This window comes from Streptomyces xanthophaeus, from assembly GCF_000725805.1.
Classification (GTDB): domain Bacteria; phylum Actinomycetota; class Actinomycetes; order Streptomycetales; family Streptomycetaceae; genus Streptomyces; species Streptomyces xanthophaeus.
This window is the reverse complement of record NZ_KL647133.1, coordinates 340,161-395,556: the sequence shown is the minus strand read 5'-3', so window position 1 is coordinate 395,556 and position 55,396 is coordinate 340,161. Positions and strand designations below refer to the sequence as shown.

Below are 55,396 nucleotides of genomic sequence, written 5' to 3'. Positions count from 1 at the left end.
GATTTGAACCTGCGACCCCTTGACCCCCAGTCAAGTGCGCTACCAAGCTGCGCCACGTCCCGATGCCCGTTGACCTGGGGTTTCCCCTGGTTGAACGTGCAGGAGAACAATACCGCACTTCCCGGGGTGGTCGCGCGCACCTTTTCGGCTCCGGCCCGCCCGGGCCGTTCTTGACCTCGAGCGAAGTTGAGGTTGCACGGTAGGGGCATGACGCAGATCGCCGCGGACACGGAGTTCCGCCACCAGGACCTGGCCCGACTCATGGCGCTCATGACCGGCGCCGAGAAGCACGGGCCCGCCGCCACCTCCACCCTCGACGTGCTGTGGGTGCTCTACGACCGGGTGCTCCGGGTGGGACCCGGAACCGCCGGGGACCTGGAGCGGGACCGGTTCCTGCTGTCCAAGGGGCACGGACCGATGGCGTACTACGCCGTACTCGCCGCGAAGGGGTTCTTCCCCGTCTCGTGGCTGAGCGGGTTCGGCTCGTACGACTCCCCCCTCGGCCACCACCCGGACCGCACCCTGGTCCCCGGCGTGGAGATCGGCAGCGGCTCGCTCGGGCACGGGCTGCCCCTCGCCGTCGGTACCGCGCTCGGGCTGCGGGCGCAGGGCCTGGCGGAACCGGCGGTGTGGGTGCTGATCGGGGACGCCGAGCTGGACGAGGGCAGCAATCACGAGGCGCTGGCCTACGCCGGGTCGGCCGGCCTGGAGCAGCTGCACACCGTCGTGATCGACAACGACTCCGCGACCCACGGCTGGCCGGGCGGGATCGCGGCCCGCTTCGAGGCCGCCGGCTGGTCGGCGGTGACCGTGGACGGGCGCGACCACGCCGCACTGCACGCCGCCTTCACCGCGGCGCATCCGGGCCGGCCGCACGCCGTGGTCGCCCGCGTCGAGAAGAAGTACTGAGAACCACCACAGGACCACAGGGACCACAGGATCAGGGGACGTCGATGGACACCATGCGGGAACGCTTCATCTCGGTCACGTCGGGGCTGCTCGACGAGGACCCCAGGCTGGCACTCGTACTCGCGGAGATCACCATGGACGGGTTCCGGCCGGCCCAGCAGCGCCACCCGGAGCGCGTGATCAACGTCGGGATCCGGGAGCAGCTCCTCATCGGCGTCGGCGGCGGCCTGGCGCTGACCGGCCTGAGGCCGGTCGTCCACACTTTCGCCAGCTTCCTCGTGGAGCGGCCCTTCGAGCAGGTCAAGCTGGACTTCGGGCACCAGGGCACGGGCGGGGTGCTGGTCAGCGCGGGCGGCAGCTACGACTGGCCGGCCGGCGGGTTCACCCACATGGCGCCCGGGGACGTGGCGCTGCTGGACACCCTCGAAGGCTGGACGGTCCACGTGCCGGGACACCCGGACGAGGCCGAGGAGCTGCTGCGGCACGCCTACGCCGCGGGGGACGACAAGGTGTACGTGCGGCTCTCCCAGCAGTCGAACACCGCGCCGCGCCCGGTGCGGGGGCCGGGCTTCCAGACCGTACGGGAGGGCCGCAGGGGTGTGGTGATCGCCGTCGGCCCGATGCTGGACAACGTCCTCGCGGCGGCCGAAGGACTGGACGTGAGCGTGCTGTACGCCCCGACCGTGCGCCCCTTCGACGACGCGGCGCTGCGCGAGGCGGTCGGTCGGACCACGGCCGAGGTGGTCCTCGTCGAGCCCTACCTCGCCGGCACCTCCTCGACCGCGGCCGGCGCGGCCCTGGCCGAGGTGCCCCACCGGGTCCTGGGCCTGGGCGTCGGCCGCGCCGAGCTGCGCCGCTACGGCTCCATGGACGAGCACCTCGCCGGCCACGGCCTGGACCCGCGCTCCCTGCGCGAGCGGATCGGCTCCTTCCTGCGGCCCGTCGCGGCGCGGTGACGGCAGCGGCGGCGGGCCGGACACCGCGGTCGGGCCCGGCGGACCGGGCGGACCGGGCGGACCGGCACTGCGTTGCGCTCCCCGCTCAGTCCGGGTCCGCGCGCAGCTCCGGATGGGCGGCGGCCAGCCGTTTCGGGGCCGCCAGCAGCCAGGAGTCGGTCAGGATCGCGCGCAGTTCGTCCGCGTCCCGCAGGGCGGCCAGCCGGACCCGGAGCCAGGCGTAGTTGTCGTCGTGGCCCTCGCGGAGGAAGAACTTCTCGGGCTCCGCAGCGATCAGCCCGGCCCGGTCCTCCTTGGGGCACTTCACCCCGATCGTGGTGTCGTCGTCGGCCAGCGAGACGAAGATCTTCCCGCTCACCCGGAAGGTCGGCATGCCCCAGGCGAGCTTCTCGCTGCTGTCCGGGAGGGACAGGGCGATCGTGCGGACGTCCTGCGCGGTCGTGGCCATACCCGCAGCTCCTTCGCGGCCTCCGGCGGTTCCTTCTCCGACGACGGTAGACCCCGTCACCGACAACCGCCCCGCGCCGCCCTCACGTCCGCCGGTCCTCCCGCTCGTGCAGCAGCGTCACCAGGTCCGCCGCGAGTGCCTTGACGGTGGCCAGCCCCGCCGTCCCCCAGCGCCGCGGCACCACGTCCACCGCGCACACCGTGCCGAGGACCACCCCCTGCCGGTCGGTCAGCGGGGCGCCCACGTAGGAGCGCACCCCGCTCTCGTCGACGACGGCGTTGCCCGCGAAGCGCGCGAAGTCCCGTACGTCCTCCAGCACCAGCGCCCGGCGCCGCACCACCACGTGCGGGCAGTAGCCGTGGTCGCGGGCCAGGACCCGCGCGGGGTACCCGCTCGCCGGGGCCTGCGGGGTGTGGTGCAGGCCGGCGAAGAACTGCCGTTCCTCACCGATGAAGTTGACCCCCGCGTAGGGCGCGGCCAGTTCCTCGCAGACGCGCCGGGCGAAGGCGTCCAGTTCGGCGTCCGTGCGCTCCCCCAGGCCCAGTTCGCGCAGGCGCACCACGCGTGCGGGCGCTTCCCGGTCCACCGGCGTGAGCAGCAGGTGCCCGGTCGATTCGTAGTACGTCATGGTGGTTCCCCCGACTCCGAAAGCGATGAGGACGTAGAAGGTGTGGAAGTAGAAGGTGTGGAAGTGGACGAGCCGGCCGTGGACATGCACAGGAGGTGACGGACCAGGGCGGCCAGCGCCCCCGTTCCGGAGCTCGCCAGGCGTGCGTCGCACCGTACGACCGGCACGTCCGGGCCGAGCCCCACCGCTTCGCGCACCTCGCCGGGCGTGTAGCGGTGACCGCCGTCGAACTCGTTGACGGCGACGATGAAGGCGATGCCGCGCCGTTCGAAGAAGTCCACGGCGGGGAAACAGTCGGCGAGGCGGCGGGTGTCGGCGAGGACCACCGCGCCCAGTGCGCCCGCGCACAGCTCCTCCCACAAGAACCAGAAGCGCTGCTGTCCGGGCGTGCCGAAGAGGTAGAGCACGTGCCGCCCGTCCAGCGTGATCCGGCCGAAGTCCAGCGCCACGGTCGTCGTGGACTTCTCCCGGACCCCCTCCAGCGGGTCCGCGGCCTCGCTGAGCCCGCTCAGCAGTTCCTCCGTGCTCAGCGGCTCGATCTCGCTCACCGCGCTCACGAAAGTGGTCTTGCCCGCGCCGAATCCCCCCGCGATCAGGATCTTCAGCGTCACGGGGGCCGGCCCCGGCGGCGCCGCCGGGGCCCCCGGAGCCGGAGCGGAGAGGGCCGCGGGGGCCGGTGCGTCACAGTCGTTTGCGTAGGCCATCGAGCACCGCCCGGAGCAGGTCCTGGTCGTCGGCGGCGAAATGCGCGCCGCCCGGGTAGCGGGGCGCCTGCGCCATGACGGCCCCGTGTTCCATGAGGTCGGAGAGCAGCACCTTCACCACCACCGCCGGGAGCCTCAGCTGCCCGGCCACCTCGGCGACCGTGACCGCCGCGGAACCCGCGCACAGCCGCAGCACGAGGGTGTGCTCCGCACCGAGCGGCCCGCGCGGCCGTACGCCGGTCGCGGTCACCAGCGAGAGCAGGTCGAGGGCGACGCCCGGCCGGGTCCGCCCGCCGCTGGCCGTGTACGGGCGCATGACCCGGCCCGCCGAGTCGTCGCGCCACGGTGTGTCCCGCCCCCTTCCCGTGCCCGGTTCCTTCCCCGCCCCGTACGGGGCTCCCTGCGCGTAGGCCCCCCTCGCGCGGGCCCTCATCGCTCCGGGTCGGCGACGGGCCGCCGCGGCGGCGCCGCCAGGTACGGGCGTACGCTCTTGACCAGCATCGCCATCTCGTAGCCGAGCACCCCGGCGTCGGCCTCGCGGTCCGCGAGGACCGCCAGGCAGGTCCCGGAACCGGCGGCGGAGACGAAGACGAGCGCGGAGTCGAGCTCGACCACCACCTGCCGGACCCCGGCGCCGTCGGCGAAGCGGGATCCGGCGCTCCGCCCCAGCGAGTACAGCCCGGAGGCCAGCGCCGCCATGTGGTCCGCGCTGTCGGCGTCCAGGCCGTGCACGCAGGTCACCAGGCCGTCCGCGGTGAGCAGTACGGCGCTGCGCGTGTACGGCACGCGTTGTACGAGGCCGCTGAGCAGCCAGTCGAGGTCCGAGAGCCGAGAGCCGGTCTTCGTCGCCACTTCGCCGCCCATGGGGGTGCGCTCCTTGCTGCCGAGGTGAGGGGTGGGGGTCGGGGTCACGGTCATGTGCGGTGCTCCGTCTGCGCGCGGCCGAAGCCCCGTTGGAACGCGGCCATCAGGCCCGAGTCGTGCAGGGGTTGTTCGGTGTCGTCGGCCCGGCGGGGGGCGGGGGTCTCGCGCAGCTCGGGCGCGAGGTGCTGCTGGGCCCGGCGCCGGGGCAGCGGCGGGCGCCGGTGCTCCGCGTCGACGGGCCCGGCCGGTTCCCGCCCCGGGGCGGGCACGGACACCTGGGCGTGCGCAGGTGCCGTGGCGGCCACCTGGTCAGGCGCGGGAGCCGGGCCCTGCACCGGCGCGGGTGCCGGGGCCTGGGCCTCGGCCGGAGCCTGTACCCAGGCGGATGCCGCGGCCCGGGCGGCGGTGTCCTCGGGCGCGTTCCCGGGCGCGTTCCAAGGCGCGTTCCCGGGGCCGTTGTCTGCCCAGACCTCCAGCCGGGGCCCTGACCCGGCACCCGGCCTGGGGCCGGGCAGGTTCCCGGAGCGCTCCTGCGACCAGACCTCCAGGCGCGGGTCGGCTCCCGCCGCCGGGGCCTCGGCCGTGGCGCCCCAGGCCGGTCCCGGGGCCTCCTGCCGCGGCACGGTGACCCGTACGGGCTCCAGTGGCGGCGTCACCCCCGCCCCCTCCCCGGTCCCCCAGGACGTGGCGCGGGAGCCCCCGGCGGCATCGGCCGCGCCCGGCGCCTCCGCGCCCAGCAGCTCCTGCGGCAGGACGAGCACGGCCAGTACCCCGCCGTAGATGTTGGACTTGAGCTCGACGGCGATGCCGTGCCGGCGGGCCAGCGCCGAGACCACGAACAGGCCGATGCGGCCGTCCGCCAGCAGGTGCCGGACGCTGATCTGGTCGGGGTCGCAGAGCAGGGCGTTCATCCGGTGCTGCTCCTCCGCGGGCATGCCCAGCCCCCGGTCCTCCACCTCGACCGCGATTCCGGCGGTGACGCGTTCGGCACGCAGCACCACGTCGGTGTCAGGGGCGGAGAACACCGTGGCGTTCTCGACCAGTTCGGCCAGCAGGTGGACCACGTCGGCGACTGCGTGCCCGCGGACGCTGCCGCCGGACGGGGGCACCACCTTGACCCGGGTGTACTGCTCGACCTCCGCGACCGAGGAGCGGAGCACCTCGCTCAGGTCGATGGGCCGGGTCCACTGGCGGCGGGAGGCGGCGCCGCCGAGCACGGCCAGGTTCTCAGCGTGCCGGCGGATCCGGGTGGCGAGGTGGTCGACGTGGAAGAGCTCCTTGAGCAGGTCCGGGTCCTCGACGGTGTCCTCGAGCTCGTCCAGCAGCGAGATCTCGCGGTGCACCAGGGACTGCAGGCGCCGCGCGAGGTTGACGAAGACCTCCACCTTCCGTTCGCTGTCGGACGGGGTCGCCGGGGCGGCCAGCCGTACGAGGGTCGCGTGCGCCTGTTCCCGGGCGCCGCGCAGCTCCTGCGAGAGCAGCCAGAACTCGTCCACCCCGGCCGGATCGGTGCCGACCGGCGGGGAGGTCGGGCCGCCGCGCACCGGCCGGGGCGGTGCCTCGCCCCGTTCGAGCCGGTCGGCGGCGGTCCGCAGCTCCTGGCGGCCGCGCACGCTGGAGCGGCGCAGCGCCTCGCACCGGTCCTGGACGGCCTTGGCCGAGCGCTGCGCCCCGAGCAGGGCGGCGGCGAGCGCCCCGGCGACGAGCAGGGCGCAGCCGGTGAGCACCGGCCACAGCCGGGCGTCCCGGGCCCCCGCTCCCCCGCCGAGCTGAAGGGTGAAGATCACCGCGGCGGCGCCGCTGAGCCCGGCGGCGAGGGTGGGCAGCAGGGCGGCGCGGAGCAGCTGGGGGCGTAACTGCCGGCCGGGACCGGTGACGGGGTGTCTCGACGGGGAGTGGCGGGCGGCGCGGAGTCCGGACATCGGCGTCCTCGGTACGTGGGGCCCGGCCCCCAGCAGTTCCCGGGGCCCGGTGTTGATCACCGAATACCCACGCTAGACCGCATACTCCCGCCCGGGACGGCCAGTTGGGGAACTTCGCCCGGCTGCTTACCGCTCCCGGTGGAGCGCTCGTACGACAGCCCGATTCCCCGGGGTGGCCTCCGGCGCCTTTCGGCCACCGGCGGGGGTCCGCGGGGCTCCCGCGGCCCCGGCCCGCACCCGGGCGCACGCCCGAACAGCCCGACACCGCCCGAACGGCGATCCCACGGCCCTGCAACCCCACGGGCCCCAGGCCACGGGGCCCAGGTCACGGGGCCCAGGTCACGGGGCCCACGATCGAAGCGCTTCGGCCCACGGGCCTCGGGGCCGCTGGGCCAGGGGCCACCAGCCACGGCCCGGGCCAGGGAGCCACCGGCCACTCGCCACGGGCCACCGGGCCGCGGGGCTCACCGGGCCACCGGGCCGCGGGGCCACGGGGCCGCCGGGCCACCGGGCCGCGGGGCCACGGGGCCGCCGGGCCACCGGGCCGCGGGGCCACCGGGTCGCGGGGCTATGACCCGACGCGCCTCGGGCCACGGGCCTCGGGGCCGCTCACCCAGGGGCCATCGGTCCCACGGGCCGACCGGACCCGCTAGGAGCCCACGGCCTCCTGCTCCTCGCGGCCCGTCGGCGCGGGACGGGCGGGCGCGGACGGGCGGGGCTCCCCGGCCGCCGGGGCCGGCCGCGCGGGCGGGGACGCGGTCACGAACGGCCGCCACCACGGCACGGCCGGGACTCCGGCTGCTCCCGGCTCGAACGGCTGCCCGGGAATCGGCAGCGCCACCGCCGCACCGGCCCCCTCGGCCGCTGCCAGCGTGCCCTCACCCGGCTCGTCCCACGGGTGCGGGGCCAAGTTGAAGGTGCCCCAGTGGATGGGGAGCATCGTGCCGTGCGGGGTGCCGCCCTGGAGGTCGAGGTGGGCGCGCATGCCCTCTTCGGGAGTCATGTGGATGTCGGGCCAGTACTCGGAGTAGGCACCGATCTGGATCATCGTGGCGTCGAAGGGACCGTGCTCGGCGCCGATCTCCTCGAAGCCGGGGAAGTAGCCCGTGTCCCCGCTGTGGTAGATCCGGTGCTCGTCCCCGGCGACGACCCAGGAGGCCCACAGGGTGTGCTGCTGGTTGCGCAGGCCGCGGCCGCAGAAGTGCCGGGCAGGGGTCGCCGTGAGCGAGAGCCCGGCGATCTTGGTGGTCTCGTTCCAGTCGAGCTCGCGCAGCCGGTCGGCCGGGACGCCCCAGCGCTCCAGGTGCGCGCCGACGCCCAGCGGAACGGCGAAGACCGTGTCCGTCCCGGCCAATTCCTTGATCGTCGGCAGGTCGAGGTGGTCGTAATGGTCGTGCGAGATGACCACCACGTCGAGCTTGCCCAGCGAGGCCAGCGGCACCGGCACCGGGTGCAGCCGCTTGGGCCCCGCGAAGGGGAAGGGCGAGCACCGCTCACCCCACACCGGGTCGAACAGCACCCTGCGCCCGTCGATCTCGGCGAGCACGCTGGAGTGCCCCATCCAGGTCAGCCGCAACCCGCTGACCGGCGGCTTCGCCAGATCGGCCAGCGTGGTCGGGTGCACCGGGATCGGCGCGCCCGGGCTCCTGCGGAGCCTTTGCTCCTTGTGGAAGTAGATCTTGGCGAATTCCTTCATCGAGCCGGAAGGCCGCGTGCGGGCCCCGACCGGGTTCTGGAACACGCCGTCGGCGAAGTTCGGCGAGCGGCGGATCCGCTCGAGCCGGGCGCCGGACGGGTCCGCGCCGAAGGCTTCGGGCCGCAGGGCGCGCAGCCGTGGACGCAAGGGACGGGAGCCGGTCAAGGCGCCTCCTGGGAGGATGGGGTCTGCGTGGCCGTAGAGGTCTACGACCTTCCCAACGCACACCCGCCCCCAAGGATTCCGCTTCGGGCCTGCGACCCCCGGCGTTCGGCCGTCCGCCCGCGTTTCGGCCGCGCGGCCCGCCCCTCGCCGCGCGGCCTCCCCGTACGGGACGCGCCTAGAGCGGCATCAGGTCCGGCCGCTTCGCCTCGACGTGGTCCCCGGAGGACTCCCCGCGCAGCCGTCGGCCGATCCACGGCGCCAGGTGCTCCCGGGCCCACTGGATGTTGTCCCGGGTCACGTCCACCGATCCGCGCGGCTGCTCCGGCGGCCACGGCTGGTCGGGATCGGTCGGCACCTGCATGCCGAGCACCTGCGCGGCGCGCAGCGCCACCCGGGTGTGGCCCTCGGGCGAGAGGTGGAGCCGGTCGGTGTCCCAGGCCCGGCGGTCCTGGACGGACCTGAGCGACCACAGGTCGAGCACCGGGCACTCGTAGCGGTCGGCGATGGCGCGGACGTGCGCGCTGTACGTCGCCACCTTGCCCCGGATGTGTCTGAGGACCGGCACGCCCCGGGTGTCGAAACCGGTGGTGATCATGACCTGGCCGACGGCTCCGGTGAGGTCGGCGACGGCGGCCTCGAACCGCTCCGCCACGTCGTCGGGGTCGCTGCCGGGCCGGATGATGTCGTTGCCCCCGGCGCAGAAGGTCACGAGGTCCGGTGCGAGGGCCTTGGCCCGCGGCACCTGCTCGGCCACGATCTGGTCGAGGAGCCGGCCGCGTACGGCCAGGTTCGCGTACCGGAAGTCGTGCTCGTCACGCTGGTCGGCCAGGAGCACGGCGAGCCGGTCCGCCCAGCCGAGATAGGAGTCCCCGGGTCCCGGGTCTCCGACGCCTTCGGTGAAGCTGTCCCCGATCGCCGCGTACGAGCCGATGGTCTTGAGTTTCGTCGTCGTCGCTGCCACGGGACAACATCCTTCACCTCCGTGGGCGACCTACGCCAACGTAAGCAGGGGTTGACGGACCGTGATCTGTACCACCTGGCGGATAAGGAATAAGTAACACGTGAGGCCGGGGCCCCCCTCGGGTCCCGGCCTCACGTGTGTTCTGGTGCCGACGGCGGGTGCCGTCAGAGGCTCGCGCCCTTGGAGCGCAGGTAGGCGATCGGGTTGATGTCCGAGCCGTAGGAGGGGCTCGTCCGGATCTCGAAGTGCAGGTGCGGGCCGGTCGAGTTGCCGGTGGAACCGGAGAGTCCGATGGTCTGTCCGGCGGTGACGCTCTGGCCCGCCGAGACGGAGAGGGAGGACAGGTGGGCGTACTGGGAGTAGTTCCCGTCGGCGTGCCGGATGACGACCTCGTTGCCGTACGAGCCGCTCCAGCCGGCGGAGACCACGGAGCCCGCGCCGACGGCCCTGACGGTGGTCCCGGAGCTCGCGATGAAGTCGACGCCGGTGTGGTAGCCGGAGGACCACATGCTGCCCGCGACCTTGTACTGGGTGGAGATCCCGCCGCCGACCGGGGCGACGAAGCCCGCGGCCGAGGGCGCCTTCGCCTCGGCCGGGGCCTTCTGTGGAGCCGTCTTCTTCGGAGCGGCCTGCTGGGGAGCGGCCTGCTTCGGAGTGGCCTGCTTCGGGGCCGCCTGCTGGGGGGCGGCCTGCTTCGGGGCCGCCTGCTGCGGAGCCGGCTCGGCGGCGGGCCGGGCCGGGGCGGCCTCGCCCTTCGCACCGAGCGTCAGCTTCAGGCCCGGGTGGATCAGCGACGGGTCGGTGCCGACCGCCTCGCGGTTGTCGGCGTAGAGCTGCTCCCAGCCGCCCGTCAGGTGGCGTTCGGCAGCGATCTTGGAGAGGTAGTCGCCCGGCACGACCGTGTACACGGTCGGCGCGGCCTGCGGGGCCGCCTGCGGTGCGGCGGCCTGGAGCTGCACCGCCTGGGGGGCGGCCTGGAGGGCCTGCGTGACGGGGGTGGCGGCGCTCGCGGCGGTCGGCGCACCGGCGGCGTGGGCACCGGCAGCGCCCATCAGCGGCAGTGCGAGGGCGGCGCCCCCGGTGCCGGCGACGGCGAAACCTCGCGCTATGGAACCGGACTTGGGACGGCGGTGCTTACCCTTTGCAGGCATGGCGAATTCCTCTCCGTCGCCTGCGAGGTGAGCTGTCGGGTTCGGACTGGAGATGTCCGGCCGTACGGAGGGGACACACGGAACAGCTGTGTCACTTATGTACGGCTTCACCCCTAGCCGTCCCGGATGCAAAGATCCGGCACGGCGACTTACCTGGTTCCCCCGCTCCTGCCGCGCGCGTGAATAGTCGGGTGCGGTTCCCGGGCGGCGGCAGGATTCGGCGGTCCACCCGGATCGAGGGCGAAGCTATTCCAGTCGGAGCAGGGGAACAAGCCACGAATTCCCTGACGGATTCACAGGGATGAGGGATCGACGGAATTCCGGTCACCCTGCGTCCATTCCCCACCGCCAACAACCGCCCCTGCCGGGCCATTCGGCTTTCGCGATCAGACACTCACGGTCACCGTATGATCTGGCTCACGGGGAGGTGCCCGATCTGGCCTCCGTTTACGGCAAGTTGTTGCCAAGTAGTGTATTTCGGACACCCCACGACGATGCGGAGGAGTTCCCGTGACCCAGCAGATACCCCCGGCCCCGCCGACGCACCCCGGCCCGGACCGGGTGCCGGAGCCGGAGCTGACCGGAGTGCGCAATTTCCGTGACGTGGGCGGACTTCCGGCCGCCGGCGGACGGAGGGTCAGGGCGGGACGACTGTTCCGAAGCGGACATCTGGCACATGCCACCGAAACAGATGCAGAGTTCCTCATCTCGCTCGGTCTGCACACCATCTTCGACTTCCGCAACAACGCCGACCACACTCTGGAAGGTCCGGACGTCGAACTGCCCGGCGTGCGCAACGTGAACATCCCGCTGTCGGACCCCGCCGACGGCAAGGAGTTCTGGAAGATGGTCCGCGAGGGCGAGCTCGACCAGCTCCGCGCCCTCCTCGGCGACGGCAAGGCCGCGGCCCGGATGGCGAACTCGTACCGCACCATCATCGAGCGGCGCACCGCCGAACACAGCCGGGTCGTGCACGCCCTCGCCGAGGACAGCGTCCCGGCCCTGATGCACTGCGCGGCGGGCAAGGACCGGGCCGGGCTGTCCGTCGCCGTCACCCTCCTCGCGCTCGGCGTCGAGCGCGAGGCGATCGTGGCGGACTACCTGGAGTCGAACGCCCCGCACCGGCGCTACCGGGTGCGCCGCAGCGGCGAGCCGGTCGAGGCCCACTCCCCCGAGGTGATGGAGCTGCTCGCGCCGCTCTTCGACGCCCGCGCCGAGTACCTGACCGCCGCCTTCGACACCATCGACGAGCGGTGGGGCGGGGTCGAGCCCTACCTCGCCGAGGGCCTCGGGCTCGCGCCCGAGACCCTCGGCCGGCTCCGCGACCGCCTGCTGACCGGACCGTAGGGGCAGCGGCAGCGGAAGGGGCGGTCAGCGGTTGCCGACCGCCTGCTTCACCAGGGTCCGGCCGAAGTCCCACATCAGGCCGGACCCTCCGTGGGCCTCGTCCATGACCTCGCGGAAGGCGCCGACGAACCGGTCGACGTCCCGCTCGTCCACGATCAGCGGCGGGATCAGCTTGATCACCTCCAGGTGGTCGCCGGAGACCTGGGTGAGGATCCGGTGCTTCTGGAGCAGCGGGACCACGACCATCTGCGCGAACAGCCCCTTGCGGGCCGCCTGGAGCACGGTCCACCGGCTGCGCAGCCCCAGCGAGGACGGCCGGCCGAACTCGATGCCGATCATCAGGCCGCGCCCCCGCACCTCGTGCAGCAGCTCGTACTCGTCCACCATGGCGGCGAGCCGCCCGCGCAGCAGGTCGCCCATGGCCCGGGCGTTCGCCACGACCTGCTCGTCCTCCATGACCGACAGCACCGCCAGCCCGGCCGCCATCGCCTGCGCGTTGGAACCGAAGCTGGCGGAGTGCACGAGGACCCGGTCCATGGACGAGTAGACCTTCTTGAAGATCCAGTCCTTGCCCAGGGTCGCACCGACCGGCACGTAGCCGCCGGACAGGGCCTTGGCCACGCACACCAGGTCGGGCTCCACGCCCGGCTCGTGCTGGTACGCGTAGAAGTCGCCGGTACGTCCGAGCCCGGTCTGCACCTCGTCCGCGATCAGCAGCGCCTTGTTCCGGTGGAGGAGTTCCTGCGCGGCGAGCAGGAATCCTGGCGGGGCGGCCAGGACCCCCTTGCCCTGTACCGGCTCGACGACGAAGGCGGCCACGTCCCCGCGCCGCAGCTCCCGCTCCAGGGCGGCCAGGTCCCCGAGCGCGATCTTCGTATCGGGCAGCAGCGGGGCGAAGCCGTCCCGGAAGCCGCCCTCCCCGTTCACCGACAACGAGCCCGTGGTCAGCCCGTGGAAGGCGTGGTCGCAGTAGAGGACCCTCGGCCGCCCGGTGGCGTACCGGGCGAACTTCAGGGCCGTCTCCACGGCCTCCGTGCCGCTGTTGCCGAAGAAGACCCGGTCCAGGTGGGGGCTGTACGAGAGGAGCTTCTCGGCCAGCAGCCCCGGCAGCGGCTGGCAGTCGAAGCGGGTGAGGTCGGCGAGCTGGGCGTCCAGGACGTCGTGCAGGGCCCGGCGGACGACCGGGTGGTGCCGGCCCAGGCCCATCACCCCGAACCCGGCCAGCATGTCGAGGTAGTCGTTGCCCTCGGCGTCCCAGAAGTGGGCACCCTCGGCCCGCTCGTAGACCTTGTCGAAGCCGAGGGTGTGCAGCATCCGGGGCAGCTGGTGGTTGAGGTGCCGGGCGTGCAGCTCGTAGCGTTCGGCCCCGCGCGCGGCCAGCAGGGCGCCGAGGTCGAAGCCCCGGCCGCCCTCCCCCTGTCCTGCGGGGGTCATGCCGACGTGCCCCGGTTGCTGGCGATCGTCTCCCGGGCCGCGCGCAGGGATTCCTTGAGCGAGCCCATGGTAGCGAGGACGGCGGTGGGTTCGTAGCCGCAGTGCGCCATGCAGTTCGCGCAGCGCGGGTCCTTTCCGCGGCCGTACTTGCTCCAGTCGGTGTCGTTGATCAGCTCCCGGTACGTCGGGACGTACCCGTCGCTCATCAGATAGCAGGGGCGCTGCCAGCCGAAGAGGGAGTAATTCGGAATGGCCCAGGCCGTGCAGGGGAAGTCGGCCTTGCCTTCCAGGAAGTCCAGGAAGAGCGGGGAGTGGTTGAGCCGCCAGCGGGCCCTGTTGCCGCCCGCGAATGCCTTCCTGAAGAGCTCGCGGGTCTGCTCGACTCCCAGGAAGTGTTCCTGGTCAGGGGCCTTTTCGTACGCGTAGGCAGGCGAGATCATCATCTCGTCCACCTTGAGGTCGTCATTGAGGTAGTTGAGCACCTCGATGATCGTCTGCGGGGTGTCGGTGTTGAAGAAGGTGGAGTTGGTCGTGACCCGGAATCCGCGCCTCTTCGCCTCCTTGATGGCCTCCACGGCCTCGTCGAAGACGCCTTCCTTGGCCACCGACTCGTCGTGCCGTTCGCGCAGGCCGTCGATGTGCACGGCGAAGGCGAAGTAGGGGGACGGGGTGAACTTCTCGATCTTCTTGCGCAGCAGCATCGCGTTGGTGCAGAGGAAGACATACTTCCGCTTCGCCACCAGCTGCCGGACGATCTCGTGGATCTGCGGGTGCATCAGGGGCTCTCCGCCCGCGATGGACACCATGGGTGCGCCGGACTCCAGCACGGCGCCGACCGCCTGGGCGACCGGCATGCGCTGCTTGAGCACCCCCGCCGGGTGCTGGATCTTCCCGCACCCCTCGCAGGCGAGGTTGCAGGCGTAGAGCGGTTCCAGCTCGACGATCAGCGGGAACTTCTCACGCTTGCGGAGCTTCTGTTCGAGCAGATAGGTCCCGACCCTGATGGTCTGGCGCAGCGGCATGGCCATCTGGCTCACCTCCTGGGGAGCAGCGAAGAACGGTGCCAGTCATAAAACGCGGGCAGTACGGCACGCAATACGCGGAAGGCCGATATTCCACCGCGGACCGTGCCGATGCGGACGAGCTCATGCTCCGGAGCGTCCACGATCACCCGGACGGCCGCAACCGGGCGGCTCCCGCCGCCGGTCGCGCTCCACAAGGTGGCCGCGGACTCCATGTCGACCGCGATGGCGCCGGTGGCGCGCAGCTGCGCGCGCTCCTGGCCGCGGACGACGTGGTCTGATCCGGTCAGGGGGCCGATGTGCACGGTCCGGCCGGGTACGGCCCGGGCGAGTGCCTCGGCGAGCAGTGCGGTTCCGGTACAGCTGACGGTTCCGTGCGGGTCCCGGGTCTGATCGGCGACGACCAGGTCACCGGGGTGCATACCGGGTACCAGCCCGGCGCAGAACCCGGTCGCGAGGACGGCGGCCCGCTCCATCCCGGGCCGCTCCAGCGCCCGTCCGACGGCCCGTTCGGCCGCGCGCGGGCCCATGCCGGTGCGCAGCAGGGTGTGCCTGCAGGGCCGTGCACCGCGGGCTCCGCGGCCGGCGCTGCGCAGCGCGGCCTGTTCGATGCGCAGGGCGCAGGCGACCAGCAGCGGGGTGGCGGCCGCCTCGGCGGCGCCCATCACGCCTCCCCGGCCGGGGAGGCGTGCGCCCGGTCGGGGGCGAAGGGTTCCCCGTACAGGTAGCGGCCGAGCGCGGTCAGCGGGAACACCTGCCGGTACAGGTGGTAGTTGATGGAGAAGTCCCAGGGGAAGCCGGTGCCCGTGAAGTACGGCTCGTCCCAGGAGCCGTCCTGCGCTTGCGTCCGCACCAGGTAGGCGATGCCGCGCTCCACGGCCCGGCCCTCGCGTTCCCCGGCCGAGAGCAGGGCCATCAGCGCCCACGCCGTCTGCGAGGCGGTGGACGCGCCCTTCCCGGCCCACGTGCGGTCCTGGTAGGAGCGCTGGTCCTCGCCCCACCCGCCGTCCGCGTTCTGTACGCTCTCCAGCCAGCGGACGGCCCGCCGGATCGCGGGATGTCCCGGAGAGATGCCGGCCGCGGTGAGCGCGGGGACCACCGATCCCGTGCCGTAGACGTAGTTGGTGCCCCAGCGGCCGAACCAGCCGCCCTCCGGCTCCTGTTCGGCCAGCAGCCAGGCGATGCCGCGCAGGGTCCGGGCGTCACCCGCCCGGCCCTCGAAGGCGAGCATCTCCACCACGTGGGCGGTGACGTCGGCCGAGGGCGGGTCGATGACCTCGCCGAAGTCGCAGAAGGGCAGCCGGTTCGGGAAGGGGCTGGTGTTGTCGGCGTCGAAGGCCCCCCAGGCCCCGTTCTTCGACTGCATGCCGAGGTTCCAGGACACCCCGCGGGCGATGGCCGCCTCCACCCTGGCCGGGTCGGGGTGCTTGATGCGGCGCAGTGCGAGGACCACTTCGGCGGTGTCGTCGATGTCGGGGTAGGTGTCGTTGTGGAACTCGAAGGCCCAGCCTCCCGGAGCCAGGGCGGGCCGCTGCACGGCCCAGTCCCCGGTGCGGACGATCTCCTCGCCGAGCATCCAGTCGGCCGCCTTGACCAGCGCCGGGTGGTCGGGCGCCAGACCCGCGTCGGCCAGTGCGATCGCGGCGAGGCAGGTGTCCCAGACCGGGGACTGACAGGCCTCGATCATGCGGGCGCCGTCCTCGCGCCACACCGCGAAGCGGTCCAGGGACTCCAGTCCGGCGCGCATCACCGGGTGCCGGAGGTCGTAGCCGAGCAGGTGCAGGGCGATGACGGAGTACACGGCGGGCGGCTGGATGCCGCCCCAGCAGCCGTCGTTCTCCTGGCGCTCGACGATCCAGCGGCCCGCGCTCGCCATGGCCGCCTTGCGCAGCCGGCGCGGGGCGAACCGCCGGTAGACGTGCAGGGCCTTGTCCATCCGCTGGAAGGCGCCGTCCCAACTGGTCAGCGGGGCAAGCTGCTTGACCGGGTTGGGCATCCGGGCGTCGGCGTGCAGCTCGTCCAGCGCGAAGGGGGCCGGGCGGACCGGGCGCATCGCGGAGACGACCGTGAGCGGGACGATGGTCTGACGGGCCCAGCAGCCGAAGTCGTAGATGTTCAGCGGGACCCAGGGCGGCAGGAACACCAGCTCGGGCGGGAGTTCGGGCAGGTGGTCCCAGTTCCACCAGCCGAAGAGGGCCAGCCAGATCCGGGTGAAGACCCGGGCGGCGGCGATCCCGCCGTGGGCCCGGATCCAGGCCGAGGCGCGGGTCATGTGCGGTGTGTCCGGCGCGTCACCCGCCAGGCGCAGGGCCACGTACGCCTCGACGGTGGCGGACAGGTCCGGCGGTCCGCCGTGGAAGGTGGCCCAGGTGCCGTCCTCCCGCTGCTCCCCGCGGATGAAGAGCGCCGAGGCGTGGGTGGTCGCCTCGTCCCGGATCCCGAGGAACTGGCGCAGCAGCAGGTCCTCGGCGTCCATGGTGACGTTGGTCTCCAGGTCGCCCTTCCACCAGCCCTCGGCGTCCTGGCGCGCGAGCAGGTGCCGGGTGGCCCGCGCGGTGGCCTCCTGCGCGCCCCGTACGGGATCCCGGCCCGGGTCGGGCCCGCCGGGCGGCGCGGCCGTTCCCGGCCCGGCGCGGCGGGTCGCGTCCGGCAGGCTTCCCTCCGCCGGGCCTGGGGCGGATCGCGGCGCGGCGCCCACCCCGGTGTCGGCACCGCGGGCGTCCGCGGTGCCGTCGGTCGTCGCTGTCATGGCTTCCCCTTAGAACAGTGTCCTGTGCTGTGCTGGGGTCTGCCGTCGGCCGGAGCGCACCACTTTCAGGTGGCGGCGCCGGCCGGCGACTCGCGATTCATATATTGGACCGGTACGGGGCGGTGATCACCTCTTGCGCACGACGACGAAGTCGGCGAGGGCGACGAGCTGGTCGCGCACCCGCTGCGGCATGTCGACGTCGTCCAGGGCCCGGATGGCGACGGCGTGCTGGCGGCGCGCCTCGTCGGCGGTCCACTGACGGCCGCCGGCGGCCTCGATGAGCGCTGCCCGGGCGGCGAACTCCTCCTCGGAGAAGCTCTCGAAGTCGTTGCTCTTGGCGTCGGCGGCCAGCAGCTCGGCGAGTTCCTCGCAGGCGGGACCGCCCGCCGCCAGGGCGGCCACGACCGGCAGGGACTTCTTGCGCTGGCGCAGGTCGCTCCAGGTCTGCTTGCCCGTGGCCTCCGGGTCGCCCCAGATGCCGAGGAGGTCGTCCACCGCCTGGAAGGCCAGCCCCAGGTGGTAGCCGTACTCCTCCAGCTTGTCGGCCGTGCGGTCGTCCGCACCGCCGAGGACGGCGCCGATCGAGACGGCACAGGCCAGCAGGGCACCGGTCTTGTTGCCCTCCATCTCCAGGCACTCCTCGACGCTGACGCGCTCGCGGTGCTCGTAGGCGATGTCCTGCGCCTGCCCGTCGATGAGCTTGCGGCTGGCGGTGGTGAGCCGGCGGGTCGCGCGGCCCGCCTCCACGGTGCCCAGTTCCAGCAGGAGTTCGTTGGCGAGGGCGAAGAGGGCGTCGCCGACCAGGATGGCCTGGGCGGGGCCGTGCACCTTCCACACCGTGTCGCGGTGACGGCGCTGCTCGTCGCCGTCCATCAGGTCGTCGTGCAGCAGCGAGAAGTTGTGCACGAGCTCCACGGCGACCGCGCCGGGCACGCCGACCTCGGCGGCCGCGCCCGCGGCTTCCGCGGAGATCAGTGCGAGGGCGGGGCGCAGGGCCTTGCCGCCGTCGCCGTCAGCGGGGTTGCCCTGGGCGTCGATCCAGCCGAAGTGGTAGGCGGCGACGGTGTCCATGGGCGCCGCGAGCCGGGCCACGGCGGCACGGAGCACGGGAGTCGACAGCACGCGGCCGCGCTCCAGGAGGGCGAACGTGTCCGCCTTCTCCGCTCCCGCGCCCGCTGCGCCACTGCCGGCATCCGTGTTCTCGACAGCCGGATTCCCCGGGTTCACTTGCTCTCCTCTGGTTCCTGTACCTGCTGTACGGGTGGTGCTGATGGTCGTCATGCCGCCTCCTGCAGAGGGTGTTCGCTGGGGCGGCCGAGTGCGGTGAGCGCGGCGTGCGCCGCGCTCAGTCCGCTCCGGACGGCGCTCTCCATGGTCGCGGGCCAACCCGTCGCGGTCCATGCACCGGCGAGATAGAGCCCCGGCGTGTCGGTCCGCGGTCCCGGCCGCAGCCGGCCGACTCCGGGTGCCGGGGCGAAGGTCGCCGTGCGCTCCCGGGTGACGAAGAAGTCCCGGACCTTGGCGCCGCGGGCGGCGGGCAGCAGCCGCTCCAGTTCGGGCAGGTACTTGGCGCGCAGGACCGAGACGGGTTCGTCGATGTCGTCCTGGGCGACCGACTGGGACAGTGCGAGGTACTGGCCGCCGTCGGGGAGTCCCGAGGATTCGGTGCGGTCGAAGACCCACTGGACCGGGGAGCCGAGGGCGGCGAAGAAGGGCTGCTTGAGCACCTTGCGGTCGTAGACGACGTGGACGTTGAGGATCGGCGCGGTGCCGATGTCGAGGAGCTTGTCCGGGTCGGCGAGGGCTCCCGGGGGCAGCAGTGCGTGGGCCTCGCGCTGCGGCACGGCGAGGACGACGGTGTCCGCGTCGAGGGACTCCTCCTCGGTGTCGACCCGCCATCCGCCTTCCTGGGTACGGGAGACGACGGTGGCCCGGGCGCGCAGCACGGTCCGTACGCCGGCCGCGTCGAGCGCCTTGCGGGCGAGCGTGTCATGCAGGTCGCCCAGCGGGACCCGGGCCCAGCCGATGTCGGCGGCGCCGCTCTCGGACAGCAGCCCGGTCTTGAAGACCATCGCGGCGAGCCCGAGGGAGGACTGGTCGGCGGTGGCGTTGAGGGTGGCGATGCCGACGAGGTCCCAGAGGGCCTCGATGGTGCGCGGTGACTGACCGTAGCGGCCGAGCCAGGTCGCGAAGTCCAGGCCGTCGAGCGCCGGGTCGGCGGGGTCCAGGCGGCGCAGCGCGAGGGCGGCGCGTCCCACGCTCGCCCGTTCGGCGAGGGAGAGGTGCGGATAGGTGGCCAGGGACGCGGCCAGGTGCAGGGGTACGGGCAGGGCGCTGCGGCGCAGCCGGCCCAGGCGCGGCCCGCGGGGGTGGGCCACGTCGAGGACGGGTACGTCGAGCCGGTCCTGGAGCGGGGCGAGGGCGGCGCCGTCGATCCGGTCCAGGAACCAGCGGTAGGCGGTGCAGCAGCGCAGGTACACGTGCTGGCCGTTGTCCACGGTGAGTTCGCCGCGCTTGAAGGAGAAGGCGAGCCCGCCGAGCCGCGGGCGGCCTTCGAGGAGGGTGACCTCCAGGCCGGCGTCGGCGAGGCCGAGGGCGGTGGTGACTCCGGCGAGTCCGCCGCCCACGACGACGGCGCGCTGGTGGCCGGTGGGGGTGTCGCTTCGGCTCATTCTCCGTCTCCCGTCGGGTGCCGTTCTGCCGGGGCGGCGGTGGTACGGGCCGGGGTCATCAGGTCCGCCTCCGGTTGCTCTGACGGGAGATGGTCCGCGCGTCGAGGCCGGACAGGCCGCGCACGGCGACGTACGCCTTCTCGTGGGGCGGCAGCGAGACGCGGCCCCGCAGCACGGCCCCGGGCTCCCGTTCGATGCGGTCGAGGAGACGCCGGTAGATGCCGGCCATGGCGGCCACGCAGGCGCCGCTGCGCCGGTCCAGCAGGGGCAGCAGCCGGTAGCCCTCGGTGAACAGGGCGCGGGCGCGCCGTACTTCGTGGTGGACGAGGCCGGCGAAGTCGGCTCCGGCGGGTGGCCGGGTGCTGCCGAACCCTTCGGAGCAGCCGAACTTGGCGAGGTCCTCGGCCGGCAGGTAGGTGCGCCCGTTGCTCGCGTCCTCGCGGACGTCGCGCAGGATGTTGGTGAGCTGCAGGGCGAGGCCGAGGGTGTCGGCGTACTCCGCGGCGCGCGAGGCGTCCGCGGCGGCGGGTCCGGTGGTGGCCGCCGTGCCGAACACGCCGAGGGAGAGGCGCCCGATGGCTCCGGCCACGCAGCGGCAGTAGACCTTGAGGTCGTCCCAGGTCTCGTAGGTCTCGCCGCGGACGTCCATGAGGACTCCGTCGATGAGTTCGTCGAGACCGCCGAGCGGGATCGGGAAGCGGCGGGCGGCGTGCGTGAGGGCGACGGCGACGGGGTCGGTGTCGTCCTCCTCGATCTCCCCGGAGCGGATCCGGTCGAGCAGGGCGCGGGTCTCCTCCAGCCGGGCGAGCTTGGCACCGGGCGCGAGCGTCCCGTCGCCGATGTCGTCGACGCGCCGGGAGAAGGCGTACAGGGCGGACATGGCGTGCCGCTTGTCGGTGGGCAACAGCCGGATGCCGTAGGCGAAGTTGCGCGCCTGCGACCCGGTGACGGCCTCGCAGTAGCTGTAGGCCGCAAGGACCGGTGCGGACGGCGCGAACGGTGCTGTCGGGTGTGCGGGGCCCTCCACGATCGGGCTCACCCCTTTCTCGGCGCTGTGCGCAGGACGGCGGCCACCTCGCGGAGCAGGCCGCGCTTGGTGGCCTTGGGCGGGCCGGGGAGTACGTCGAAGCCGGCGGCGGTGACGGCTCCCAGGGCGGCGCGTCCGCCTCCCACGAAGCCCGCGAGCAGCAGCCGGAGCCGGCCGTGCACGCTGGCGACGAGCGGGGTGCCCTCGTCGAGGAGGTCGCGGGCGCGCCCGGCCTCGAAGGCGATCAGGGCGCGTACGGAGGCCCCGGCGGAGGGGGCCGCCAGGTCGGCCTCCGTGACGTGGAAGCGGCGCATGTCCTGGGCGGGGAGGTAGATCCGGTCCCGGCCGAGGTCCTCGGTGACGTCCTGGAGGTGTTCGGCGATCTGCAGGGCGGTGCAGACGGCGTCGGAGCGGCGGATGCGTTCGGGGGTGCTGGTGCCGGTGAGGGAGAGGACGAGGCGGCCGACGGGGTTGGCGGAGAGCTCGCAGTAGCGGGCGAGGTCCTCGTAGGTCTCGTAGCGCGTGACCAGCTGGTCCTGGCGGTTGGCCTCGATCAGGCCGAGGAAGGGCTCGGGGGTGAGGCCGTGGGCGCGGACGACGGGCTGCAGGGCCAGCAGGAGCGGGTGGCGCGGGGGGCCGCCGGTGCCGCCGGAGCCGTTGAAGACGCGGTGCAGGTCGGCTTCGAGGGCGTCGAGCATGGCGAGGCGGTCGTCCGTGGCGGCGGGGTCGAGGCCGAGGAGGACGGCGTCGCGCCCGCCGGGGGCGAGGTCGCCGTCGCCGATGTCGTCGACGAGGCGGGCGTATCCGTAGACCGCCATGAGGCCTTCGCGCCAGGCGCGCGGGAGGAAGGAGGGAGCGACGGGGAAGTTCTCCGTCGCGGCCTTGCCGAGGGTGGTGCGCGCGTGGACCGTGTCGGGCAGGGGGCGGGTGCTGTGCCCCGGGGTCACCGCCCGCCGCCCGGGGCGGGGACGGCCGTATTGCCTGGGGGCCGGAGAATTCCCGTAGCCATTGCCGTCACGTCTCCCGTTCTACACTGCCGACCTAATACATCCTATTTCGGACACGCCGCCAGGAATTTCCCCGGGCCGCCCCGGGCCGTTCACCTGCGGGGAATCGTCCCCTCTTGTCCCCCATTGAGGACTGCCTCAGCTTACGCTGTACAACGGCGCGGAAGCCTCTCGGGTATTCGCTCCGCCACTGGATGTCGTCCGGAGCTCCGCCGGCGCACGCGCAGGCCCCCGCCGCGGTGCGCGGCGGGGGCCTGCGGAAATCCGCTGGGACCGCGCGGAATCGCGCGGTGATCCGGGAACGGATCAGCCGTTGGTCGCCTTCTCGTACGCCGAGACGACTTCCTCCGTGGGCCCGTCCATCAGGAGTTCGCCCTTCTCCAGCCACAGCACCCGGTCGCAGGTGTCGCGGATGGACTTGTTGTTGTGGCTGACGAGGAAGACCGTTCCGGCCTTCTCCCGCAGTTCGCGGATGCGGTCTTCGGAACGCACCTGGAAGCTGCGGTCACCGGTGGCCAGGGCTTCGTCGATCATCAGGACGTCGTGGTCCTTCGCGGCCGCGATGGAGAATCGCAGACGCGCCGCCATGCCGGAGGAGTAGGTGCGCATCGGCAGCGAGATGAAATCGCCCTTCTCGTTGATGCCCGAGAAGTCGACGATGCTCTGATAGCGCTCCTTGATCTGCTCGCGGCTCATACCCATCGCGAGACCGCCGAGCACGATGTTGCGCTCGCCGGTGAGGTCGTTCATGAGCGCGGCGTTCACACCCAGCAGCGAGGGCTGGCCGTCGGTGTAGACCTTGCCCTCCTCGCAGGGCAGCAGGCCGGCGATGGCCCGCAGCAGGGTGGACTTGCCGGAGCCGTTGGAGCCGATCAGGCCGATCGCCTCGCCGCGGTACGCCGTGAAGGAGACCCCGCGCACGGCGTGGACCCGGCGCACGCCTCGCTCCTCGCCCTTGTTCCGGCGCAGGATCTTGCTGAGCGCCGCAGTGGCCGCGCCCTTGCCGGCGCCTCCCGTGTTGACCCGGTAGACGATGTGCACGCCGTCGGCGATCACGGTGGGGACGCGCCCCTGAGTCTTGTCAGCCACGGCCGTAACGCTCCTCAGACTTCCAGAAGTACACGAAGCCGCCGAGGCCGATCACGGCGGCCCAGCCCACGGCGAAGAGCCACACGTGCGGGGGCAGGTTGCTGCTGCCGTAGTCGTCGATCAGCGCGAACCGGATGAGGTCCATGTAGATCGCGACCGGGTTCCACAGCAGCACGTCACTGATCCACTGCGGCTGGTCCTTGAGGTAGATCCCGATCGGGAACATGACGCCGGAGGCGTACATCCAGGTGCGCATGACGAACGGCATCAGCTGCGCCAGGTCGGGGGTCTTCGAACCCATCCGCGCGAAGATCATGGCGAGGCCGGTGTTGAAGACGAACTGCAGCGCCAGCGTCGGGATCACCAGCAGCCACGAGAGCTGCGGGTAGTTGCCGAAGCTGATCGCGATGATGAAGACGACGATCATCGAGTACATCAGCTGCTGGAGCTGCTGGAGCGAGAACGACACCGGGAGGGCGGCCCGCGGGAAGTGCAGGGCCCGCACCAGTCCGAGGTTCCCGGAGATCGCCCGGACGCCCGCCATCACCGAGCTCTGGGTGAAGGTGAAGACGAAGATGCCCATCATCAGGAACGGGACGTAGACGCCCGGGGGCATCTCCTTGCCCGCGCCGAGGATCAGGCCGAAGATCAGCCAGTAGACGGCCGCGTTCAGCAGTGGGGTCGCCACCTGCCAGACCTGGCCGAGTTTCGCCTGGCTGTACTGGGCGACCAGCTTGGCCCGGGAGAAGGCCATGATGAAGTGGCGCCGGCCCCAGAGCTGCCGTACGTAGTCGCCCAGACCGGGCCGGGCCCCGCTCACGGAGAGGCCGTACTTCCTGGCGAGCTCCGCGGGGCTCAGCCCCGCGTCTTCGGACGGCGGCCTGCTCGTGGCGAGGGCGCCGTCGTGGGTTGTGTCACTCACAAGTTGAAACTTTCGTCTTCAAGATGCGGCCAGGTCGGGCATCAGGCTGGTGGCACGAGGCCCGTGATCGCGCCATGTTCCCAGACGCGGGCTCGTCAGATGACAGGCGGTCTGCCCAGCCGGGTCAGCCGCCAGACCGTACGCCATCTCATGGGGCGCCGGGGACCGCAGGGAGTGGTCCATCCCTCCCTGAAACCGCCGAACCATGCCTTGAGCGCCGGTGCCGAAGGTCTGCGCAGGAGCGTCAGCAGGAGCCAGACGCCCACGTAGACCGGGACCAGCGGAGCGGGCAGGTTGCGGCGGGCGAGCCACACCCGGTTACGAGCCACCATACGGTGGTAGACCGCGTGCCGGGAGGGGGCGGTCGTCGGGTGCAGGAGCACCATGTCCGCCCGGTAGTCGATCAGCCACCCCGCGTCGAGCGCCCGCCAGGCCAGGTCGGTCTCCTCGTGGGCGTAGAAGAACTCCCCCGGCAGGGCCCCGACCTGTTCGAACACCTTCGTGCGGACGGCGTTGGCGCCGCCCAGGAAGGTCGTCACCCGGGAGGAGCGCATCGGGTCCGAGGCACGCAGCCGCGGAACGTGCCGCCGCTGGGTCTCGCCGGTGTCCGGATCGGCGATCCGGAAGCTGACGATCCCGAGTGCGGGGTCCTCCGCGAAGGCCTGGCGGCACAGCTCGGCGGTGTCGGTGCGCTCCAGCAGCCCGTCGTCGTCGAGGAAGAGCAGGGCGTCCACGTCGCTGCCGCCGGGGCCGAAGGCCTCGATGCCGACGTTGCGGCCGCCCGGGATGCCCAGGTTCTCGGGCAGCGAGACCGTACGGACCTCCGCCGGGAGCCCCGTGACCTCGACACCCTGGCCCACGACGACGACCTCGACCGGGTCGCCCTCCTGCCGGGCCACCGAGTCCAGGAGCGCCTTGAGCTCGTCGGGCCGGTTGCCCATCGTGATGATCACGGCGCCCAGCCGCATCGGGGCACTCACTTGAGCCTGCTGGAGGCCAGGATGGACACCAGGTGCAGCACCGTCTGGAGCATGGCGATGGCGGCCAGTACGGCCACGCCCACCCGGGAGTAGAACAGGTCGCCGCGGACCTGGTCCAGGACGGCCAGCAGCAGGATGAGCAGCGAGGCCTCGATGCCGAGGACCAGGCGGTGGAACTTGAGCGCGGCCGCGGCCCGGCGGGCGAGCGCCATGCCGGACGAGCGCGGCTCGGCCGCGGCGTCCTTGACCACGGGCTTGCCGGCCTGGTGGCGGGCGACGCCGACCAGGTCGGTCTCGGCCTTGATCAGGATCGCGCCGAGCGCCGCGAGGGTGCCCAGGAAGGCCCACAGCCAGTCGATCCGCCCGGTGCCCCACAGGTCGGAGGCGCGCAGGCCGAAGCCGACCAGCACCGCCGCGTCGCACAGGTAGGCGCCGACCCGGTCGAGGTAGACGCCGGAGAGCGAGAACTGCTTCTTCCAGCGGGCCACCTCGCCGTCGACGCAGTCGAGCAGCAGGTACAGCTGGACGGCCACCACGCCGAGCACGGCGCCCAGGATGCCCGGCACCAGCAGGGCCGGGAGGGCGAGGACGCCGGCGAGGGTCATGACGTAGGTCAGCTGGTTCGGCGTGACCTTGGTCGTGACCAGGAGGCGGGTGATGCGCAGGGAGACCTCGCGCATGTAGAGGCGCCCGCCCCAGTGCTCGCCGCTGACCCGGTCCTTGACGCCCGCCGGGTGAACGACGGGCCGGAGTTCAGCTACGGATGGTCTTGGCATAGTCGGAGTAAGCGTCCCTGATCTCGGCTGCGGACAGGTTGAGGTGCTCCAGGATCGTGAAGCGTCCCGGACGGGTCTGGGGGGCGTACTCGACGGCCGCGACGAACTCGTCCACGCTGAACCCGATCTCCTCGGGGAGCACCGGCAGGCCGTGGCGGCGCAGCACCTGGGCGAAGAGCCCGGACTGGTCCACGGCGCCGCGCAGGTGCATGGCGAAGGCGGCGCCGATGCCGACCTGCTCCCCGTGGAGCGCGGAACGCCCGGGGTAGAGCAGGTCGAAGGCGTGGCTGATCTCGTGGCAGGCCCCGGACGAGGGCCTGCTGTCCCCGCTGATCGACATGGCGATGCCGGAGAGGACGAGCCCCTCGGACAGCACGGTGAGGAACTCGTCGTCGCCGCAGCCGCCGGGGTGGCGCAGGACGGACTCGCCGGCGGTGCGGGCCATGGCGGCGGCCAGGCCGTCCACGGCCTCGCCGGTGATCTTGTGCGAGAGCTCCCAGTCGGCGATCGCGGAGATGTTGGAGATCGCGTCGCCGACGCCCGCGCGGATGAACCGCACCGGGGCGTCCTTGATCACGTCGAGGTCGATGACCATGGCGATCGGGGTGGGGACGCCGTAGGAGCCGCGCCCGTTGTCGTTGTCCAGGATGGACACCGGCGAGCAGATGCCGTCGTGCGACAGGTTGGTGGCGACGGCCACCATCGGCAGTCCGACCCGCGCCGCGGCGTACTTCGTCACGTCGATGATCTTGCCGCCGCCCAGGCCCACGACGGCGTCGTAGCGACGGCCCTTTATGTCGTCGGCCAGCTTCACGGCGGAGTCGATGGTGCCGTCGGCGACCGGGTACCAGTCGGCGTGCGGCAGTACGGGCTCCAGCTTGGCGCGCAGCGCCACGCCGGAGCCGCCGCTGATCGCGATCGCCAGCTTGCCGGAGGCGGAGATCCGCTGGTCGGCCAGCAGGCCGGCCAGATCGTCCATCGCCCCGCGGCTGATGTCGACGACGACCGGCGAGGGGATCAGCCTCGTCAGTACTGGCATGCGATCGTCCGGCCCTTGGCGAGGTCGTCGTGGTTGTCGATCTCGACCCACTTGACGTCGCCGATGGGAGCCACGTCGATCGTGAAGCCGTCGTTGACGAGCTGCTGGTAGCCGTCCTCGTAGTAGAGGTCGGGGTCGCGCTCGAACGTGGTCTTCAGCGCCTCGGCCAGCTGCTCGGCGGCCTCGGGCTCGATGAGGGTGACACCGATGTACTCGCCCGTCGCGTCGGCGGGGTCCATCAGCTTGGTGATCTTCTGCACGCCCTTGCCCTCGGCGGTGACGACCTTCATCTCCTCGTCGGCCAGGTTCTTGACCGTGTCGAGGGCGAGGATGATCTTCCGGCCTTCGCCGCGGGCGGCGAGCAGGGTCTTCTCGACGGAGACGGGGTGGACGGTGTCGCCGTTGGCGAGGATCACACCCTGCTTGAGGACGTCACGCGCGCACCACAGGGAGTAGGCGTTGTTCCACTCCTCGGCCTTGTCGTTGTCGATCAGCGTGATCTTGACGCCGTACTTGGCCTCCAGCGCCTCGCGGCGCTCGTAGACGGCTTCCTTGCGGTAGCCGACGACGACGGCGACCTCGGTGAGGCCGACCTCGGCGAAGTTGCCGAGCGTCAGGTCGAGAACCGTCAGGCTCTCCTCCTGGCCCTCGGGACCGACGGGCACGAGGGCCTTGGGCAGGGTGTCGGTGTAGGGACGCAGGCGGCGTCCGGCACCGGCCGCGAGTACAAGGCCGATCATGCTGCTTCTCCTTCGTCGTGAACGGCGGGTGCTCCGGAGGAGACCCAGAAGCGGATGCTCTCCACGAGCACCACGAGTGCCACGTACACGGCCAGGACCGTGAGCGCGACGGGGAACGCGTCCCGGGGAAGGACTGCGGCGAGGACCACGGTCAGCAGGACCCGGCCCTCTTGGCCGCCGGTCGCCCGCACCAGCCAGCGCGGGGGCGCGCCCGAGCCGCCCCGGATGCGGTAGACCGTGTCGTAGTGATGGTAGGCGACCGCCGCGACCAGTCCGAATGCCGCGGGAAGGGCTCCCGGGACGTCCGATCTGGCGGCGAGGGTGAGGACCGTCACGTATTCGGCGAACCGGAAGAACGGCGGGATCAGCCAGTCGAGGGGGCCCTTGAGCGGGGCCGAGAGGGCCGCTCCGCAGAGCGCGAGATAGCCGGCCGCCGTCCCGATGAGCCACGGGTCGCCGTAGTCGCGGGTCAGGGACCCGCCGACGATCAGCACGGCCGCGATCGCGGCCAGCCACACCGCGCCGCGGTCGGGCCGCTTGCCGGGGCGGGGGCCGCCGGTCCAGGCGAGGACGCCGGAGTCCGCCAGCTCGGCCAGGGCCTGCGCCGCCCGGTCCGTACGGGTCGCCTTGCGCGTCAAGGAGCGCAGGACCCGGCCCGCGGTGGTGTAGAGCGCTCCGAAGGCGCAGCCGACGAGGAGCGCGTAGAAGACGGTCCGCGGGGTGGTGAGGGCGGTCAGGACCGCGATCATCGCCCAGCGCTCACCGATCGGGAGGATGATCATCCGCCGGACCCAGACCGTCCAGCCGACGCTGTCGAGCCGGTCGGACAGGGCTGCGGTCGGGCTGGTGTTGGCCGTCGCGTCGTGGTTCGCCTCGTTGAAGGAGAAGTCGACGACGTGCCGGCAGGTCATGAGGATCATCGAGCCGAGCGCGAGGGCCCAGACGTCGTCGCCGTTGCGGGCCGCCCCGAGCGCCAGGCCCGCGTAGAAGGAGTACTCCTTGGCGCGGTCGAAGGTCGCGTCGAGCCAGGCGCCCATCGTCGAGTACTGGAGCGAGTAACGGGCGAGCTGCCCGTCGGTGCAGTCCAGGACGAAGGAGACGAGGAGCAGCACGCCGGCCGCGACGTAGCCCCAGCGGTCGCCGGTGGCGGCGCAGCCGGCCGCGATCAGCGCGGTGATCAGCGAGGCGGTGGTGACCTGGTTCGGGGTCAGGCCGCGGCGCGCGCACCAGCGGGCGATGTAGCGCGAGTACGGGCTGATGAAGAAGGTGGTGAAGAAGCCGTCGCGGGACTTGACGGCCGTCCGCAGGCGGACGGCCTCCTCGTCCACGGCGGCCACGGCGGCCACGGCCGCGTCCCGCTCGGGGGCGGTGGCCGGGACGGCCGCGACGAGCGTGCCGAGGTCCGGGCGCTGCACGGTGGCGCCGGCGGCCTCGGCCCCGGCGGCGAGCCGGTCGGCGTAGGGCCCGGCGCCGTCACCCGCGGTGGCGGCGGCCTCGTCCAGCGCGCCCCGGGCCGGGGGCTGCACGGCGAAGGCCCCCGGGACGGCGCAGGCGTCGAAGCGGGGGTCGGTCAGGGCGAGGCGCAGGGCGTGCACGTGGCCGACGAAGGCACTGTCCACGACGGCCACCCGCTGGTCCGCGGGGACACCGGCCAGTGCGGCGGAGACCTCTTCGGGACCGGCGGCGGGACGGACGTCGAACCCGAGGCCGCGCAGCTCGTCCGCGAGCGGTGATCCGGGGACCGGCAGGCCGGTGAGGATGACGGTCGGCAGACGAACTCACTCCTTGCGACGGATTCTGGACCGGCGCCTCGGCAGGCGGCGGCACGTCGGCAGAGGCTATCGGATGAATGGAACCAGGGGTTCATCACCCGTTTACGCCCCGATAAGCCGAATATTCCCGCGTCCCGGGCCCGGCCGTGATCATCATTGACGACCGCGCGCAGGGAGTCCAAACCGGCCCCGATGTTAGGGTGGCCGCAGGCTCGTGCGGATCCCGCACAGGCGTCCCGAACATCCTCAGGGTGACCGAGCGAGAAAGAGGTGGGGTTGATGACCGTCGTCAAGGTCGCGGCCATGGGCAGCGAACTCCGGCACATCCCCACTTCCTTCCGGGCACCCGGCCAGGTCCGATCCCAGAGCTGATCTCACAGCCGATCGCACCCCGTCGGCCGGGGCCCCCGTTCAAGGGTTCACGTTGACCGACCACACCAAGAACACCGAGCACACCCGCACCACCGAGGACACCAGCTCCTCCGACGCCGTCGTCGAGGCGTTCTTCGCCCTCCACCACGGTCTGCCCCGGCAGGCCCCCGGTTCGGACGCCACCACCCGCCACCTGTTGTCCCTGTGCGGACCGCTGCCCGAGCGGCCGCGCGTACTGGACCTGGGCTGCGGTCCGGGCCGCAGCGCCCTGCTGCTCGCCGCCGAGGCGGGACGTCCGGGCAGCGGCGGCGCCGAGGTGACCGCCGTCGACCTCCACCAGCCGTTCCTCGACGAGCTCGCCACGGCCGCCGCGGCCGGCGGGCTCACCGACCGCGTCCGCCCCGTCACCGCGGACATGGGCGCGCTCCCCTACGAGGACGGCTCCTTCGACCTCGTCTGGGCCGAGGGTTCGGCCTACTCCATCGGCTTCGACACCGCGCTCGCGCGGTGGAAGCGGCTGCTCGCACCCGGCGGCACCCTCGTGCTGACCGAGTGCGAGTGGACCACCAGCGAGCCCTCCGCCGGAGCCCGCGCCTTCTGGGACGCGCAGTACCCGCTGCGCTCCACCGCGCAGAACCTCGCCGCCGCCCAGGCCGCCGGGTACCAGGTCCTCGGGGTGCACCACCAGCCCGACGCGGACTGGGACGCGTACTACGGCCCGCTCGCCGAGCGGGTGCGCGGCGCCCGCGCCGAGGCTCCCGGGGCCGCGGCCGCGCTGGCCGCCGTCCGCGAGGAGCTCGACGTACGGGCCCGCCACGGGCACGAGTACGGGTACACCGGCTACGTGCTGCGTCCGGTGACGGCCGGCGACGGCCCGGCCTGGCCCACCCGCCCCGAGACCCCGGCCGACGTGGCCGCCGTACGGGCGGTCAACCTGGCGGCCTTCGAGACCCCTCTGGAGGCGGATCTCGTCGACGCGCTGCGCTCGGACGGCTCCTGGGTGACCGGGCTGTCGTACGTGGCCGAGGGTCCGGACGGGTCGGTGGCGGCGCACGCGCTGCTCACCGTCTGCCGGGTCGACGGCGTACGGGCCCTGGCGCTCGCGCCGGTGGCCACCGCGCCCGCGCTCCAGCGTTCCGGGGCGGGCAGTGCCGTCGTACGGGCGCTGCTCGCGGCCGCGAAGGAGCGCGGTGAGGCGCTGGTGCTGGTCCTGGGGCATCCGGAGTACTACCCGCGCTTCGGTTTCGTACCGGCGTCGCGGTTCGGGATCCGGGCCCCGTTCGAGGTTCCCGACGAGGCGATGATGGCCCTGGTGCTGGATGACAGCGCTCCGGTTCCTTCGGGAACCATCGCCTATCCGGCTCCGTTCGGCGTCTGATCCGAGGCTGATCCGGGTCTGATCCGGGGCGCTCCGCCGCGCCTCCCGCTGCTGCCCCCCGTCGTTTATCACGCGACGGGGGGCAGACATGCGCGGATCACCGAAGTAGGGACAAGCCTCTTTTGTACGGCAGACTGAAGGCCGAAGTCCGAAGCGAAGGATGGGTATGCCGACCACACCAGCCACCGCCGCGAGCAGCGCGTCCAACGGCACCGGCACTCAAGAACCGATCATGCTCGAACTGGTCGACGAGTCCGGGAACACCATCGGCACGGCGGAGAAGCTCTCCGCCCATCAGGCGCCCGGGCAGCTGCACCGGGCGTTCTCCGTGTTCCTCTTCGACGAGCAGGGCCGTCTGCTGCTCCAGCAGCGCGCCCTCGGGAAGTACCACTCCCCCGGCGTCTGGTCGAACACGTGCTGCGGTCACCCCTATCCCGGCGAGTCGCCCTTCGCGGCAGCGGCCCGGCGGACCCATGAGGAGCTGGGGCTCTCCCCCTCGCTGCTCGCCGAGGCGGGGACCGTGCGCTACAACCACCCGGACCCCGCATCGGGTCTGGTGGAGCAGGAGTTCAACCACCTGTTCGTGGGACTGGCGCAGGCGGCCGTGCGGCCGGATCCCGAGGAAGTGGGCGACACCGCCTTCGTCACGGCGGCGGAGCTGGCGAAGCGGCACGCCGAAGCTCCGTTCTCGGCCTGGTTCATGACGGTGCTCGACGCGGCGCGGCCGGCGATCCGCGAGCTGACGGGCGACGCGGCGGGCTGGTAGCCGGCAGCCCGTTCAGAGCGTCCGGGCGACGGGCGCGGCCGGGGCGGGCGGTGCGGTGAGCGGCAGGGCCGCCCAGATCACCTTGCCGCCGGTCGCGGTGTGCTCCACGTCGCAGACCCCGCCCGCCTCCCGGGTGACCTCCCGGACCAGGAGCAGGCCCCGGCCGCCGGTCTGGCCGTAGTCGGCCTCCAGCGCCTTGGGGCGGTACGGGTGGCTGTCCTCCACGGCCACCCGTACCCACTCCCGGCCGATCGCGACCTCCACGGCCACCTCCGGCGAGAGCAGGGCGGCGTGCCGGACGGAGTTCGTCACCAGTTCGGAGACGATCAGCAGCAGCGAGTACACGAGGTCCTGCTGGGCGGGCACCCCCTGGCGCCCGAGCAGGTCCCGGACCGCACGGCGGGCCTGCGGAACGGATTCTTCTACGGCGGGCGCAGTGAACCGCCACACGCCCTCGTACGCGAGGGGGTCGGCCGGGAGCTCCGGCTCACCCCCTCTGGCCGGCGGGACGCTCCCGCTGTCTTCCATGTTCCGTCCCCCGTCTTCGCGCTCGATCGTGTCCACGCGTCAAGAGTGGGGAACGGGCTGGTCCGGACCGGACCACTGACCAGAAGTCAGCGTCATTCGGACGCTTTCTGAACGCTGGCGTATGACAGAGTCAGTTGTTCGACTGTTCCTGATCTCCTACTGGCCGGTTCTCCGCCGCCTCGCGCGTACCGCCCTCCGCGCCCCGCCCCGCCGGGACCTCGTCTTCCCTGACCAACCCCAGGATGCGCCGGGCGCCCAGGCCCGTCGCGATCAGACTCAGGCCGTCGAACAGCAGCGCGAGGGAGAAGAAGGTTCCGATCACGTACAGACTGTTGCCGGGCCAGTTGGACAGGATCAGGACGCCCAGCAGGATCCCGAAGGCACCCTGCACGAGCGCGAGCCCGAAGTTGGCACCCCGCACCACCAGCGCGCCGACCAGCCGGAACACCCCGCCCGTGAGGAAGAGCAGGGCCGCGAACATGGTGAGCGCCTCCGCGCTCGCCTCCGGCCGCATCAGGATCACGAACCCGGCCGCCAGATTGATCGCGGCGACGATGACGGCGAGCCAGAAGTAGTTCCCCTTGCGGGACTGGACGGCGTGCAGCAGGCCCACGACGCCGCCGATGAGCAGCAGCCAGCCGAAGAGGAACATCGAGGTCAAGGTGGCCACGCCCGCGTAGACCAGGCCGACCAGACCGGCCAGGACGAGGAGCACCCCGAGCAGCGTCAGCCAGCCGAAGCTACGGCTCAGCTTCTTCTTCTCGCGCTGCGGGTCGGAGCCCTTCGGGGCCGCGTCCCTCACCTCGGAACGGTCTGCGCCCATGAGCGTGCCACCTCCTCGCACCCCCCGGACGGACTCCCTTGATCATAGGAGCGAAGGCCCGGGATAGCATCCGGCGCATGGAAGCAGCCCTGGACGCATCCCTCCTGCACACGGTGGCCGACGGGGTCGCCACCGTCGTCATCTCGCACCCCGCCAAGCGCAACGCCATGACGGCCGCGATGTGGCGGGCGCTGCCGGAGCTGCTGAAGGAACTGGCCGCCGACCCGGCCGTACGGGTCCTCGTGCTCACCGGCGCCGGCCCGACCTTCTGCGCCGGGGCCGACATCTCCTCCCTGACCGGGGACGAGGACCCGCAGGCCCTCGCCGTGGCCGCGGAGGAGGCCCTGGCCGCCTTCCCGAAGCCGACCCTGGCCGCGGTCCGCGGGTACTGCGTGGGCGGCGGCAGCCAGCTGGCGGCCGCCTGCGACCTGCGCTTCGCCGAGGAGGGGGCCTCCTTCGGGGTGACCCCCGCCAAGCTCGGCATCGTCTACCCCTCCTCCTCCACCCGGCGGCTGTCCGCGCTGGTGGGCCCGTCGTGGACCAAGTACCTGCTCTTCTCGGCCGAGTTGATCGACTCCGAACAGGCGCTGCGCGCCGGGTTCCTGAACGAGCTGCTGCCCGCGGGCCGGCTGGACGAGCGGGTGGCCGACTTCGCCCGGATCCTGACCTCCCGCTCCCGGCTGACGCAGGCGGCGGCCAAGGAGTTCGCCGACGGCCGCACGGACCGGGACGGGTACTGGTCCGGCCAGGCAGCAGGCAGCGGCGACGCCGCGGAGGGGGTCGCCGCCTTCCTCGGGCGCCGGGCGCCCGTCTTCCGCTGGCCTACAGGGGACTGACCCCGCGCAGCCGCGCGACGATCTCGGCCGGTGCCTTGTCCGGGGAACCGGCGTCGTAGGGCGGCTGCGGGTCGTACTCGGTCATCAGCTGGACGGTCTGGGCGAAGGTGTCCCCCGCGATCCTGCCGAGCAGGGTGAGGCCCATGTCGATCCCCGCGGACACCCCGGCGGCGGTGACGTACTTGCCGTCGAACACCACGCGCTCCCCGGTGGGCTCGGCCCCGAACCGCGGCAGCTGGTCCAGGTACAGCCAGTGGCCGGCGGCCCGGCGGCCTTCGAGCAGTCCGGCGGCGGCGAGCAGCAGGGAGCCGGTGCAGACGGAGGTCGTCCAGGTGGTGGTCGCGTCGACGGCGCGCAGCCATTCGAGGACGGCCGGGTTCTTCATCTCCACCTCGGGGTGCGGTCCGCCGGGCACGATGACGATGTCGGGCCGGGTCACCTCGCCGAGGGCCTTGTCGGCGACCAGGGCGAGCGAGCCGTTGTCGGTGCGGACGGGGCCGGGGCGCTCGGACACGAACACCGTCTCGGCGCCCTCCAGGCGGCCGAGGGTGTCGAAGGGGCCGATGGCGTCGAGGGCGGTGAAGCGGTCGTAGAGCAGTACGGCGATCTGCATGGCTCCTCCGGAGCGGTCGGGGTCTGGGTCTCTCGGGTCTGGTCTGTCTCTTCGGGTCTTTCCGGGTCTCTTCGGTGCGTCCGGTCCGGTGCCCGCGGTCAGGCGCCGAAGCGGCGGCGGTACTCCGTCGGGGGCTGGCCCAGGGTCTTCACGAAGGCCCGGCGCAGCGCCTCCGGGGTGCCGTAGCCGCAGGCGCGGGCGACCTGGGCGACGCCGACGGAGCTCTCCTCCAGCAGACGACGGGCGTGCTCCACCCGCACCCGCTCCACGTACCGCCCCGGCGTCACCCCCGTCTCCGCCTGGAAGGCCCGGGCGAAGTGCCGCGGCGAGAGCCTGGCCCGGGCGGCGAGGGCCTCCACGCTCAGGTCCCCGCCGGGATGCTCGGTGATGAACTGCTGTACGTCCCGCAACGGCTCCCGCCGGGCCGTCTGCGCCTCCAACTGCGCGCTGAACTGGGCCTGGTTGCCGGGCCTGCGCAGGAACACCACGAGGTGCCGGGCGATCTTCAGCGCCACGTCCCGCCCGTGGTCCTCCTCCACCAGCGCCAGCGCGAGGTCGATGCCCGCGGTGACCCCCGCCGAGGTGGCCACTGGCCCGTCCCGCACGAAGATGGGATCGGGCTCCACCTCCACGGCCGGGTAGTCCCGGGCCATCTGCTCGCACACGTTCCAGTGCGTCGTCGCCCGCCGGCCGTCCAGCAGCCCCGCCTCCGCGAGCAGCAGCCCGCCCGTGCACACGGACACCAGGCGCCCCGCGGCACCCCCGTGGGCGCGCAGCCAGTCGGTCAGCCGCGGCTCGAAGTCGGCCGTGTACTGCCCTCCGGGCACCAGCAGCGTGGTCCCCGGGCCCGGCCGGGCGCCCTCCAGGTCCCCGTCCGGGAGCAGGGCGAGCCCGCTGGTCGTACGGACCGGCGCGCCCCCGGGCGAGACGGTGCGGATCGCGTACGCGTCCCGGCCCGGGAAGTGGCCGAGGGCGGCGAAGACCTCCACAGGCCCGGTGACGTCCAGGCTCTGCACCCCGTCGTAGAGGACCACGAGTACGTTTCGCAACGGCATGACCCCATGGTGTGACGCGGGCTCCTACGTCTGCAATGCCGGGCTTCCCACCTATCCGGCCATCCGTGGGTCACCCGTCCGCCCGGATAGAATCGGCAGATCATGACTGCAACCCTCGTCGCCAAGAAGCTCACCGCCGCGCACGGTGAGCGCACGCTCTTCGCCGATCTCGACCTCGTCGTCGCGCCCGGCGACGTCATCGGCCTCGTCGGCGTGAACGGCGCCGGGAAGTCCACCCTGCTGCGCCTGCTCGCCGGCCTGGACACCCCCGAGACCGGAGAGCTCCGGCTCTCCCCGCCCACCGCCGCCATCGGCCATCTCCCGCAGGAGCCGGAGCGCCGGCCCGGGGGCACCTCCCGGACGGAGTCTGGGGGAGAGTCGGTACGCGACTTCCTGGCCCGGCGGACCGGGGTGGCCGCCGCCCAGGCGGAGCTCGACGCGGCGACGCAGGGCCTCGTGGACGGCACCCCAGGCGCCGACGACGCGTACTCCACCGCGCTGGACCGGTGGCTGGACCTCGGCGGCGCCGACCTCGACGAGCGGGCCCAGGAGGTCGCCGACGACCTCGGCCTCGCCGTCGGCCTGGACCTCCCCATGACGGCCCTGTCCGGCGGCCAGGCCGCCCGCGCGAACCTCGCCTCGCTGCTCCTCTCCCGCTACGACGTCTTCCTCCTCGACGAGCCGACCAACGACCTGGACCTCGACGGTCTGGAGCGGCTGGAGCGGTTCGTGAAGGGGCTGCGCGCGGGCACGGTCGTCATCAGCCACGACCGCGAGTTCCTCACCCGGACCGTCACCAAGGTCCTCGAACTCGACCTGGCCCAGCAGCAGATCAACCTCTACGGCGGCGGCTACGACGCCTACCTGGAGGAGCGCGAGCGCGCCCGCAACCACGCGCGCGAGGAGTTCGAGGAGTTCGCGGACAAGAAGTCGGCCCTTGAGGGCCGCGCCCAGATGCAGCGCAACTGGATGGACAAGGGCGTGCGCAACGCCCGCCGCAAGGCCTCCGACAACGACAAGATCGGCAAGAACCTGCGCGGCGAGTCCAGCGAGAAGCAGGCCGCCAAGGCCCGCCAGACGCAGCGCGCCATCGAGCGGCTGGACGTCGTGGACGAGCCCCGCAAGGAGTGGGAGCTGCGGATGGAGATCGCGGCGGCCCCGCGGTCGGGCTCCGTGGTGGCCACCCTGCGCGAAGCGGCCGTCAAGCGGGGCGACTTCGGCTTCGGCCCGGCCAGCCTGCAGATCGACTGGGCGGACCGGGTGGCGATCACCGGGGCCAACGGAGCGGGCAAGTCCACCCTCCTCGCCGTGCTGCTGGGCCGGCTGGCGCCGGACTCCGGCTCCGCGACCCTCGGCTCCGGGGTCCTGGTCGGCGAAGTGGACCAGGCCCGCGGCCTGTTCCTCGGCGACGAGCCGCTGCTGGAGGCCTTCTGCGCGGCGGTCCCGGACACCGAACCGGCCGAGGTCCGCACCCTGCTGGCGAAGTTCGGGCTGAAGGCGGCGCACGTCCTGCGCCCGGCGGCCACCCTCTCCCCGGGCGAGCGCACCCGCGCCGCCCTGGCCCTGCTCCAGGGCCGCGGGGTGAACCTACTGGTCCTGGACGAGCCCACCAACCACCTCGACCTCCCGGCGATCGAGCAGTTGGAGGCCGCCCTGGAGGCGTACGAGGGCACCCTGCTGCTGGTCACGCACGACCGCCGGATGCTGGACGCCGTCCACGTGACCCGCCGCCTCCAGGTGGCGGACGGCACGGTCACCGAGCTGTAACCGCGTCCTCCACGACCCGCCCCGCAGGTGCTGCGCGCACCCGCCGGGCGCGCCCGCCCCGGGGCGCGGTCACGCGTCCCGGTCTGCCGGAGGCCGGCGGGTACGGGCCATCTTCCGGGCCACGAACCCGCGCGGGAGGTGGCGGGCCGCGAGCGCGTAGGCGCGGTAGCGGCCGCCGGTGATGCTGACCGGGCGGCGCAGCGCGAGGTCGCGCAGGGCCCGGTCCACCACGGCTTCCGGCTCCAGCCAGACCGCGTCGCGCAGGGCGCTGACGTCCATCCCGGCCCGCTCCTGGAACTCGGTGCGGGTGAATCCGGGCACCACCGCCAGCACCCGGACCCCGTACGGCTCCATGTCCACCCGGAGGGACTCGCTGAAGGCGGTCACCCAGGCCTTCGCGGCCCCGTACGTGCCGGTGGGCAACAGCCCGGCCACCGAGGAGACGTTGAGCACGGCGCCGCGGCGGCGCTCGCGCAGCCCCGGCAGGACGGCGTGGGTGAGCCGCAGCGGCACCTTCACCAGCAGGTCGAGCATCCGCTCCTCGTCCTCGACCGGGCTGTACGGGAAGGGCGCGGGCAGGCCGAAGCCCGCGTTGTTGACGAGCATGTCCACGGGCCGGTGGCGGTCGGCGAGCCGCGCGGCGACGGCCGCGCAGTCCTGGGCGTCCAGCAGGTCGGCGGGCAGCACCTCGCAGGCAGTGCCGTATTCCCGGCGCAGCGCTTCGGCCACGGAGTCGAGCCGGTCCTTGTCGCGTGCCACGAGGACGAGGTCGCAGCCCTTGGCCGCGAACCCGCGGGCGAAGGCGGCGCCGAGTCCGGTGCTGGCCCCGGTGATGAGTACGGTGGTCAAGGCTTTCACTTCCTAGCGGTCGTGCGCGTCACGGGGTGAGAAGGCGGTGGTGGCCGGCGAGGCGTAGGCACGGGCCACGTCCACGAGGAAGGCGGCCTCGTCCTCCAGGCCGCTGCCCTCGGCCGAGGTCTGGAGGGCGGCGGGCAGGGTCAGGGTGCCCGCCGTGCCCGCACCGGTCTGCCCGGACCGGCCCGCGAGCTTCGCCCGCCGGGCTTCCTTGAGCACGCAGGCCAGCGCGGCCGCGGTCCGCCGCTGCTCGGGGATCCCCTGCCCGGCTACGTGGCCCTGGGCGAGCTCGGGGACGCCCGGGGCGACGTACTCCCCCAGGATCAGGATCGCGTCGCGGGTCTCGATGACCTTGCGGTACACCAGCAGGTTGCGCGGGACGGGCGGCCAGAGCAGCTCCACGACCCGGCCGGCCCGCGGCTTGTTGAGGGCCACGTGCGGTACGGCCTGGACCAGGTCGCGCCACAGCGGCCACAGCCGCCACGCGGTGGCGATGTCGCCCGTGCTGCGGCGCAGGACGAACAGGGTCGGCACCAGGATCGCGGCGGCGCGCAGCAGGCCGTGCAGGTTCATCAGCAGCGGCAGGGCGGGCATCGCCCAGGTGCTGCCGAAGAGGGCCTTGAGCAGGTAAGCGAACCAGAACAGCCCGGCCAGCGCGGTACCGAGGCCGAACAGCCGCAGCCCGGCGGCCAGCCCCCGGCTCGCGGTACGGCGGCTGTAGCGCCAGCACAGCGCCACGCAGACGGTGTTGGCGATCACGTGGGCGGAGATCAGCACGAGCCAGTACGCGAGGGAGGGCACCGGATCGCCCACCGGGGGCATGGTGTGCGTGCCGTGCCCGGGCGCGGCCGCGTCCAGGACCAGGAGCACGGTCAGCCAGGCCACCGTGGCGGTCCAGGAGGCGAGCTGGAGGCGGCGGCCTCGGGTGGCGGCGGCCACGAAGTAGAGCACGGCGCCCGCCGACAGCACGCCGATGAGGTTGCGGACGAGGCCGACGGCGTGCGAATGGTGCGGGTCGCGCATCGCGTAGGTGACGACGGCGGGGAGGTTCAGGGTCATCGCGGCGGCGGCCGTGGCCACGGCCAGCCACAGGCCGCGCTGGCGCGGGGAGCGCAGGGCGGCCGGGGCGCGGAGCAGGACCGCGATCCACAGGCACACCACGCTCGGGACGGCGAGCCAGTCGCCGATGGCGGTCAGGTCAGCTGCCATCGTTCGTCCGCTCCCGGCCCTGGTCGGGGCGTTCTTGGCGTTCTTGGCGCGCGTGCCGTTCGTAGCCCATCGCGGACTCCAGGCGGGACAGGGTGTCCCCGGCGCGGGCGGCCGACTGCGGGGCGGCGTGCGCGGTCCGGATGCGGATCATGCTGGCGAGCATTTCCGCCTCCTGCTCCTGGCGGGTGGTGTAGTTGGTGCGCCCGAGGACGACCGGGGCGTCGCCGTCGACCTCCTCGCCCTCCACGGAGTGGTGGCCGAAGAGGATGTGGCCGAGCTCGTGGAGGACGATGTGCTCCCGGTGCAGCGGGGTGGTCTGGGCCTCGTAGAAGACGTAGTCGACGCTGGCGGTGCCCACCCACAGGCCGCAGACCCCGGACTCCGCCGCCTCCTTCGGGAGCGGGTGGAGCCGGATGGGCCGGCCCCGCTGGTCGGCTATGTGCCGGCACAGTCCGTCGAGGGAGAACGGCTGGGTCAGATCCAGATGGCCGAGAATCTTCTCGCACCTCTTGCGCAGGCTGAGTTGCGGGTGGCGCATGTGATCCCTCTTCGGACCCTTTCGCGGGCAGCGTCGGTAGGCGTGCGTGGGCAGGGGCATGACATCCAGTGCCTTCAAGGCGGCCTCGGGGAACACGGTCCTGAGGGGGACACGGAAGCCCGTTCGCCGGAAGGACGAACGGGCGTTCCATCATGCCTACAGATCTTGTACGGGAGTTGGCAAGGCGTTCCCCCTGCCGGGGTGCCTATTCGGCCAATTCGTACGCAGACCCCCACACCCCGGGTGGCCACAACCCACCCGGTCCGACTGCTAGCGCTTGCGGCGCTCCTCGGGGCCGGTGAGGCCGGCCCTGCGCAGGGCGTCGGCCATGGCGCTGTTCGCCGGTGCGGGTCCGGCGGCGGCGCCGCCCTGGCGCTGGCCGCCCTGCCGCTGTCCCTGGCCGCCCTGGCCCCGCTGTCCGCCCTGGCCTCCCTGGCCGCCCTGGCCGCGCTGCTGCGGGGGACGGCCGCCACCGCGGCGGTCCTGCCGGTCCTCGCGCTGCTTGGGCGCGCCCGCGCCGCGCTCCGCCCCGGCCTCGTCCTCCAGCCGCAGCGTCAAGGAGATCCGTTTCCGCGGAATGTCCACGTCCATGACCTTGACCCGGACGATGTCCCCGGGCTTGACCACGTCGCGGGGGTCCTTGACGAAGTTCTTCGACAGGGCCGACACATGCGCCAGGCCGTCCTGGTGGACCCCGATGTCGATGAAGGCGCCGAAGGCGGCGACGTTGGTGACCACGCCCTCCAGGATCATCCCGGGGGCCAGGTCGCCGATCTTCTCCACGCCCTCCTTGAAGGTGGCCGTCTTGAAGGCGGGGCGCGGGTCCCGGCCCGGCTTCTCCAGCTCGCGCAGGATGTCCGTGACGGTCGGCAGACCGAAGGCGTCGGTGACGAACTGCTCCGGGCGCAGGGAGCGCAGCACCGAGGTGTTGCCGATCAGCGCCGCCACCTCGCCGCCCGCCGTCTTGCCCATGGCACGGACCACCGGGTAGGCCTCGGGGTGCACGGAGGAGGAGTCCAGCGGGTCGTCCCCGCCGCGGATCCGCAGGAAGCCCGCGCACTGCTCGTACGCCTTCGGGCCGAGGCGGGCCACGTCCTTCAGGCCCCTGCGGCTGCGGAAGGGGCCGTTGGCGTCGCGGTGCGCCACGATGTTCTCGGCGAGTCCGCCGCTGATGCCCGACACCCGCGACAGCAGCGGGGCGGAGGCGGTGTTGACGTCGACGCCGACGCCGTTCACGCAGTCCTCGACCACGGCGTCCAGCGAGCGGGAGAGCTTCATCTCGGACAGGTCGTGCTGGTACTGGCCGACGCCGATCGACTTCGGGTCGATCTTGACCAGTTCGGCGAGCGGGTCCTGGAGGCGGCGGGCGATGGAGACGGCGCCGCGCAGCGACACGTCCATGTCCGGGAGTTCCTGCGAGGCGAAGGCGGACGCCGAGTACACCGAGGCGCCGGCCTCCGAGACCATCACCTTGGTCAGGTTCAGGTCCGGGTGGCGCGTGATGAGGTCCCCGGCGAGCTTGTCGGTCTCGCGGGAGGCCGTGCCGTTGCCGATGGCGACCAGCTCGACCGCGTGCTCCTTCGCGAGGCGGGCGAGCTTGGCGAGGGACTCGTCCCACTTGTTGGCGGGCACGTGCGGGTAGATCACGTCCGTCGCCACGACCTTGCCGGTGGCGTCGACGACGGCCACCTTCACACCGGTGCGGAAGCCCGGGTCGAGGCCGAGCGTGGCCCGCGTGCCGGCGGGGGCGGCGAGCAGCAGGTCGCGCAGGTTCGAGGCGAAGACCCGCACCGCCTCGTCCTCGGCGGCGGCGCGCAGCCGGGTCCGCAGGTCGATGCCGAGGTGCACCTGGATCTTCGTGCGCCAGGCCCAGCGGACCGTGTCGGCCAGCCACTTGTCGCCGGGTCGGGCGCGGTCCGCGATGCCGAAGCGGCGGGCGACCATGCCCTCGTACGTGGACGGCCCGGGGGCGTCGGCCGGCGGCTCCGGTTCCAGGGTGAGGTCGAGCACGTCCTCCTTCTCGCCGCGCAGCATCGCGAGGACGCGGTGCGAGGGCAGGGCGGTGAACGGCTCGGCGAACTCGAAGTAGTCGGCAAACTTGGCGCCCACCTCCTCCTTGCCCTCGCGGACCTTCGCGGCGAGCCGGCCGCGCCCCCACATGCGTTCGCGCAGTTCGCCGATCAGGTCGGCGTCCTCGGCGAACCGCTCGGTGAGGATGGCGCGGGCGCCCTCCAGGGCCGCGGCGGCGTCCGCCACGCCCTTGTCCGCGTCGACGAACGCGGCCGCGGCTGCGGCCGGTTCCACCGACGGGTCGGCCAGCAGGCCCTCGGCGAGCGGCTCCAGACCGGCCTCACGGGCGATCTGGGCCTTGGTGCGCCGCTTTGGCTTGAAGGGCAGGTAGATGTCCTCCAGCCGGGCCTTGGTGTCGGCCGCGTTGATCCGCGCCTCCAGCTCGTCGGTGAGCTTGCCCTGCTCCCGCACGGACTCCAGGACCGCCGCGCGGCGGTCCTCCAGCTCGCGCAGATACCGCAGCCGCTCCTCAAGGGTGCGCAGCTGGGCGTCGTCGAGCATCTCGGTCGCTTCCTTGCGGTAGCGCGCGATGAACGGCACGGTGGAGCCGCCGTCGAGCAGCTCGACGGCGGCCTTGACCTGCCGCTCCCGTACGCCGAGCTCCTCGGCGATCCTGCCTTCGATGGACGTCGTCACGATCGGGTCCCGCCTGCCTTCGTTGTGCACTGGAAGGCTGCCAATTGTGGCAGGTGGCGGTGGCGGACGGCGGGACCCCGCCGGTTGCCGTCCGGTGCGGCCGGTCAGACCTTGCCGAAGAGGTCGGCGGGGAAGGCCCCGGCGGCGACCGCCTTCATGACGAAGCCGCCGCCGAGTGCGTGCAGTCGGGCCAGCCCCTCGGCGCCGAGGTGCTCGTACGGGGCGGCGTCGAGGCGGTCGGTGTCGGCCTCCAGGCGCTCGCGCACCGCCTTGCCCTCTTCGGTGAGCTCGCGCTCCGCGTCGAGGATGCCGCGGCTGCGGAGCCGGTCCACGGCGGCTTCCAGATCGCTCTGTTCCCAGCCGCGCATGCCCTTGATCCACTTCGAGGTCATGCCGCGGCCGGTGGCGCTGTGGCTGACGAGGGCCTCCAGGGGGTCGAGGCCGGCGATGAGCAGGGCGGCGAGGTGGCCGTCGCCGCGGTGCTCGCGCAGCAGGGTGGTGGCGTGCCACAGCCGCAGGTGCGGCTCCTCGGGCACGGGGAGGTCCGCGTGGGCGGCGTAGAGGGTGCGGGCGTGCCGGGTGCAGCCCTCGGTGGCACGTATCGCCAGGTCGGCTGCCTCGGCGAGCTCGGGAGAGGCGAGGGTCTCGCTGCCGAGCAGGCGGCGCAGGGTGGTGTCGGCGGCCCGCAGCCGTGCGGCGAGGGCCTCCTCGGGCGAGACGGTGTCCCACACGGCCGGCAGGTGCCGGGCGATGAGGTCGTGCCGGTAGTTGGAGAAGGCGGCGGTGACGGCCCCCGGGCCGACGGCGCCCATGGCGGCGGAGCGGCTGGCGAGGTTGACGGCGACGGGATGCGTGACGCCGAGGGCGGCGAACTCGGCGGCGATGTCCGGCGAGAAGTAGATGGTGGCGTGCAGCGGGTTGATGGCGGCGTGCCAACAGCGGCGGGCGGCGAGCGCGGGGATCGTCATGCCGCGTAGGTTACCGACTGCTTGGTATGCCGCACCCCTGCCGGAAGCGGGAAAGCGCGGACGGGCCGTGCGCGGGCACGGCGGGGCGCGGCAGGTGCAGGCTCGGCGGGGCGCGGGCGCGGCGGGGTGCGGCGGGTTGCGGGCGAGGCGGGGCGCGGGCCGCGGCGGGGCGCGGGCGCGGGCGAGGCGGGTGCGGTTTCTGGACTTCCTGGCGGGGCGGCTCCGCGGGCGGTGCGGCGCCCCGGACCGGGTCCCCGCTGCGCGCCGCGCGCCGCGGACGGCGGCCCGGCCCCGTCCCGTGACGGCCGAATGGCGATCGTGTGACAGGAGGGGTCGTAGACATGACCTGGGGCGGCAAGGGTGAATACCGTCGAACGACGAGACCTTGAACTGATGTGTCTCCCCTACCCCTTGGAGTCCTTCGTGCACCGCAAAGTCATCGCCCCGAGCGTGCTCGCCGCCTCCCTCCTGCTGGTGATCCCGGCGTCGGCGGCGAGTTACGGTCCGGGAGCCCCGGGTATCGGCGATCCCTACTACCCGGCCAGCGGCAACGGCGGCTACGACGTGTCCCACTACGACCTGCGCCTGCAGTACCAGCCGAAGACCGACCTCCTCGAGGGCACGGCCACCCTGATCGCGACGGCCAAGCAGGACCTGTCCCGCTTCAACCTCGACTTCGGGCTCAAGGTCAGCGAGGTCCGCGTCAACGGCGCCAAGGCGAAGTTCGCCACCTCCGGCACCCAGGAGCTCGAAATCACCCCGGCCAAGCCGCTGGCGCGCAACAGCCAGGCGACCGTCGTCGTGAAGTACGCGGGCAAGCCCTCCGAGTTCAAGGTCGACGGATGGTCGGCCTGGGCCCGCACCCCGGACGGCGGTGTCGCCGCGCAGGAGCCGGACTCGGCCATCTGGTGGTTCCCGAGCAACGACCACCCGCTCGACAAGGCCACCTTCGACGTCTCCGTCAACGTCCCGGACGGCACCCAGGCCATCAGCAACGGCGTGCTCCAGTCGCAGACCTCCAAGCTCGGCTGGACGCGCTTCAACTGGCGTTCCAACAAGCCGCAGGCCACGTACCTGGCCACCCTGGCCATCGGCAAGTTCGACATCACCACCGACAAGACGGCCAGCGGGCTGCCGGTCCTCAACGCGTACAGCAAGGACCTCGGCGACAACGCGGGCGCGGCGCGGGCGAGCATCGAGCGGACCACCGAGGTCGCGGAGTGGCTGGAGGGGGTCTTCGGCCCGTACCCCTTCAACGCGCTCGGCGGCTACGTGCCCAACGTGACCAGCGGCTTCGCCCTGGAGACCCAGACCCGGCCGTTCTACAGCCCGCGCCAGTTCGCCAATGGCGCGAACGTCTCGGTGGTCGTGCACGAGCTGGCCCACCAGTGGTACGGCGACAGCGTGTCGGTCGAGGGCTGGAAGGACATCTGGATCAACGAGGGCTTCGCCCGCTACAGCCAGTGGCTGTGGTCGGAGAAGGAGGGCGAGGGCACCGCGCAGGAGCTCGCCGACTGGACCTACGCCTCACGCCCGGCCGAGGACCCGTTCTGGCAGGTCAAGCCGGGTGACCCGGGTGCGGAGAACCAGTTCCACGGCGCGGTCTACGACCGTGGCGCGCTCGCCCTGCAGGCGCTGCGCAACGAGATCGGCGACGAGAAGTTCTTCCAGATCCTCAAGGGCTGGCCGACCGAGCGCGCCCACGGGAACGCGAAGGTCGGTGACTTCGTCCGCTACGCGGAGCGGGTCTCCGACAAGCCGCTGGCCCAGCTGTTCGAGACCTGGCTGTACACCCCGGGGAAGCCGGACGTCTCCGCCCTGAACCCGGCGCAGCCGTCGGCCCGCTCGCTCCGGACCGCACCGTCGGCCCAGGGCGCCCCGGCCGCCCAGCAGGTGGAGCCGAAGTCCTGGAAGAAGATCGCCGCGACGAACTCCGTCCACGAGCACGACGACCACTGAGTGGTCAGCGGGCGGCGGCGCGCCATCGGGCGCGCGCCGCCCGCGCGATCGGCAGGTACCGCAGCCGCTCGGGGAGCAGCGGCACGAGCAGCCGCAGGACGGTGCTGAACCGCCGGAGCCTGCGCTCCTGGGCCGGGCTCCACTCCAGCCCCACGGCCGCGCGCGCCTCGGGCGGCATGTACCCGACGGTGACGAAGGCGCGCAGGCGCAGGAACGCCGTGCGCAGCACCGGCCAGGTGAGCCGCAGCAGGAGCCGGGCGACGGGCCCGCCGGCCTCGGGCCGGGGCAGCGGCACGTCGGTGGCGACCAGCTCCCGGGCCACCTTGGTGGGCTCGATCTCCTCGGCCAGCATGCGGCCCCAGTACTCCCAGTACGCCTCGATGCTCTGCGGCATGTCCCGGTCGTGGATGCCGAGGATCCGGCCGACCTGGAGCCATTCCCGGTAGAGCTGCCGCTCCTGGGCGGGGGTGAAGCGGCGCAGGAGGTAGCGGCCCGCGTACAGGTAGACGGGGAAGCCGGTGGCGTGCACCCAGCCGTAGCAGGCGGGGTCGAGGGAGTGGTAGCGCCGGCCGCGGGTGTCGGTGCCCTGGATCTCCCTGTGCAGCCTGCGGACCCGGCGGCCCTCCTCGGCGGCCTCCTCGCCCCCGTACACCCACAGCTGGACGGAGCGCAGCGAGCGCTCGCCGCGGCCCCAGGGGTCGGTGCGGAACACGGAGTACTGGTCGACCCCGGCCCCGATCGCGGGGTGGGCGACCTGGAGGGTGAAGGCGGCGGGCAGCATCAGCAGGGCTCGGACGTCCCCGGCGATGGTCCACAGCACCCCGCCGGGCGGCGGGGGCTCGGGGTCGGTGCGGCGTCCGGCGCCGGGCCCCGCATCGCGTCCTGCGGGCTGCTCCGTCGTACTCATGTGTCCAGTATGACCGGCTGCGTTCGCGGGTCTCCCCGCGATGTCCCTGGCCGGACAGAAAGTCGCTGCACGGGTGTTACCCAGAGGTAACCGTGGCTGCTTGGATGGCGGAGCCGATCTTCCCCCGCAGGAATGATGGAGACCCCCATGCCTCAGCTCTCCCACCGCCGTCACCGCGCCGCCGCCGCGGTCGTCGCGTCGGCCGCCGCCGTTGCCCTGGCCGCCACCACCGCTCCCGCCGCCACGGCCGCTTCCTCCGAGGGCGCCGCTGCCGCGCCGCGGCTGAGCGTCCTCTCCTACAACGTGTTCCTGATGAGCAAGAACCTGTACCCGAACTGGGGCCAGGACCACCGGGCCGCCGAGATCCCCAAGGCCTCCTTCTACGGGGGCCACGACGTGGTCGTGATCCAGGAGGCCTTCGACAACGGCGCCTCGGACGCGCTGAAGGCCAACTCGGCCGCGCAGTACCCGTACCAGACCCCGGTCGTCGGCCGCAGCAAGAGCGGCTGGGACGCCACGGGCGGCGCCTACTCCTCCACCACCCCGGAGGACGGCGGCGTCACTGTCCTCAGCAAGTGGCCGATCGTCCGCAAGGAGCAGGTGGTCTACAAGGACGCCTGCGGCGCGGACTGGTGGTCCAACAAGGGCTTCGCCTACGTGGTGCTGAACGTGAACGGCGCCAAGGTCCACGTGGTCGGCACGCACGCCCAGTCCACCGACCCGGGCTGCGACGCGGGCGAGGCGGCCGAGATGCGCGCCCGCCAGTTCCGCACGATCGACTCCTTCCTCGACGGGAAGAACATCCCGGCGGGCGAGCAGGTGATCGTGGCGGGCGACATGAACGTGGACTCGCGCACCCCCGAGTACGCGTCCATGCTGGCCGACGCCGACCTGGCGGGCTCCGACACCCGCACGGGCCACACGTACTCCTTCGACACCGCGCTGAACTCGATAGCGAAGTACCGCTACCCCACCGACCCGCGCGAGGACCTGGACTACGTCCTCTTCCGCAAGGGCAACGCCCGCCCCGCGGGCTGGGAGAACAACGTGGTCAAGGAACAGTCGACCCCCTGGACGGTCTCCAGCTGGGGCACGTCCTACACGTACGACAACCTCTCGGACCACTACCCGGTAATCGGCCGCTGAGCCAGCCGCCGTCCCGGCTGCGCCCCCTCCCTGCCTTCGGGCCTGGAGGGGGCGGTACCGTCGCGTCCTGGCTTCAGCCCTTCTCACCGACGGCAGCCCGCAGCCAGTCGAGAGGGTCCTGCCCGAGCAGCTCCCGGGCAAGCCGCTTACCCGTGTCCGTCGTGAGCCGGGCCTGGCTGTTGTCGATCCACCGCTGCGCGGCCTCGTAGCCCTGGGCCTTGTACTCGATGCCCTGGAGCATGCACTCCAGCTTGTCTGCATCACGCGCGCAGACCGCCTCGGGCGAATCCTTCGCCTCGTACTCGGCCACCAGGTCCTGAATCGCGGAGGCCAGCACCTCGGGCATCCCGGCGGTCTGGTCGGCCGTGACGGCCTCCGGTTCGGCGCCGGTCGAGTACTTCTTCCCGAGGTGGTTCACGTCTCCGGTACGGGTCTCCTGGGTGTCGTGCCAGACGGCGAGGAAGGCCGCCCGTGCGGCGTCGGCGCCCTCCAGCTTCGCGATGACGGAGGCGATGATCGCCGTACGCCAGGAATGTTCGGCGACGCTCTCCGGCTGATTGATGCCTGCCATCCACCAGCCCGTGCGGCGCGCGTGCTTGAGCGTGCCCGCTTCGTAGAGGAAACGCGCCACCGCGGACAGGTCGTCAGCCACTGTGTCTCCTTCTCACGCCTCGGCGAGGCGGATCGCGTACCGGATGCCCTCCAGCTCTCGGCGCGCACGCGTCGAGGCCTTGGCGCCATCCAACAGCACCGGCAGCTGCCCGCGCAGAGCGCGTCCCGCGGCCGAGCCGGTGCGGAGCAGCCGCGGGCGCGCGGCGAGGAGCGCCCACAGCGAGTGCACATGGAGATCGAAGAACCCGTGCTGCGGCGCGAGCACGGCCACGAGGTGCTGGAGCAGCCGGTGCCCCTGCCACGGCATGGTGCCGGGGGCGGCGATGAAGTCGTCGGACAGCTGGGGGTGGGCCGACTCCCCGATCCAGTAGGCCCAGTAGCTGAGGTTCGCTGCTTCGCCGGCCTCGTCGTCGTCCAGAGCCGTGGCGATGAAGTGCTGCATCCGCTCCCGATCCCCCTGCCGTGCGGCCACGGCGGCGACGGACCGGGACGTGAGCCATTGGGTCAGCCAGTCGGACGGCCGGTCCACCCTGCGCTGTTGGGCCAGCCAATCGAACGTGTCCGTCGCGTCGTCGTAGCCCGCGAGGTACATGGCTTGCCTGCGCAGGAGGAACTGGCGGTCAGCCTGGGCCTCTTCGGCCATGCGCCTCATGTGGCCGAAGAACCGGCGGCGCTCCTCCTCGGTCAGCTCCGGGCGGCCGGATGCGGGTCCACGGCGGGAACGTGTGACGGCTTGGACAGCTCGTACGGGTTCTGGTACCTGGCCGTTCAGCGGCCAGGCGAGCACCTCGACGAGGTCACGCTGTAGGACACACCCTCCCAAGGGGCTGTCAGCCGGTGCCCCCTCGTCGTCCAGGGCATCGGCCAGCAGTACGTCAGCTTCCAAAGCCCTTTCAAGGGCCAGGAGCAAGGAAGGGCTCGCACCCATGCGCATCAGTCGGTGCCGGTGCGCCAGCACCTGGCCGACAGGAAGGGCGGTCAGGGGGCGTCGACCGGTCTCCCATCCGGCGACCGTGTCCACCGAGACCGCGAACACCTCCGCGAGGCCCTCTTGCGTATGTCCGAGATGCTCACGGATGACGCGGAACACGTAGCCGGAAACGATCCCGCTGCGACCTCGTCGCCGGCTTCCCTGACCGACGGTCAGGGCGGAAGTCGGAGTCTTGCCCATGGCGCTCCCTCTGCCCAGGCGCATGGCCGGGCAACCCGTACTCACAGTCACTTCGAGCAGCTCAACCGGGAATCTACGCTCATTTCTGTGGTCACCGGGGCACTCAGCGTAGCGGTACGAAGCCGACGAGCGGCGCGCCGGACCTCCTCCGATTCGACACCCGATGAAGACAGTTGGGAGCGCCGGGCATGGCGAGCACCATCAAGAGACCAGAGCACTTGGAGCTGTTCCCCCGGCGATGGCCGGTCCCGCCGGACTCGTGCGAGGAGTGCCACCACCACGCGAGCGGGTGCGGGCACACGACGCCGGCGACTCGTCCCGCGTGAGCGACCTGAACGTCCTGATCCGCCGGCACCACCCGGAGCCGGCCCGGTGACCGGGGCCTACGAGGACCTCCCGCACCGCCTGCTGCGCAAGCGCGTCCGCGACATCGCCTCCGGAGCCGAGGGCGAACTGATGGCCGTGGTCAACGAGAGCGTGTCGCACACGGGCGTCGAGCGGTGGGCGGAGCTGGCGTACATCCGCATCGCGTCCGGCCGCGAGATCACCACGGCCGTCGCCAACATCGAGGCTGCCGGGTGAGCGGCGTACCCCTCACTGCTTCCGCCAGCTGCGGTACAGCCGTAATCGTGACGGGCGCAGCCCACTGAGCCCCCGCCCGGCCGCGCAGCCTCACCCGCCTCCGCCACGACGAATCAGGGAGCACCGCCGCATGACTACCACGAGGGACGCCCGCACTCTCATCAGCGCTGCCGAGTTCGAGGGGGTCGTCGCAACCGTCGCCAGCAACAACCCCGACATGAGCCAGGTCAACGCCGAGCGGATCACCGAGGAGGGACTCAAGTTCGTCGCCGCAGCCGCAGTGTTCCCTGGCTGCATGCGGCCATCTCGGACCGTCGATGAAGGGTGGCACGCCCTCATCCTCCACACCGCCGTGTACGCCGGACTGTGCTCGCGGCTGGGCCGGTTCGTGCACCACCTGCCGGAACTGCCCGACCCCACCCGCTACACCCCGGGCGCCCTCGACTCCACCGTGGGCCGGATCAGGCAGGCCGGGTTCGAGCCCGACATGGACCTGTGGACCGGCCCCCTGGGGGGCATCCCCGTCGCCGCTGGCTGCCAGCACGACAATCAGTGCTCGAACGGCAACTGCGAGGCCACGTGCCGCGAAGACCACCCCAACTAGGTCGGCCTCGCTAGGCTGATGGGTTATGACCGCGTGGCAGAGCAGTGAACACGGACCCTTGATCGCCCACCTGCGGGAGCTTCGCCGCAGGGGCGGGATTCCCCGGCGTCGCAGCGAGGTGACCACCGGGTGTGCTGCATGTCGGGGCATCCGACGGACGATCCTCGTCGACGGTCAGATGCGCATCCTGTACAGCGAGCCGTGCCTGGCCTGCCAGGGCGGCGGTGCCACCGAAAAGGCCCATACCCCAGCCTGAGACCGCCCCTGGCCCGGTGGGCAGGTGCCCGCCCACCGGACCTGGACGTTGGGGTTACGCCCGGGGCACGCCTTCCGGTTCCCCTGGCGTGACTCCGCCGGGCTCCCCGTACGGTTCCCCGCCGGGCTCGTCGTACGGCTCCTCGTAGAGCCCCTCGATCAGAGCCGCGTACTTCTCGCGGACCACGCGGCGGCGGAGTTTCAGCGAGGGGGTGAGCTCACCGGTCTCGGGGCCCCACTCCCCCGTCAGCAGCCGGTACCGCTTGATCTGCTCGGTGCGGTTGAGCCGGGCGTTCGCCGCCTCGACCGCGCGGGCGACCTCCTCGCGGACCGCCGGGTGCGCGGCGAGGCCGTCCGGGGTCCCGGCGTCGATACCGCGCGCCGCGGCCCAGGCCGGGGCCAGTTCCGCGTCGAGGACCAGCAGCGCCACCAGGTAGGAGCGGCCGTCGCCGTGGACCATGGCCTGCCCGATCAGCGGGTGCTCCTTGACGGTGTTCTCCACCAGCGCCGGGGAGACGTTCTTCCCGTTGGAGGTGATGATCAGTTCCTTCTTGCGGTCGGTCAGCCAGAGGAAGCCGGCCTCGTCGAGCCGCCCGATGTCCCCGGTCGCGAACCAGCCCTCGGCATCGGCCGCGTCCTCCAGGGAGCCGTCCGGCCGCAGGTAGCCGCCGAAGACGGTCTCCCCGCGGGTCAGGATCTCCCCGTCCTCGGCGAGCTTCAGCTCCAGCCCCTCGATCGGGCGGCCGACCGAACCGAGCCGGAAGGAGTCCGGACTGTTGACCGTGCACACGCCGGAGGTCTCGGTCAGGCCCCAGGCGTCCATGATGGTGATGCCCCAGCCCGCCCAGAAGCGGACGACGTCGATCGGCATCGGCGCGGTGGCACTGGCCGTCCACACCAGGCGGTCCAGCCCCGCCAGGCCCAGCAGCGGGTCCAGCACCCGCTCCTTGGCCCGGGCGTACGAGGCTTCGAGCGCGGCCGGGGCCTCCTCGCCGCGCTCGCGGTGCCCGGCGCGGGCCCGGGCCAGGTCGTTCGCGGCCTCGATGGCGGCGCGCTGCTCCTCGGGGAGCCGCGCCAGCACCGCCCGTACGGAGGCGGCGAGCTTCTCCCACACCCGGGGCACGCCGAAGAACTGCACCGGGTGCAGCTCGCGGACCGCGGCGGACACGGCGGTCGGGTCGGCGCACAGCCGGACGTGCGCGGCGCGCAGCAGTGGCAGGTAGATGCCGAGGATCCGCTCGGCGACGTGCGCGAAGGGCAGGTAGCACAGGTGCTCGGCGTGTTCGGGCAGGTCGGTGCGGCGGTCCAGGCGGACCGACTGGAGCAGGATGTTGCGGTGGGTGAGCCGGACGCCCTTGGGGTCACCGGTGGTGCCGGAGGTGTAGACGACGGTCAGCGGGTCCTCGGGGCGGCTCTCCCGCCAGGCCTTCTCGAAGGCGTCCGTGCGGTGGCGGCGGGCGCCGCTCGCGAAGAGGGAGCCGTAGCTGAGGTGCGGGCCCGCTTCGGCGGCCTCCGCGACGACCAGCCGTTCCAGGGGCACGGTGGCGTCGGCCAGCAGCGGCTCCCAGCGGCCGAGCTCGCGGGCGCCCTCGACGACGGCGGTCCGGGCCCGGCTGTGGCGGGCGATGTGGGCTATCTGCTCGGGCGCGGAGGTCCCGTAGACGGTGACGGGCACCGCGCCGAGGTGGACGAGGGCGAGGTCGCTGAGCCAGTGCTCGGGGCGGTTGCCCATCATCATCAGCACGTGTTCGCCCCGCTCGACGCCGATTGCGGCGTAGCCCGCGGCGAGCACCGCGACCTTACGGCGGACCTCGGTCCAGCTGAGGGTGGTCCACGGGGCGTCGCCGGGGCCGGAACGCCACGAGAGGGCGGGCAGGTCCCCGTAGTCGGCGGCGTTGCGGGCCAGCAGGGCGGGGAGGGTGAGCTCCTCGGGTCGTCCGGGCAGTCGCAGTTTCGTGGTCATGGGCAGCTCCTGGCCGTTTCACATCGTTGGTGCGACAGCAATACTGTTGAACCCAAGCTGTGGAGCAGAGAGCGAGGCGCAGACGATGGCCGACCAGGCACCCGAGCCGATGCTCACCGTGGACGAGCTGGCGGCCCGGGCGGGCGTCACCGTCCGCACCGTACGGTTCTACAGCACCCGCGGGCTTTTGCCCCCTCCCGTGATCGGTCCTCGCCGGGTGGGCCACTACGGCCCGGAACACCTGTCCCGGCTGGCGCTGATCGAGGAGTTGCAGAACCAGGGCATGACCCTGTCGGCCATCGAGCGGTACCTGGACGCGCTGCCCGACGACCTGAGCGCGCACGACCTGGCGATCCACCGGGCGCTGGTGGCCAGTTGGGCCCCGGACGCGGCGCTGGAGGCCTCCCGGACGGAGCTGGAGAAGCGGGCGGGGCGGGGCCTGTCGGACACGGACGTCCAGCGGCTGACCGCGATGGGCGTGGTGGCCCCTTCGGGGGACGGGTTCCGGGTGGACGTGGGGCTGCTGAGGCTGGGCGTCGCCCTGCTCGACGTGCCCATCGCGCACGAGACGATCCTGGCGGCCCGGACGGTGCTGATGGAGCACACCCGGTCGGCGGCGCACGAGCTGACGGCGCTGTTCCGGGACGAGGTGTGGGGGCCGTTCACCGAGGAGGAGAGCGATCCGGAACGGGTGGAGTCGATGAAGGCCCTGTCGGCGCACATGCAGCCGATGGTGGTGCAGGCCCTGGTGACGGCCTTCCAGCGGTCGCTGAAGGCGGAACTGAAGGCAGCGTTCGTCTCGGAACCGGAACGGACACCGGACACCGGCCCGCAGGCCTGAGCGGCAACTGCCGCGCCCTGCGGATAGGTTGACGGACATGGCAGTCATTCACCGCACCACCATGTACCCCGGCAAGCTCGAACTCCTCACCGGCTGGCTGCCCTCGCGGCCCTGGTACCAGGGCTCGGAGGGCGCCGTTCCGCAGCTCGCCAAGGCGGGCGGCTTCCGGCTGGACGACCCCGAGGGCGAGGTGGGCATCGAGTTCATGGTGGTCACGGACGGCTCCGGCGACGCACCGGTCGCCTACCTGGTGCCGGTCACCTACCGCGGGGCCCCGCTGAAGGGCGCGGAGGAGGGCCTCATCGGCACGTCCGAGCACGGGGTGCTGGGCCGCCGCTGGATCTACGACGGCGCCCACGACCCGGTCCTGGTGGAGCAGCTCCTGGCGCTGCTGGCGGGCCGGACCACGGCCCAGGACCAGAACGCGAGCGACGCCCCTGACCCGACGGTCGAGGTCCGCACGGACGCCACGGACGCCACGGGCGGCGAGGATGGCGGGGGCGCCCCGGACGCCATGGGTGGCGTGCCCGTGGGCATCACCGGCTCCGGCCGGGTGGCGGAGAACGCCGGGGCCACCGTCGTCGCCGTGGGCCGCGCCTCCGGGGAAGGGCCGGACCTGGAGCTGACCGTGTCCCGGGTGCTGCGCCCCGGGCACGCCGCCGGGGACGCCGTGCGGGGGCAGGTGCTGGCCGGGTGGTCCGCCCCCGACGGGACCGGGGAGCACGGGGTGTTCGCCTTCCTGAGCGGCGCCGGCCAGTAGGAACGGAACGGAGCGAAACGTCCCGGGCCCGTCTTCACGGGCCCGGGACGGCCGCGCTAGTCGGCGTACGTCTCGCCCCGTTCGGCCTTCGCCACGAGGGAGGCCGGCGGGGTGAAGCGCTCGCCGTACTGCGCGGCGAGTTCGCGGGCACGGGCGACGAAGCCCGGCAGGCCGCCCTCGTAGCCGTTGATGTACTGGATCACGCCGCCGGTCCACGCCGGGAAGCCGATGCCCATGATGGAGCCGATGTTGGCGTCGGCGATCGAGGTGAGGACCCCCTCGTCGAGGCAGCGGACGGTGTCCAGGGCCTCGGAGAAGAGCATCCGCTCCTTCATGTCCTCGAAGGGGATCTCGTGGCCCGGCTTGGTGAAGTGCTCGCGCAGGCCCGGCCAGATGCCCGCGCGCTTGCCGGACTCGTCGTACGCGTAGAAGCCGGCCCCGCCGCTGCGGCCGGGACGGCCGAACTCGTCGACCATGCGGTCGATGACGGTGTCCGCGGGGTGCTCGGCCCACGCACGGCCCTCGGCCTCGAAGGCTTTGCGGGTCTCGTTGCGGATCTTGCGCGGGAGGGTGAGGGTGAGCTCGTCCATCAGCGAGAGCACCTTGGCGGGGTAGCCCGCCTGGGCCGCGGCCTGCTCGACTGAGGCGGGCTCGACGCCCTCGCCGACCATGGCCACGCCCTCGTTGATGAACTGGCCGATGACGCGCGAGGTGAAGAATCCCCGGGAGTCGTTGACCACGATGGGCGTCTTGTTGATCTGGCGGACCAGGTCGAAGGCGCGGGCGATGGCCTCGTCGCCGGTCCGGGCGCCCTTGATGATCTCGACCAGCGGCATCTTGTCGACGGGCGAGAAGAAGTGCAGCCCGATGAAGTCGGCGGGCCGCTTCACGCCCTCCGCGAGCCCGGAGATGGGCAGGGTGGAGGTGTTGGAGCAGAGCAGCGCGTCGGGCGCGATGACGTCCTGGATCTCCTGGAACACCTTGTGCTTGAGGGCGGTGTCCTCGAAGACGGCCTCGATGACGGCGTCGCAGCCCGCCAGGTCGGCGGCGTCCGCGGTGGGGGTGATCCGGGCGAGCAGTTCCTCGCGCTGGGCCTCGGTCGAACGGCCCCGGGAGACGGCCTTGTCGAGGAGCTTCTGCGCGTAGCCCTTGCCCTTGGCGGCGGCCTCGGCGCTGACGTCCTTGAGCACCACCTCGATGCC

At 72.5% G+C, this 55,396-nt stretch carries 51 protein-coding genes, 1 tRNA gene, 1 pseudogene and 1 riboswitch (2 of these 54 only partly in view); of the genes and pseudogenes, 14 read left to right on the top strand and 39 right to left on the bottom strand.

Going from position 1 to position 55,396, the window contains the following annotated elements:
* Positions 1 to 62: transfer RNA gene (locus tag IO30_RS0134385), tRNA-Pro, on the bottom strand (it extends 15 nt beyond the left edge of the window).
* Between the two features lie 145 nt (positions 63 to 207).
* Here IO30_RS0134385 and IO30_RS0134380 point away from each other — a divergent pair.
* A complete protein-coding gene (locus IO30_RS0134380) occupies positions 208 to 909 on the top strand; it encodes a transketolase (RefSeq protein WP_031149670.1) in 702 nt (233 codons plus the stop codon).
* A 44-nt stretch (positions 910 to 953) separates the two neighbouring features.
* Entirely contained in the window at positions 954 to 1,865 is a 912-nt protein-coding gene (locus IO30_RS0134375; protein ID WP_031149668.1) for a transketolase family protein, read from the top strand.
* A gap of 85 nt (positions 1,866 to 1,950) precedes the next feature.
* On the opposite strand, the gene IO30_RS0134370 is transcribed toward IO30_RS0134375, so the two are convergent.
* The 9 genes from IO30_RS0134370 to IO30_RS0134330 all read right to left on the bottom strand — a co-directional run bounded on the left by IO30_RS0134370 (position 1,951) and on the right by IO30_RS0134330 (position 10,404).
* Positions 1,951 to 2,313: an MmcQ/YjbR family DNA-binding protein gene (locus tag IO30_RS0134370; RefSeq protein ID WP_031149666.1), complete on the bottom strand. Its 363-nt coding sequence runs from the start codon at positions 2,311 to 2,313 to the stop codon at positions 1,951 to 1,953.
* Between the two features lie 82 nt (positions 2,314 to 2,395).
* Entirely contained in the window at positions 2,396 to 2,941 is a 546-nt protein-coding gene (locus tag IO30_RS0134365) for a GAF domain-containing protein (protein ID WP_031149664.1), read from the bottom strand.
* Positions 2,938 to 3,645, bottom strand: coding sequence for a GTP-binding protein (locus tag IO30_RS0134360; RefSeq protein WP_078904901.1), 708 nt, complete (start codon positions 3,643 to 3,645; stop codon positions 2,938 to 2,940). Before IO30_RS0134360 ends, IO30_RS0134365 begins: the two co-directional genes overlap by 4 nt.
* Entirely contained in the window at positions 3,623 to 3,961 is a 339-nt protein-coding gene (locus IO30_RS0134355) for a DUF742 domain-containing protein (RefSeq protein WP_031149661.1), read from the bottom strand. Before IO30_RS0134355 ends, IO30_RS0134360 begins: the two co-directional genes overlap by 23 nt.
* A 113-nt stretch (positions 3,962 to 4,074) precedes the next feature.
* A complete protein-coding gene (locus IO30_RS0134350; protein ID WP_031149659.1) occupies positions 4,075 to 4,509 on the bottom strand; it encodes a roadblock/LC7 domain-containing protein in 435 nt (144 codons plus the stop codon).
* Positions 4,510 to 4,559: 50 nt separating this feature from the next.
* Positions 4,560 to 6,431, bottom strand: coding sequence for an ATP-binding protein (locus IO30_RS0134345; RefSeq protein WP_051902769.1), 1,872 nt, complete (start codon positions 6,429 to 6,431; stop codon positions 4,560 to 4,562).
* 649 nt (positions 6,432 to 7,080) lie between these two features.
* On the bottom strand, positions 7,081 to 8,292 hold the full coding sequence (locus tag IO30_RS0134340) for an MBL fold metallo-hydrolase (RefSeq protein WP_051859182.1): 1,212 nt from the start codon (positions 8,290 to 8,292) through the stop codon (positions 7,081 to 7,083).
* A 175-nt stretch (positions 8,293 to 8,467) separates the two neighbouring features.
* Entirely contained in the window at positions 8,468 to 9,253 is a 786-nt protein-coding gene (locus IO30_RS0134335; protein ID WP_031149653.1) for an SGNH/GDSL hydrolase family protein, read from the bottom strand.
* Positions 9,254 to 9,417: 164 nt separating this feature from the next.
* Positions 9,418 to 10,404 carry a M23 family metallopeptidase gene (locus IO30_RS0134330; protein WP_031149651.1) on the bottom strand — a complete coding sequence of 329 codons (987 nt, stop codon included), beginning with the start codon at positions 10,402 to 10,404 and terminating at the stop codon, positions 9,418 to 9,420.
* Positions 10,405 to 10,406: 2 nt separating this feature from the next.
* A riboswitch (cyclic di-AMP (ydaO/yuaA leader) is annotated at positions 10,407 to 10,604 on the bottom strand.
* A gap of 310 nt (positions 10,605 to 10,914) precedes the next feature.
* Between IO30_RS0134330 and IO30_RS0134325 the strand changes: the two genes are divergently transcribed.
* Entirely contained in the window at positions 10,915 to 11,751 is an 837-nt protein-coding gene (locus tag IO30_RS0134325; protein WP_107065072.1) for a tyrosine-protein phosphatase, read from the top strand.
* Positions 11,752 to 11,775: 24 nt separating this feature from the next.
* Here IO30_RS0134325 and IO30_RS0134320 read toward each other — a convergent pair whose 3' ends face one another.
* The 15 genes and pseudogenes from IO30_RS0134320 to IO30_RS0134250 all read right to left on the bottom strand — a co-directional run bounded on the left by IO30_RS0134320 (position 11,776) and on the right by IO30_RS0134250 (position 28,827).
* Positions 11,776 to 13,185, bottom strand: a complete 1,410-nt coding sequence (locus IO30_RS0134320; protein WP_031149647.1) for an aspartate aminotransferase family protein — start codon at positions 13,183 to 13,185, stop codon at positions 11,776 to 11,778.
* On the bottom strand, positions 13,182 to 14,213 hold the full coding sequence (gene hpnH, locus IO30_RS0134315) for an adenosyl-hopene transferase HpnH (RefSeq protein ID WP_031149645.1): 1,032 nt from the start codon (positions 14,211 to 14,213) through the stop codon (positions 13,182 to 13,184). The genes IO30_RS0134320 and hpnH overlap by 4 nt, the downstream gene beginning before the upstream one ends.
* Positions 14,214 to 14,218: 5 nt before the next feature.
* Positions 14,219 to 14,872: a phosphorylase family protein gene (locus IO30_RS0134310; RefSeq protein ID WP_031149644.1), complete on the bottom strand. Its 654-nt coding sequence runs from the start codon at positions 14,870 to 14,872 to the stop codon at positions 14,219 to 14,221.
* Complete coding sequence (gene shc / locus IO30_RS0134305) at positions 14,872 to 16,956, bottom strand: squalene--hopene cyclase (protein ID WP_031149642.1); 2,085 nt, start codon at positions 16,954 to 16,956, stop codon at positions 14,872 to 14,874. Before shc ends, IO30_RS0134310 begins: the two co-directional genes overlap by 1 nt.
* 126 nt (positions 16,957 to 17,082) lie before the next feature.
* Entirely contained in the window at positions 17,083 to 18,183 is a 1,101-nt protein-coding gene (locus tag IO30_RS0134300; protein ID WP_373316456.1) for a polyprenyl synthetase family protein, read from the bottom strand.
* A 50-nt stretch (positions 18,184 to 18,233) separates the two neighbouring features.
* Positions 18,234 to 19,682 (bottom strand): annotated as a pseudogene (gene hpnE, locus IO30_RS0134295) (hydroxysqualene dehydroxylase HpnE); the annotation flags it as partial.
* A gap of 4 nt (positions 19,683 to 19,686) precedes the next feature.
* The gene (hpnD, locus tag IO30_RS0134290; RefSeq protein WP_031149635.1) at positions 19,687 to 20,667 is read right to left on the bottom strand and encodes a presqualene diphosphate synthase HpnD; all 981 of its coding nucleotides are present in this window, start codon (positions 20,665 to 20,667) and stop codon (positions 19,687 to 19,689) included.
* Positions 20,664 to 21,602: a squalene synthase HpnC gene (gene hpnC / locus IO30_RS0134285; protein WP_237403387.1), complete on the bottom strand. Its 939-nt coding sequence runs from the start codon at positions 21,600 to 21,602 to the stop codon at positions 20,664 to 20,666. The genes hpnD and hpnC overlap by 4 nt, the downstream gene beginning before the upstream one ends.
* A gap of 366 nt (positions 21,603 to 21,968) precedes the next feature.
* Entirely contained in the window at positions 21,969 to 22,751 is a 783-nt protein-coding gene (locus tag IO30_RS0134280) for an ABC transporter ATP-binding protein (RefSeq protein WP_031149631.1), read from the bottom strand.
* A complete protein-coding gene (locus IO30_RS0134275) occupies positions 22,744 to 23,673 on the bottom strand; it encodes an ABC transporter permease (RefSeq protein WP_031149629.1) in 930 nt (309 codons plus the stop codon). Before IO30_RS0134275 ends, IO30_RS0134280 begins: the two co-directional genes overlap by 8 nt.
* Before the next feature lie 95 nt (positions 23,674 to 23,768).
* Positions 23,769 to 24,641 (bottom strand): glycosyltransferase family 2 protein, encoded by an 873-nt coding sequence (locus tag IO30_RS0134270; protein WP_031149627.1) that lies wholly within the window; start codon positions 24,639 to 24,641, stop codon positions 23,769 to 23,771.
* A gap of 8 nt (positions 24,642 to 24,649) precedes the next feature.
* Positions 24,650 to 25,429 carry a CDP-alcohol phosphatidyltransferase family protein gene (locus tag IO30_RS0134265; protein WP_078903931.1) on the bottom strand — a complete coding sequence of 260 codons (780 nt, stop codon included), beginning with the start codon at positions 25,427 to 25,429 and terminating at the stop codon, positions 24,650 to 24,652.
* Positions 25,407 to 26,468, bottom strand: coding sequence for an iron-containing alcohol dehydrogenase family protein (locus tag IO30_RS0134260; RefSeq protein WP_031149623.1), 1,062 nt, complete (start codon positions 26,466 to 26,468; stop codon positions 25,407 to 25,409). The genes IO30_RS0134265 and IO30_RS0134260 overlap by 23 nt, the downstream gene beginning before the upstream one ends.
* Positions 26,456 to 27,208, bottom strand: coding sequence for a phosphocholine cytidylyltransferase family protein (locus tag IO30_RS0134255; protein WP_031149621.1), 753 nt, complete (start codon positions 27,206 to 27,208; stop codon positions 26,456 to 26,458). Before IO30_RS0134255 ends, IO30_RS0134260 begins: the two co-directional genes overlap by 13 nt.
* A complete protein-coding gene (locus tag IO30_RS0134250; protein WP_237403388.1) occupies positions 27,205 to 28,827 on the bottom strand; it encodes a DUF5941 domain-containing protein in 1,623 nt (540 codons plus the stop codon). The genes IO30_RS0134255 and IO30_RS0134250 overlap by 4 nt, the downstream gene beginning before the upstream one ends.
* On the opposite strand from IO30_RS0134250, the gene IO30_RS47355 reads away from it, so the two are divergent.
* From IO30_RS47355 to idi, 3 genes are all read left to right on the top strand, one after another.
* Positions 28,804 to 28,941 (top strand): hypothetical protein, encoded by a 138-nt coding sequence (locus IO30_RS47355; RefSeq protein ID WP_234321659.1) that lies wholly within the window; start codon positions 28,804 to 28,806, stop codon positions 28,939 to 28,941. The genes IO30_RS0134250 and IO30_RS47355 overlap by 24 nt on opposite strands.
* 562 nt (positions 28,942 to 29,503) lie before the next feature.
* On the top strand, positions 29,504 to 30,730 hold the full coding sequence (locus tag IO30_RS0134240) for a GNAT family N-acetyltransferase (RefSeq protein ID WP_051902782.1): 1,227 nt from the start codon (positions 29,504 to 29,506) through the stop codon (positions 30,728 to 30,730).
* 166 nt (positions 30,731 to 30,896) lie between these two features.
* The gene (gene idi, locus IO30_RS0134235; protein WP_031149616.1) at positions 30,897 to 31,496 is read left to right on the top strand and encodes an isopentenyl-diphosphate Delta-isomerase; all 600 of its coding nucleotides are present in this window, start codon (positions 30,897 to 30,899) and stop codon (positions 31,494 to 31,496) included.
* A gap of 12 nt (positions 31,497 to 31,508) precedes the next feature.
* Here idi and IO30_RS0134230 read toward each other — a convergent pair whose 3' ends face one another.
* Together IO30_RS0134230 and IO30_RS0134225 are read right to left on the bottom strand one after the other, a co-directional pair.
* A complete protein-coding gene (locus IO30_RS0134230; protein ID WP_373316516.1) occupies positions 31,509 to 32,024 on the bottom strand; it encodes an ATP-binding protein in 516 nt (171 codons plus the stop codon).
* 130 nt (positions 32,025 to 32,154) lie between these two features.
* The gene (locus IO30_RS0134225) at positions 32,155 to 32,847 is read right to left on the bottom strand and encodes an HdeD family acid-resistance protein (protein ID WP_051859181.1); all 693 of its coding nucleotides are present in this window, start codon (positions 32,845 to 32,847) and stop codon (positions 32,155 to 32,157) included.
* A 77-nt stretch (positions 32,848 to 32,924) separates the two neighbouring features.
* On the opposite strand from IO30_RS0134225, the gene IO30_RS0134220 reads away from it, so the two are divergent.
* Complete coding sequence (locus tag IO30_RS0134220) at positions 32,925 to 33,683, top strand: enoyl-CoA hydratase/isomerase family protein (protein WP_031149610.1); 759 nt, start codon at positions 32,925 to 32,927, stop codon at positions 33,681 to 33,683.
* Here IO30_RS0134220 and IO30_RS0134215 read toward each other — a convergent pair.
* Both IO30_RS0134215 and IO30_RS0134210 read right to left on the bottom strand, forming a co-directional pair.
* Positions 33,670 to 34,296 carry a DJ-1/PfpI family protein gene (locus tag IO30_RS0134215; protein ID WP_031149608.1) on the bottom strand — a complete coding sequence of 209 codons (627 nt, stop codon included), beginning with the start codon at positions 34,294 to 34,296 and terminating at the stop codon, positions 33,670 to 33,672. The two genes, IO30_RS0134220 and IO30_RS0134215, sit on opposite strands and share 14 nt — an antisense overlap.
* A 98-nt stretch (positions 34,297 to 34,394) precedes the next feature.
* Positions 34,395 to 35,351 carry a GlxA family transcriptional regulator gene (locus IO30_RS0134210; protein ID WP_031149606.1) on the bottom strand — a complete coding sequence of 319 codons (957 nt, stop codon included), beginning with the start codon at positions 35,349 to 35,351 and terminating at the stop codon, positions 34,395 to 34,397.
* Positions 35,352 to 35,453: 102 nt separating this feature from the next.
* Here IO30_RS0134210 and IO30_RS0134205 point away from each other — a divergent pair, with 102 nt between their 5' ends.
* The gene (locus IO30_RS0134205) at positions 35,454 to 37,118 is read left to right on the top strand and encodes an ABC-F family ATP-binding cassette domain-containing protein (protein ID WP_031149604.1); all 1,665 of its coding nucleotides are present in this window, start codon (positions 35,454 to 35,456) and stop codon (positions 37,116 to 37,118) included.
* Positions 37,119 to 37,187: 69 nt separating this feature from the next.
* Here IO30_RS0134205 and IO30_RS0134200 read toward each other — a convergent pair whose 3' ends face one another.
* From IO30_RS0134200 to IO30_RS0134180, 5 genes are all read right to left on the bottom strand, one after another.
* Complete coding sequence (locus IO30_RS0134200) at positions 37,188 to 37,967, bottom strand: SDR family NAD(P)-dependent oxidoreductase (RefSeq protein WP_031149602.1); 780 nt, start codon at positions 37,965 to 37,967, stop codon at positions 37,188 to 37,190.
* A gap of 12 nt (positions 37,968 to 37,979) precedes the next feature.
* Positions 37,980 to 39,182 carry an MAB_1171c family putative transporter gene (locus IO30_RS0134195; RefSeq protein WP_031149600.1) on the bottom strand — a complete coding sequence of 401 codons (1,203 nt, stop codon included), beginning with the start codon at positions 39,180 to 39,182 and terminating at the stop codon, positions 37,980 to 37,982.
* Entirely contained in the window at positions 39,172 to 39,720 is a 549-nt protein-coding gene (locus IO30_RS0134190; RefSeq protein WP_051859180.1) for a M48 family metalloprotease, read from the bottom strand. Before IO30_RS0134190 ends, IO30_RS0134195 begins: the two co-directional genes overlap by 11 nt.
* Positions 39,721 to 39,990: 270 nt before the next feature.
* Entirely contained in the window at positions 39,991 to 42,426 is a 2,436-nt protein-coding gene (locus tag IO30_RS0134185; protein ID WP_031149596.1) for a Tex family protein, read from the bottom strand.
* Positions 42,427 to 42,530: 104 nt separating this feature from the next.
* Positions 42,531 to 43,394, bottom strand: coding sequence for an SCO6745 family protein (locus IO30_RS0134180; RefSeq protein WP_031149594.1), 864 nt, complete (start codon positions 43,392 to 43,394; stop codon positions 42,531 to 42,533).
* A gap of 423 nt (positions 43,395 to 43,817) precedes the next feature.
* On the opposite strand from IO30_RS0134180, the gene IO30_RS0134175 reads away from it, so the two are divergent.
* Positions 43,818 to 45,353 (top strand): M1 family metallopeptidase, encoded by a 1,536-nt coding sequence (locus IO30_RS0134175; RefSeq protein WP_031149592.1) that lies wholly within the window; start codon positions 43,818 to 43,820, stop codon positions 45,351 to 45,353.
* A gap of 4 nt (positions 45,354 to 45,357) precedes the next feature.
* Here IO30_RS0134175 and IO30_RS0134170 read toward each other — a convergent pair whose 3' ends face one another.
* Entirely contained in the window at positions 45,358 to 46,260 is a 903-nt protein-coding gene (locus tag IO30_RS0134170; protein WP_031149590.1) for an oxygenase MpaB family protein, read from the bottom strand.
* Between the two features lie 147 nt (positions 46,261 to 46,407).
* Here IO30_RS0134170 and sph point away from each other — a divergent pair, with 147 nt between their 5' ends.
* Complete coding sequence (sph, locus tag IO30_RS0134165) at positions 46,408 to 47,406, top strand: sphingomyelin phosphodiesterase (protein WP_031149588.1); 999 nt, start codon at positions 46,408 to 46,410, stop codon at positions 47,404 to 47,406.
* A 73-nt stretch (positions 47,407 to 47,479) separates the two neighbouring features.
* On the opposite strand, the gene IO30_RS0134160 is transcribed toward sph, so the two are convergent.
* Both IO30_RS0134160 and IO30_RS0134155 read right to left on the bottom strand, forming a co-directional pair.
* Positions 47,480 to 48,058: an HD domain-containing protein gene (locus IO30_RS0134160; RefSeq protein ID WP_031149586.1), complete on the bottom strand. Its 579-nt coding sequence runs from the start codon at positions 48,056 to 48,058 to the stop codon at positions 47,480 to 47,482.
* 12 nt (positions 48,059 to 48,070) lie between these two features.
* Positions 48,071 to 49,189, bottom strand: coding sequence for a helix-turn-helix domain-containing protein (locus IO30_RS0134155; RefSeq protein WP_031149584.1), 1,119 nt, complete (start codon positions 49,187 to 49,189; stop codon positions 48,071 to 48,073).
* A 372-nt stretch (positions 49,190 to 49,561) separates the two neighbouring features.
* Between IO30_RS0134155 and IO30_RS0134145 the strand changes: the two genes are divergently transcribed.
* Positions 49,562 to 49,771, top strand: a complete 210-nt coding sequence (locus tag IO30_RS0134145; protein WP_031149582.1) for a hypothetical protein — start codon at positions 49,562 to 49,564, stop codon at positions 49,769 to 49,771.
* 130 nt (positions 49,772 to 49,901) lie between these two features.
* Positions 49,902 to 50,375: a glycine-rich domain-containing protein gene (locus IO30_RS0134140; RefSeq protein ID WP_051902768.1), complete on the top strand. Its 474-nt coding sequence runs from the start codon at positions 49,902 to 49,904 to the stop codon at positions 50,373 to 50,375.
* Between the two features lie 310 nt (positions 50,376 to 50,685).
* Here the strand turns inward: IO30_RS0134140 and IO30_RS0134135 are convergent, their stop codons facing one another.
* A complete protein-coding gene (locus IO30_RS0134135) occupies positions 50,686 to 52,593 on the bottom strand; it encodes an AMP-dependent synthetase/ligase (protein ID WP_078904899.1) in 1,908 nt (635 codons plus the stop codon).
* Positions 52,594 to 52,678: 85 nt separating this feature from the next.
* Here IO30_RS0134135 and IO30_RS0134130 point away from each other — a divergent pair, with 85 nt between their 5' ends.
* A complete protein-coding gene (locus tag IO30_RS0134130) occupies positions 52,679 to 53,434 on the top strand; it encodes a MerR family transcriptional regulator (RefSeq protein ID WP_031149576.1) in 756 nt (251 codons plus the stop codon).
* 37 nt (positions 53,435 to 53,471) lie between these two features.
* Positions 53,472 to 54,194 carry a maltokinase N-terminal cap-like domain-containing protein gene (locus tag IO30_RS0134125; protein WP_031149574.1) on the top strand — a complete coding sequence of 241 codons (723 nt, stop codon included), beginning with the start codon at positions 53,472 to 53,474 and terminating at the stop codon, positions 54,192 to 54,194.
* Between the two features lie 56 nt (positions 54,195 to 54,250).
* Here IO30_RS0134125 and IO30_RS0134120 read toward each other — a convergent pair whose 3' ends face one another.
* On the bottom strand, positions 54,251 to 55,396 hold the 3' portion of the coding sequence (locus tag IO30_RS0134120; protein WP_031149572.1) for a 3-hydroxyacyl-CoA dehydrogenase NAD-binding domain-containing protein. 1,026 nt of this gene lie beyond the right edge of the window; 1,146 of the gene's 2,172 nt are visible here — the last part of the coding sequence; the start codon falls outside the window, past its right edge; the stop codon is at positions 54,251 to 54,253.

What these genes read in the sequence shown, in the direction of transcription:
- IO30_RS0134380 (WP_031149670.1), top strand. Translation starts at nt 208, where the DNA reads ATGACGCAGATCGCCGCGGACACGGAGTTCCGCCACCAGGACCTGGCC.
- IO30_RS0134375 (WP_031149668.1), top strand. Translation starts at nt 954, where the DNA reads ATGGACACCATGCGGGAACGCTTCATCTCGGTCACGTCGGGGCTGCTC.
- IO30_RS0134370 (WP_031149666.1), bottom strand. Translation starts at nt 2,313, where the DNA reads ATGGCCACGACCGCGCAGGACGTCCGCACGATCGCCCTGTCCCTCCCG.
- IO30_RS0134365 (WP_031149664.1), bottom strand. Translation starts at nt 2,941, where the DNA reads ATGACGTACTACGAATCGACCGGGCACCTGCTGCTCACGCCGGTGGAC.
- IO30_RS0134360 (WP_078904901.1), bottom strand. Translation starts at nt 3,645, where the DNA reads ATGGCCTACGCAAACGACTGTGACGCACCGGCCCCCGCGGCCCTCTCC.
- IO30_RS0134355 (WP_031149661.1), bottom strand. Translation starts at nt 3,961, where the DNA reads ATGCGCCCGTACACGGCCAGCGGCGGGCGGACCCGGCCGGGCGTCGCC.
- IO30_RS0134350 (WP_031149659.1), bottom strand. Translation starts at nt 4,509, where the DNA reads ATGGGCGGCGAAGTGGCGACGAAGACCGGCTCTCGGCTCTCGGACCTC.
- IO30_RS0134345 (WP_051902769.1), bottom strand. Translation starts at nt 6,431, where the DNA reads ATGTCCGGACTCCGCGCCGCCCGCCACTCCCCGTCGAGACACCCCGTC.
- IO30_RS0134330 (WP_031149651.1), bottom strand. Translation starts at nt 10,404, where the DNA reads ATGCCTGCAAAGGGTAAGCACCGCCGTCCCAAGTCCGGTTCCATAGCG.
- IO30_RS0134320 (WP_031149647.1), bottom strand. Translation starts at nt 13,185, where the DNA reads ATGACCCCCGCAGGACAGGGGGAGGGCGGCCGGGGCTTCGACCTCGGC.
- hpnH (WP_031149645.1), bottom strand. Translation starts at nt 14,213, where the DNA reads ATGGCCATGCCGCTGCGCCAGACCATCAGGGTCGGGACCTATCTGCTC.
- IO30_RS0134310 (WP_031149644.1), bottom strand. Translation starts at nt 14,872, where the DNA reads ATGGGCGCCGCCGAGGCGGCCGCCACCCCGCTGCTGGTCGCCTGCGCC.
- shc (WP_031149642.1), bottom strand. Translation starts at nt 16,956, where the DNA reads ATGACAGCGACGACCGACGGCACCGCGGACGCCCGCGGTGCCGACACC.
- IO30_RS0134270 (WP_031149627.1), bottom strand. Translation starts at nt 24,641, where the DNA reads ATGCGGCTGGGCGCCGTGATCATCACGATGGGCAACCGGCCCGACGAG.
- IO30_RS0134265 (WP_078903931.1), bottom strand. Translation starts at nt 25,429, where the DNA reads ATGCCAAGACCATCCGTAGCTGAACTCCGGCCCGTCGTTCACCCGGCG.
- IO30_RS0134260 (WP_031149623.1), bottom strand. Translation starts at nt 26,468, where the DNA reads ATGCCAGTACTGACGAGGCTGATCCCCTCGCCGGTCGTCGTCGACATC.
- IO30_RS0134255 (WP_031149621.1), bottom strand. Translation starts at nt 27,208, where the DNA reads ATGATCGGCCTTGTACTCGCGGCCGGTGCCGGACGCCGCCTGCGTCCC.
- idi (WP_031149616.1), top strand. Translation starts at nt 30,897, where the DNA reads ATGCCGACCACACCAGCCACCGCCGCGAGCAGCGCGTCCAACGGCACC.
- IO30_RS0134230 (WP_373316516.1), bottom strand. Translation starts at nt 32,024, where the DNA reads ATGGAAGACAGCGGGAGCGTCCCGCCGGCCAGAGGGGGTGAGCCGGAG.
- IO30_RS0134225 (WP_051859181.1), bottom strand. Translation starts at nt 32,847, where the DNA reads ATGGGCGCAGACCGTTCCGAGGTGAGGGACGCGGCCCCGAAGGGCTCC.
- IO30_RS0134220 (WP_031149610.1), top strand. Translation starts at nt 32,925, where the DNA reads ATGGAAGCAGCCCTGGACGCATCCCTCCTGCACACGGTGGCCGACGGG.
- IO30_RS0134215 (WP_031149608.1), bottom strand. Translation starts at nt 34,296, where the DNA reads ATGCAGATCGCCGTACTGCTCTACGACCGCTTCACCGCCCTCGACGCC.
- IO30_RS0134210 (WP_031149606.1), bottom strand. Translation starts at nt 35,351, where the DNA reads ATGCCGTTGCGAAACGTACTCGTGGTCCTCTACGACGGGGTGCAGAGC.
- IO30_RS0134205 (WP_031149604.1), top strand. Translation starts at nt 35,454, where the DNA reads ATGACTGCAACCCTCGTCGCCAAGAAGCTCACCGCCGCGCACGGTGAG.
- IO30_RS0134195 (WP_031149600.1), bottom strand. Translation starts at nt 39,182, where the DNA reads ATGGCAGCTGACCTGACCGCCATCGGCGACTGGCTCGCCGTCCCGAGC.
- IO30_RS0134190 (WP_051859180.1), bottom strand. Translation starts at nt 39,720, where the DNA reads ATGCGCCACCCGCAACTCAGCCTGCGCAAGAGGTGCGAGAAGATTCTC.
- IO30_RS0134180 (WP_031149594.1), bottom strand. Translation starts at nt 43,394, where the DNA reads ATGACGATCCCCGCGCTCGCCGCCCGCCGCTGTTGGCACGCCGCCATC.
- IO30_RS0134170 (WP_031149590.1), bottom strand. Translation starts at nt 46,260, where the DNA reads ATGAGTACGACGGAGCAGCCCGCAGGACGCGATGCGGGGCCCGGCGCC.
- sph (WP_031149588.1), top strand. Translation starts at nt 46,408, where the DNA reads ATGCCTCAGCTCTCCCACCGCCGTCACCGCGCCGCCGCCGCGGTCGTC.
- IO30_RS0134155 (WP_031149584.1), bottom strand. Translation starts at nt 49,189, where the DNA reads ATGGGCAAGACTCCGACTTCCGCCCTGACCGTCGGTCAGGGAAGCCGG.
- IO30_RS0134140 (WP_051902768.1), top strand. Translation starts at nt 49,902, where the DNA reads ATGACTACCACGAGGGACGCCCGCACTCTCATCAGCGCTGCCGAGTTC.
- IO30_RS0134135 (WP_078904899.1), bottom strand. Translation starts at nt 52,593, where the DNA reads ATGACCACGAAACTGCGACTGCCCGGACGACCCGAGGAGCTCACCCTC.
- IO30_RS0134130 (WP_031149576.1), top strand. Translation starts at nt 52,679, where the DNA reads ATGGCCGACCAGGCACCCGAGCCGATGCTCACCGTGGACGAGCTGGCG.
- IO30_RS0134125 (WP_031149574.1), top strand. Translation starts at nt 53,472, where the DNA reads ATGGCAGTCATTCACCGCACCACCATGTACCCCGGCAAGCTCGAACTC.